51 protein-coding genes and 1 pseudogene (1 of these 52 running past the window's edge) are annotated in these 56,875 nt (G+C 72.3%); 20 read left to right on the top strand and 32 right to left on the bottom strand.

Going from position 1 to position 56,875, the window contains the following annotated elements; all coding sequences use genetic code 11:
- Window positions 1–52 precede the first annotated feature (52 nt).
- The 3 genes and pseudogenes from PSD17_RS06930 to PSD17_RS35310 form a co-directional block, all read left to right on the top strand.
- A complete protein-coding gene (locus PSD17_RS06930; RefSeq protein WP_013675365.1) occupies window positions 53–673 on the top strand; it encodes a PadR family transcriptional regulator in 621 nt (206 codons plus the stop codon).
- On the top strand, window positions 670–1,881 hold the full coding sequence (locus PSD17_RS06925; RefSeq protein WP_339122168.1) for an FAD-dependent oxidoreductase: 1,212 nt from the start codon (window positions 670–672) through the stop codon (window positions 1,879–1,881). The genes PSD17_RS06930 and PSD17_RS06925 overlap by 4 nt, the downstream gene beginning before the upstream one ends.
- Window positions 1,882–2,290: 409 nt before the next feature.
- A pseudogene (locus PSD17_RS35310) lies at window positions 2,291–2,515 on the top strand (hypothetical protein); the annotation flags it as partial.
- Window positions 2,516–2,553: 38 nt separating this feature from the next.
- Here the strand turns inward: PSD17_RS35310 and PSD17_RS06920 are convergent.
- The gene (locus tag PSD17_RS06920) at window positions 2,554–4,023 is read right to left on the bottom strand and encodes an amidase (RefSeq protein WP_339122167.1); all 1,470 of its coding nucleotides are present in this window, start codon (window positions 4,021–4,023) and stop codon (window positions 2,554–2,556) included.
- On the bottom strand, window positions 4,020–4,307 hold the full coding sequence (locus PSD17_RS06915) for a hypothetical protein (protein WP_339122166.1): 288 nt from the start codon (window positions 4,305–4,307) through the stop codon (window positions 4,020–4,022). Before PSD17_RS06915 ends, PSD17_RS06920 begins: the two co-directional genes overlap by 4 nt.
- A gap of 115 nt (window positions 4,308–4,422) precedes the next feature.
- On the opposite strand from PSD17_RS06915, the gene PSD17_RS06910 reads away from it, so the two are divergent.
- Genes PSD17_RS06910 through PSD17_RS06900 form a run of 3 tightly spaced genes read left to right on the top strand, consistent with a single transcriptional unit; the run spans window position 4,423 to window position 7,471 of the window.
- Complete coding sequence (locus tag PSD17_RS06910; RefSeq protein WP_339122165.1) at window positions 4,423–5,502, top strand: class I SAM-dependent methyltransferase; 1,080 nt, start codon at window positions 4,423–4,425, stop codon at window positions 5,500–5,502.
- Window positions 5,503–5,523: 21 nt separating this feature from the next.
- On the top strand, window positions 5,524–6,426 hold the full coding sequence (locus PSD17_RS06905; protein WP_339122164.1) for an AAA family ATPase: 903 nt from the start codon (window positions 5,524–5,526) through the stop codon (window positions 6,424–6,426).
- On the top strand, window positions 6,362–7,471 hold the full coding sequence (locus PSD17_RS06900) for a hypothetical protein (RefSeq protein WP_339122163.1): 1,110 nt from the start codon (window positions 6,362–6,364) through the stop codon (window positions 7,469–7,471). Before PSD17_RS06905 ends, PSD17_RS06900 begins: the two co-directional genes overlap by 65 nt.
- Before the next feature lie 675 nt (window positions 7,472–8,146).
- Here PSD17_RS06900 and PSD17_RS06895 read toward each other — a convergent pair.
- The 6 genes from PSD17_RS06895 to PSD17_RS06870 all read right to left on the bottom strand — a co-directional run bounded on the left by PSD17_RS06895 (window position 8,147) and on the right by PSD17_RS06870 (window position 13,278).
- Entirely contained in the window at window positions 8,147–8,554 is a 408-nt protein-coding gene (locus tag PSD17_RS06895; RefSeq protein ID WP_013675357.1) for a nitrile hydratase accessory protein, read from the bottom strand.
- On the bottom strand, window positions 8,551–9,159 hold the full coding sequence (gene nthA, locus PSD17_RS06890; RefSeq protein WP_013675356.1) for a nitrile hydratase subunit alpha: 609 nt from the start codon (window positions 9,157–9,159) through the stop codon (window positions 8,551–8,553). The genes PSD17_RS06895 and nthA overlap by 4 nt, the downstream gene beginning before the upstream one ends.
- Window positions 9,160–9,170: 11 nt before the next feature.
- A complete protein-coding gene (nthB, locus tag PSD17_RS06885; protein WP_339122162.1) occupies window positions 9,171–9,854 on the bottom strand; it encodes a nitrile hydratase subunit beta in 684 nt (227 codons plus the stop codon).
- Window positions 9,851–11,380, bottom strand: coding sequence for an amidase (locus tag PSD17_RS06880; protein WP_339122161.1), 1,530 nt, complete (start codon window positions 11,378–11,380; stop codon window positions 9,851–9,853). Before PSD17_RS06880 ends, nthB begins: the two co-directional genes overlap by 4 nt.
- Before the next feature lie 83 nt (window positions 11,381–11,463).
- The gene (locus tag PSD17_RS06875) at window positions 11,464–12,888 is read right to left on the bottom strand and encodes a substrate-binding protein (protein WP_339122160.1); all 1,425 of its coding nucleotides are present in this window, start codon (window positions 12,886–12,888) and stop codon (window positions 11,464–11,466) included.
- A gap of 39 nt (window positions 12,889–12,927) precedes the next feature.
- Window positions 12,928–13,278: an ArsR/SmtB family transcription factor gene (locus tag PSD17_RS06870; protein WP_013675352.1), complete on the bottom strand. Its 351-nt coding sequence runs from the start codon at window positions 13,276–13,278 to the stop codon at window positions 12,928–12,930.
- Window positions 13,279–13,695: 417 nt separating this feature from the next.
- Between PSD17_RS06870 and PSD17_RS06865 the strand changes: the two genes are divergently transcribed.
- Window positions 13,696–13,911: a hypothetical protein gene (locus PSD17_RS06865; protein ID WP_339122159.1), complete on the top strand. Its 216-nt coding sequence runs from the start codon at window positions 13,696–13,698 to the stop codon at window positions 13,909–13,911.
- A gap of 37 nt (window positions 13,912–13,948) precedes the next feature.
- Here PSD17_RS06865 and PSD17_RS06860 read toward each other — a convergent pair whose 3' ends face one another.
- The 7 genes from PSD17_RS06860 to PSD17_RS06830 are packed head-to-tail and all read right to left on the bottom strand — an operon-like array spanning window position 13,949 to window position 22,745.
- Window positions 13,949–15,694 (bottom strand): dihydroxy-acid dehydratase, encoded by a 1,746-nt coding sequence (locus PSD17_RS06860; protein ID WP_339122158.1) that lies wholly within the window; start codon window positions 15,692–15,694, stop codon window positions 13,949–13,951.
- Window positions 15,694–16,614 carry a hypothetical protein gene (locus PSD17_RS06855; protein WP_339122157.1) on the bottom strand — a complete coding sequence of 307 codons (921 nt, stop codon included), beginning with the start codon at window positions 16,612–16,614 and terminating at the stop codon, window positions 15,694–15,696. The genes PSD17_RS06860 and PSD17_RS06855 overlap by 1 nt, the downstream gene beginning before the upstream one ends.
- A gap of 1 nt (window position 16,615) precedes the next feature.
- Window positions 16,616–18,376, bottom strand: coding sequence for a hydantoinase B/oxoprolinase family protein (locus PSD17_RS06850; RefSeq protein WP_339122156.1), 1,761 nt, complete (start codon window positions 18,374–18,376; stop codon window positions 16,616–16,618).
- Complete coding sequence (locus PSD17_RS06845) at window positions 18,373–20,466, bottom strand: hydantoinase/oxoprolinase family protein (RefSeq protein ID WP_339122155.1); 2,094 nt, start codon at window positions 20,464–20,466, stop codon at window positions 18,373–18,375. The genes PSD17_RS06850 and PSD17_RS06845 overlap by 4 nt, the downstream gene beginning before the upstream one ends.
- Entirely contained in the window at window positions 20,466–20,810 is a 345-nt protein-coding gene (locus tag PSD17_RS06840) for a hypothetical protein (RefSeq protein WP_013675346.1), read from the bottom strand. Before PSD17_RS06840 ends, PSD17_RS06845 begins: the two co-directional genes overlap by 1 nt.
- Window positions 20,797–21,258, bottom strand: a complete 462-nt coding sequence (locus tag PSD17_RS06835; protein ID WP_103381637.1) for a pyridoxamine 5'-phosphate oxidase family protein — start codon at window positions 21,256–21,258, stop codon at window positions 20,797–20,799. The genes PSD17_RS06840 and PSD17_RS06835 overlap by 14 nt, the downstream gene beginning before the upstream one ends.
- Window positions 21,255–22,745: a flavin-containing monooxygenase gene (locus tag PSD17_RS06830; protein WP_013675344.1), complete on the bottom strand. Its 1,491-nt coding sequence runs from the start codon at window positions 22,743–22,745 to the stop codon at window positions 21,255–21,257. The genes PSD17_RS06835 and PSD17_RS06830 overlap by 4 nt, the downstream gene beginning before the upstream one ends.
- 203 nt (window positions 22,746–22,948) lie before the next feature.
- Here PSD17_RS06830 and PSD17_RS06825 point away from each other — a divergent pair, with 203 nt between their 5' ends.
- From PSD17_RS06825 to PSD17_RS06805, 5 genes are all read left to right on the top strand, one after another.
- Entirely contained in the window at window positions 22,949–23,710 is a 762-nt protein-coding gene (locus tag PSD17_RS06825; RefSeq protein ID WP_103381638.1) for a GntR family transcriptional regulator, read from the top strand.
- A 96-nt stretch (window positions 23,711–23,806) separates the two neighbouring features.
- Window positions 23,807–24,430, top strand: coding sequence for a TetR/AcrR family transcriptional regulator (locus tag PSD17_RS06820; protein WP_013675342.1), 624 nt, complete (start codon window positions 23,807–23,809; stop codon window positions 24,428–24,430).
- Between the two features lie 60 nt (window positions 24,431–24,490).
- Window positions 24,491–25,108: a TetR/AcrR family transcriptional regulator gene (locus PSD17_RS06815; RefSeq protein WP_013675341.1), complete on the top strand. Its 618-nt coding sequence runs from the start codon at window positions 24,491–24,493 to the stop codon at window positions 25,106–25,108.
- A gap of 260 nt (window positions 25,109–25,368) precedes the next feature.
- Window positions 25,369–26,856, top strand: coding sequence for an MFS transporter (locus PSD17_RS06810; protein WP_339122154.1), 1,488 nt, complete (start codon window positions 25,369–25,371; stop codon window positions 26,854–26,856).
- A gap of 214 nt (window positions 26,857–27,070) precedes the next feature.
- On the top strand, window positions 27,071–27,988 hold the full coding sequence (locus PSD17_RS06805; protein WP_013675339.1) for an SDR family NAD(P)-dependent oxidoreductase: 918 nt from the start codon (window positions 27,071–27,073) through the stop codon (window positions 27,986–27,988).
- 368 nt (window positions 27,989–28,356) lie between these two features.
- Here PSD17_RS06805 and PSD17_RS06800 read toward each other — a convergent pair whose 3' ends face one another.
- The 5 genes from PSD17_RS06800 to PSD17_RS06780 all read right to left on the bottom strand — a co-directional run bounded on the left by PSD17_RS06800 (window position 28,357) and on the right by PSD17_RS06780 (window position 36,025).
- On the bottom strand, window positions 28,357–29,382 hold the full coding sequence (locus tag PSD17_RS06800; protein WP_339122153.1) for an alpha/beta hydrolase: 1,026 nt from the start codon (window positions 29,380–29,382) through the stop codon (window positions 28,357–28,359).
- A gap of 91 nt (window positions 29,383–29,473) precedes the next feature.
- Window positions 29,474–30,712, bottom strand: coding sequence for an amidohydrolase family protein (locus PSD17_RS06795; RefSeq protein ID WP_103381641.1), 1,239 nt, complete (start codon window positions 30,710–30,712; stop codon window positions 29,474–29,476).
- Between the two features lie 7 nt (window positions 30,713–30,719).
- Window positions 30,720–32,534: a flavin-containing monooxygenase gene (locus tag PSD17_RS06790; protein WP_339122152.1), complete on the bottom strand. Its 1,815-nt coding sequence runs from the start codon at window positions 32,532–32,534 to the stop codon at window positions 30,720–30,722.
- A gap of 123 nt (window positions 32,535–32,657) precedes the next feature.
- Window positions 32,658–33,794 carry a carboxylesterase family protein gene (locus tag PSD17_RS06785; RefSeq protein ID WP_339122151.1) on the bottom strand — a complete coding sequence of 379 codons (1,137 nt, stop codon included), beginning with the start codon at window positions 33,792–33,794 and terminating at the stop codon, window positions 32,658–32,660.
- A gap of 1,079 nt (window positions 33,795–34,873) precedes the next feature.
- Window positions 34,874–36,025, bottom strand: coding sequence for an LLM class flavin-dependent oxidoreductase (locus tag PSD17_RS06780; protein WP_013675333.1), 1,152 nt, complete (start codon window positions 36,023–36,025; stop codon window positions 34,874–34,876).
- Window positions 36,026–36,280: 255 nt separating this feature from the next.
- Here PSD17_RS06780 and PSD17_RS06775 point away from each other — a divergent pair, with 255 nt between their 5' ends.
- The gene (locus tag PSD17_RS06775) at window positions 36,281–37,159 is read left to right on the top strand and encodes an SMP-30/gluconolactonase/LRE family protein (protein ID WP_013675332.1); all 879 of its coding nucleotides are present in this window, start codon (window positions 36,281–36,283) and stop codon (window positions 37,157–37,159) included.
- 10 nt (window positions 37,160–37,169) lie between these two features.
- Window positions 37,170–38,459: an LLM class flavin-dependent oxidoreductase gene (locus PSD17_RS06770; protein WP_339122150.1), complete on the top strand. Its 1,290-nt coding sequence runs from the start codon at window positions 37,170–37,172 to the stop codon at window positions 38,457–38,459.
- Window positions 38,460–38,467: 8 nt separating this feature from the next.
- Here PSD17_RS06770 and PSD17_RS06765 read toward each other — a convergent pair whose 3' ends face one another.
- A complete protein-coding gene (locus PSD17_RS06765) occupies window positions 38,468–39,025 on the bottom strand; it encodes a TetR/AcrR family transcriptional regulator (protein WP_339122149.1) in 558 nt (185 codons plus the stop codon).
- Between the two features lie 102 nt (window positions 39,026–39,127).
- Between PSD17_RS06765 and PSD17_RS06760 the strand changes: the two genes are divergently transcribed.
- Complete coding sequence (locus tag PSD17_RS06760) at window positions 39,128–40,009, top strand: NmrA family NAD(P)-binding protein (RefSeq protein ID WP_013675329.1); 882 nt, start codon at window positions 39,128–39,130, stop codon at window positions 40,007–40,009.
- Between the two features lie 532 nt (window positions 40,010–40,541).
- Here PSD17_RS06760 and PSD17_RS06755 read toward each other — a convergent pair.
- The 4 genes from PSD17_RS06755 to PSD17_RS06740 are packed head-to-tail and all read right to left on the bottom strand — an operon-like array spanning window position 40,542 to window position 44,036.
- On the bottom strand, window positions 40,542–41,321 hold the full coding sequence (locus tag PSD17_RS06755) for a crotonase/enoyl-CoA hydratase family protein (protein ID WP_013675328.1): 780 nt from the start codon (window positions 41,319–41,321) through the stop codon (window positions 40,542–40,544).
- Complete coding sequence (locus PSD17_RS06750) at window positions 41,318–42,478, bottom strand: CaiB/BaiF CoA transferase family protein (RefSeq protein WP_013675327.1); 1,161 nt, start codon at window positions 42,476–42,478, stop codon at window positions 41,318–41,320. Before PSD17_RS06750 ends, PSD17_RS06755 begins: the two co-directional genes overlap by 4 nt.
- The gene (locus tag PSD17_RS06745; RefSeq protein WP_339122148.1) at window positions 42,475–42,873 is read right to left on the bottom strand and encodes a Zn-ribbon domain-containing OB-fold protein; all 399 of its coding nucleotides are present in this window, start codon (window positions 42,871–42,873) and stop codon (window positions 42,475–42,477) included. The genes PSD17_RS06750 and PSD17_RS06745 overlap by 4 nt, the downstream gene beginning before the upstream one ends.
- Window positions 42,870–44,036, bottom strand: a complete 1,167-nt coding sequence (locus PSD17_RS06740) for a thiolase C-terminal domain-containing protein (protein WP_103381648.1) — start codon at window positions 44,034–44,036, stop codon at window positions 42,870–42,872. Before PSD17_RS06740 ends, PSD17_RS06745 begins: the two co-directional genes overlap by 4 nt.
- 54 nt (window positions 44,037–44,090) lie before the next feature.
- Here PSD17_RS06740 and PSD17_RS06735 point away from each other — a divergent pair, with 54 nt between their 5' ends.
- The gene (locus PSD17_RS06735) at window positions 44,091–44,867 is read left to right on the top strand and encodes an IclR family transcriptional regulator (RefSeq protein ID WP_013675324.1); all 777 of its coding nucleotides are present in this window, start codon (window positions 44,091–44,093) and stop codon (window positions 44,865–44,867) included.
- Between the two features lie 75 nt (window positions 44,868–44,942).
- Window positions 44,943–46,166, top strand: a complete 1,224-nt coding sequence (locus tag PSD17_RS06730; RefSeq protein ID WP_339122147.1) for a CaiB/BaiF CoA transferase family protein — start codon at window positions 44,943–44,945, stop codon at window positions 46,164–46,166.
- Between the two features lie 11 nt (window positions 46,167–46,177).
- Here the strand turns inward: PSD17_RS06730 and PSD17_RS06725 are convergent, their stop codons facing one another.
- The 7 genes from PSD17_RS06725 to fdxA form a co-directional block, all read right to left on the bottom strand.
- The gene (locus PSD17_RS06725) at window positions 46,178–47,365 is read right to left on the bottom strand and encodes a CaiB/BaiF CoA transferase family protein (RefSeq protein WP_158703422.1); all 1,188 of its coding nucleotides are present in this window, start codon (window positions 47,363–47,365) and stop codon (window positions 46,178–46,180) included.
- A gap of 5 nt (window positions 47,366–47,370) precedes the next feature.
- Window positions 47,371–48,513: an ABC transporter ATP-binding protein gene (locus tag PSD17_RS06720; RefSeq protein ID WP_013675321.1), complete on the bottom strand. Its 1,143-nt coding sequence runs from the start codon at window positions 48,511–48,513 to the stop codon at window positions 47,371–47,373.
- A gap of 74 nt (window positions 48,514–48,587) precedes the next feature.
- Window positions 48,588–50,303, bottom strand: a complete 1,716-nt coding sequence (locus tag PSD17_RS06715; protein ID WP_339122146.1) for an ABC transporter permease — start codon at window positions 50,301–50,303, stop codon at window positions 48,588–48,590.
- A gap of 84 nt (window positions 50,304–50,387) precedes the next feature.
- Complete coding sequence (locus tag PSD17_RS06710; RefSeq protein ID WP_339122145.1) at window positions 50,388–51,500, bottom strand: extracellular solute-binding protein; 1,113 nt, start codon at window positions 51,498–51,500, stop codon at window positions 50,388–50,390.
- Window positions 51,501–51,856: 356 nt separating this feature from the next.
- Complete coding sequence (locus PSD17_RS06705; RefSeq protein WP_013675318.1) at window positions 51,857–52,750, bottom strand: helix-turn-helix domain-containing protein; 894 nt, start codon at window positions 52,748–52,750, stop codon at window positions 51,857–51,859.
- Window positions 52,751–52,974: 224 nt separating this feature from the next.
- Entirely contained in the window at window positions 52,975–53,640 is a 666-nt protein-coding gene (locus PSD17_RS06700) for a helix-turn-helix transcriptional regulator (RefSeq protein WP_013675317.1), read from the bottom strand.
- The gene (gene fdxA, locus PSD17_RS06695; protein ID WP_013675316.1) at window positions 53,633–53,995 is read right to left on the bottom strand and encodes a ferredoxin; all 363 of its coding nucleotides are present in this window, start codon (window positions 53,993–53,995) and stop codon (window positions 53,633–53,635) included. Before fdxA ends, PSD17_RS06700 begins: the two co-directional genes overlap by 8 nt.
- Window positions 53,996–54,145: 150 nt before the next feature.
- Here fdxA and PSD17_RS06690 point away from each other — a divergent pair, with 150 nt between their 5' ends.
- The 3 genes from PSD17_RS06690 to PSD17_RS06680 form a co-directional block, all read left to right on the top strand.
- Window positions 54,146–54,889 carry a DUF2249 domain-containing protein gene (locus PSD17_RS06690; protein ID WP_339122144.1) on the top strand — a complete coding sequence of 248 codons (744 nt, stop codon included), beginning with the start codon at window positions 54,146–54,148 and terminating at the stop codon, window positions 54,887–54,889.
- 909 nt (window positions 54,890–55,798) lie between these two features.
- A complete protein-coding gene (locus PSD17_RS06685; protein ID WP_013675313.1) occupies window positions 55,799–56,188 on the top strand; it encodes a hypothetical protein in 390 nt (129 codons plus the stop codon).
- A gap of 457 nt (window positions 56,189–56,645) precedes the next feature.
- Window positions 56,646–56,875, top strand: partial view of an FAD-dependent oxidoreductase gene (locus PSD17_RS06680; protein WP_339122143.1) — the beginning only. 289 nt of this gene lie beyond the right edge of the window; the window shows 230 of its 519 coding nt (coding positions 1–230); it begins with the start codon at window positions 56,646–56,648; its stop codon lies beyond the right edge, outside the window.

Below are 56,875 nucleotides of genomic sequence, written 5' to 3'. Positions count from 1 at the left end.
ACATTGACTAGTCGTGCCTGGATAGTTGAGTTCGGCTAGTCGAGGAGGGGTTGTGGCGCGGAAGCGGAAGGTCCGGAACTTACTGGGGCTCGCCGTGCTGGCGTACCTGCTGCAACGGCCGATGCACCCCTACGAGATCAGTCGCACGCTGCGCGACAACGGCGATGACCGCAGCATCAAGTTCAACCACGGCTCGCTCTACATGGTCGTCGGGCAGCTGGCGAAGGCGGGCTTCGTCGAGCCGCGGGAGACCAGTCGCGAGGGGCAGCTGCCCGAGCGCACCGTCTACGCGCTCACCGACTCCGGCCGCGCCGAGCTGCACGACTGGCTGGCCGATCTCGTCGCGGAGCCAGGGCACGAGTACCCGCAGTTCGTCGCGGCGCTCTCGCTGGTCGCGGCGCTGCCGCCGGGCGAGGTCGTCGCACTGCTGGGGCGGCGTCGCGCGCGGCTCGCCGCCCTCCGCGCCGAGATCGTCGCGACGGTCGACGAGGCATCGGCTCGCGGCGTCCCGGAGCTCTTCCTGGTCGAGGAGCAGTACCGGCTGGCCTTGCTGGACGCCGAGGCGGCCTTCGTCGACGGGTTCGTCGCGCGCACCACCGATCCCGACTCCGGCTGGGGGCCGGAGTGGGCCCGGTTCCACCGCACCACCTTCGGACAGGGGGATCCCTCATGAACGACACCCGCACGGCTCTCGTCGTGGGCGGTGGCATCGCCGGGCCGGTAGCCGCGATGGCGCTGGCCAAGGCCGGCATCGAGGCCACGATCGTCGAGGCCTATCCCGGTGGCGCCGACGGCGTCGGCGGGGCCCTGGGCCTGGCGCCCAACGGAATCAACGCGCTGGCGGTCGTCGGCGTCGACGAGGCGGTCCGGGCGGCCGGGCAGCCGATGGTCGCCATGGTCCTGCAGAGCGGCACCGGCAAGCGGCTCGCCGAGCTGCGCACCGCGCCCGACCTGCCGACGCCGCAGTTCGTCAACCGCCACGATCTCTACCGCGCCCTGCACGACGAGGCCGAACGCCGAGGCGTCCGGGTGAGCTTCGGCAAGCGGCTCACCGGCCTGCACGACGACGGCGCCGCCGTCACCGCGCGGTTCGCCGACGGCACGACCGCCACCGCCGACGTGCTGGTCGGCGCCGACGGCCTCCGCTCGGCGGTGCGCCCCCTGATCGACCCCGCCGCTCCGGGCCCCCGCAACTGCGGGCTGCTCAACGTCGGTGCCGCGGTGCCCGACACCGGGCTCACCCCAACGGCCGGGGCGATGCACATGATCTTCGGGAGGCGGGCGTTCTTCGGCTACCAGGTATTCGACGACGGCAGCGGCGGCTGGTTCGCCAACCTCCCCGACCAGCGCCGAATGACCGCCGCGCAGGCCCGCGAGCTGGGTGTCCCGCACTGGCGGAACGTGTTGCACACGGCATTCGCCGACGACCGCGGTCCGGCGCTCGACCTGGTCGACCGCACGGCCGACGACGACCTGCTACTGCTCGGCGCCACCGAGGACCTGCCCTCGGTCCCGACGTGGAGCCACGGTCGGGTCGTGCTCGTCGGCGACGCCGCACACGCGACGTCGCCCAGCTCGGGTCAGGGCGCGTCGCTGGCCGCGGAGAGTGCCGTCGAGCTGGCCCGTTGCCTGCGCGACCTACCGCACACCGAGGCCTTCGCCGCCTACGAGACGATCCGCCGGCCCCGGGTGGAGAAGATCATCGCGATGGCAGCACGGACCAACAGCGCGAAGGCAGCGGGACCGGTGGGCCGCGTGCTGCGCGACGCGCTGTTGCCCACGGTGATGCGCCGGTTCGTCACGCCGGAGAAGACGGCGTGGCGCGACGCATACCGAATCGACTGGGACACACCGGTCTCGACCGTCGCGGTCGCGGCCTGACCGCAGCATGCGTACTCCGAGCGGCGGAGACGACTCCGGCGCCGAGCATCGCCGCGAACACCAGGATGTTGCGGAGGCGGATGACCCGGCCGGCCGAGATCATCCCGGCCCGGTGTCCGACGAGGAGCACGACGACGGCGCCACAATTGCGACCACCATCTCGTCGAGCGCGCGGGCAGCAGCGTGCCGGCATCGCACTATCCGTCGAGGCTTCTGACCCCGCGGTCGACGCCGGCGATGGCGACATGGCCTCGAGCACGTCCATGCGTGATTTGACTGAACTCGCCCCTCGGCCCGGGTCGAGGTCAACGCCCCTTCCTGCGCACCGCGCGTAGTCGGAGCAGGATGGCCTGGTTCGCCGCACACGGAGCCATCGTCGAGCGAGTCCTCACCGACAACGCCAGGCCCAATGGGTCGGACGACGCTGGACCGAGACCTGCACCCCGCCCGGGATCAGGCGCCGGTTCACCCGCCGGCACTGCGCGCGGACGAACGGGAAAAGCTGCGGTTCATCCGGACCCTGCTCGACGAGTTCGCCAACGCCCGACCCTCGCTGTCCAACACCGGCCGGCTTGCCGCACTCGACAGCTGGGCTCAGGACTACCACAGTCGGCGAGCCCACTCCGCCATCGGCGGCCTCCCACCGATCCCCGACTCGCCAGCCGCACTCGATCAACGACCTTGCGGGTCACCACACTTGACGAGCGTTGCGTGGAGCGGGGCGCGGCGGTTCGCCCACGGCCGGGCCTCCTCCAGCTGGGCGGCCAGGCGCAGGAGCGTCGCCTCGTCCCCGAACCGGCCCAGGAAGTGAACTCCGATCGGTAGGCCTGCAGCGTTCCAGCTGAGCGGCACCGACATCGCCGGGTTCCCGGTGATGTTCGCGACGACCAGCGGGTACGCCACCGTGCTGGCGCCGCGCTCGGCTGCACGCAACGGTTCCTCGCGCGTCGAGGTGATCTCGCCGAGCAGCGCGGGCGGCTCGGACATCGTGGGGGTGAGCCAGGCGTCGAAGCCGGTGAGGAACCGCGCGACGGCGCGGGCGAAGGCCTGGAGGTCCGTCACCGCGAGGAGGTGGTCGGCCGCGCTGACCTGCCGGCCTCTCTCCCAGTAGGCGCGGGTCAGCGGGTCCAGCTCGTCGGGGCCGGGTCGGCGGCCGAGGCGGCGGGCCCAGTAGCCGATGATCCATGCCGTCGCGCTGTCGAAGACGGTCCCGATCGCGGCCCCCACGGTGTCGTCGAGCCCGGGCAGGTCGGCCTCGACCACCTCGTGACCCAGCGAGGCGCACAGCCCGACCGCATCATCGAGCGCCGCGACGCAGTCGCGATGGCCAAGCGCTCCGCCCGGCGTCCGTGGGCTGTACGCGATGCGGAGCCTGCCGGGATCGGCGCCGACCTCCGCGAGCAACGGCCTGGCCAACGGCGGCGCCGGGTACGGATCGCCGAGCATGGGGCCCGCTGTGGCGTCGAGCAGCGTCGCGCTGTCGCGCACCGAGACCGTGAGCGCGTGCTCGACGGCCCATCCGCACACCGCGTCGCCGTACTCAGGGCCGAGAGGGACGCGGGCCCGGGTCGGTTTGAGCCCGAACAGCCCACATGCCGCAGCCGGGAATCGCAGCGAGCCGCCCAGGTCGTTGCCGTGCGCCATCGGTACCATCCCCGACGCGACAGCGGCGGCCGAACCGCCGCTCGACCCGCTCGTCGAGTATGCGGGGTCCCACGGGTTGCGGGTGGGGCCGTACAGGGCCGATTCGCACGTCGGGGCCATCCCGAACTCGGGCGTGCTGGTCCTGCCGAGCACCACGAGCCCGGCCCGCTGCAGCCGCGTGACCAGCTCGGAGGTGTAGCTGGAAACGTGGTCGCGCAGGAACAGCGAGCCCTCGTGGAACGGCGTGCCCTCGATCTCCACGACCAGGTCCTTGAGCAGGTACGGCACCCCCGCGAACGGCCCGCTGGGGACACCGGTCCGCAGGGCGTCCCGCGCGTACTCGAACATAGGGACGGCCACGGCGTTGAGCTGCGGGTTCAGCCGCTCGATGCGCTCGATCGCTGCGTCGACGAGCTCCGCCGCCGACACCTCGCCGCTGTGCACCAGCTCGGCTTGTGCGGTGGCGTCGAGGCCGGCCAGGTCGGTGGCGAGAGTCATCGCAACACCGCCTTCCCGGCGACGGCGTAGTGGACCTCGCCCAGCGGCTGGATCCGCGGCTGCGGGAGTCCCGCTGCCGCGACGCCCGAGCGGAACTCGGGGCTGACGGCGAATCGTTCGAAGTCCGCCCTGCTCGGGCAGCCGTCGTAGACGGTGATGCCGGACCCCGTGACGACGCAGGCGTGCAGGTCGAACATGTCGGGAGGGAAGCCCTCCTGCATCCGGTCGTAGGCCGGCACGAGCGTCGTCGGGTCGCCGTCGAAGTGGTAGGCGCTGAGGAACATGGTCTTCTCTCCTCCTTCGGTGGGTCCACCTGACGGGCGCGAGTTCCGGCCTAGCGGCCCGCGAGGTCCGATCTCGCGCCGCAGAGAGGACGGAACAGCGAACCGGAGGTGCACGATGAACACCGCAACCGAGGAACGGACACCCGACACCGTGGTCGGCCAGCTCGTGGACGAGCTGGCGGGCTCGCTGGGCGTGCTGCTCGTCGCGCTGGGCACGCGCGCGGGGCTGTGGAAGGAGCTGGCCGGCGCCGGGCCCATGACCGCGGCCGAGCTGGCCGACCGCACCGGAGTCGCAGAGCCGCTGGTGCGTGAATGGTGCCGGGCGCAGGCCGCCGGGGGCTACTTGACCTACCAGCCGGAGGACGGGACGTTCATGCTGCCCGACGGGGTGGCGGGCGCGCTGCTGCGCGGACCCGGCCTCGCGATGGTGGATGCCTGCACCGACATGTTCCGCTCGATGGGCGCAGGCTTCGACGAGTTCGCCGCCGCGTTCGCGGCCGGCCGCGGCTTCGGCTGGCACCGCCACGACGCGCTGTTCTGGCACGGCAGCGACGCGCTGACCCGGGTCGCGCTGCCGCCGGAGCTGATCGGTGCCGCGCTCGATCAGCTGGGGTCCGTGACGGCCACGCTGGCCACCGGTGGCTCCGTCCTCGACGTCGGCGCGGGGTACGGCACGCCGACGCTCGCCGTCGCGGAGCACTTCCCTGCTGCGCGGGTGCTCGGCATCGACTACCACGAGGCATCTGTGGCGCACGCACGCGCGACCGCAGCGGACGCCGGCATGGCCGACCGGGTGCGGTTCGAGGTAGGGACGGCCACCGACCTGCCCGGCGCCGACTACACGCTGGTCACGTTCTTCGACTCGCTGCACGATCTCGGCGACCCGGTCGGCGCGCTAGTCCAGGCCCGCGCCGCGCTGGCCCCCGACGGCGCGGTGATGCTCGTCGAGCCGCTCGCCGCCGACCGCGTAGAAGACAACCTGACGCCGTCCGGCCGGATGTTCTACGCGGTGTCCACGTTGATCTGCACACCCAACGCCGTCTCCCAGACAGCCGGCACCGGCGGTCCGGCGCCGCTGGGCACGCAGGCCGGCGAGGCACTGCTGCGCGAGACCGCGGCGGCCGCCGGGTTCACCCGCGTACGCAGGCTTCCCGTCGAGGCCCCGCTGAACCTGGTGCTGGAGCTGCGCCCCTGACCGGTCGATGATGGGCGTCCCATGGGGATCCTGCGGCCCACCCGGCTGGTCGGCCGGGACGCGGCACTGGCCACGACCGGTGCCGCGCTGGCGGACGCTCTCGAGGGGGCTGGCGGGCTGCTGCTGGTGGCGGGCGAACCGGGCATCGGCAAGTCGGCCCTGCTCGCCGAGCAGGCGAGACGAGCCGTCACCACAGGGGTGCGGGTGCTGCGGGGTGTCGGCTGGGAGGGGGCCGGCGCGCCGCCGTACTGGCTGTGGACACAGGTGCTGCGCGATCTGGATCCCGCCGCGACCAGCGTCTTCGAGCACGCCACCGCCCGCGGCGACGCGGCGGAGGGCCGGTTCCGGCTCTTCGAGACGGTGCGCACCGCGCTCGCGGCAGCTGCGCCGCTGCTCGTGGTGCTCGATGACCTGCAGTGGGTCGACGACGACGAGCTGCGCCTCCTGGAGCTGCTGAGCAGGGGGCTGTCCACCGACCGGGTGCTGCAGCTCGGCGCCTACCGCGATCGCGAGGCCGGTCCGTCGCTACGGGCGCTCGCCGCGTCCGCGCCTGCGTTGCCGCTCACCGGCCTCGACGCGGACGGCGTCGCGGCAGTGATGGCGGTGGTCGCCGGGCCCGTCCCGGACGCCGAGTTGGCCTCGGCGGTGCACGCGCTGTGCGGCGGCAACCCGTTCTTCGTCCGCGAGGTGACTCGGCTGCTGGTCGCGAGCGGGAGCTGGTCGGCGGTGGCCGTCGCCGAGGGGCACGCCGTTCCGGCCGCGGTCCGCGACGCGTTGCGGATGCGCCTGGCGCTGCTCTCCCCGGAATGCGTCGGCCGCGCTGAGCAGGCGAGCGACGCTCGCCGAGCTCTCAGGACGGGTGGAGGAGGCGACCGCGGCCTCGGCGGAGGCGCTGGAGCTGGGCAGGGCGATCGGGCTGCCTGACGCCGACGGCGTGTTCAGCACACTGCGCGGGTCGCTCTGGGCTCTCGGCGGCCCCCTCTCCCCGATCGCGGACTTCCTGCCGGCTGCCGACCCGCTGTGGCCGATGTACCCCCTAATGGAGGCGTGGCACCACGTCTCCTCGGGCGACCGCGCCGCGGCGGCTGCTGCCATCCGCGGGTTCTCCATGCGGGTGCTCCCCGATGCGTACGACCTGGAGATCGCAGCGGCCGCTGCCGTCGTGTTCTCCGCCGTCGGAAGCACAGAGCAGCGCGAATCGGTCCATCGCATGCTCGCTCCGCACTCCGGCCTGCACGTCGTCGTCGGGGGCTGCGCGGCCTACCACGGCGCCGTCGACCACCACCTGGGCACGCTCGAGGTTGCGCTCGGCCGGACCGCGGCGGCGACCGAGCACTTCACCAACGCGATCGCCCAGCACGACCGGCTCGGCACCGCGGCATGGGCGGAACTAAGCGCGACGGCGCTAGAGCAGCTGCGCCCCGCCGAGCCACCGCGCGACGCGTTCCGGCTGGTGGACAGCGTGTGGCGGTTCACGTTCGACGGCCGTGAGGCGCACCTGCCCGACTCGAAGGGGCTCGGCGACATCGCGACCTTGCTCGCCGTCCCTGGCCGCCCGGTCCACGTGTTCACCCTGCTCGGCCGGGAAGCCCCCGCGACGGGCGCCGACCCCGTGCTCGACCGCCGAGCAGTCGCCGACTACCGGCGCCGGCTGGCCGAGCTCGACGCCGAGATCGCGGAGTCGGACGGCGACAATGCCGAACGGGCCTCCGCGGAACGCGAAGCGTTGATCGCCGAGCTGCGCGCCGCGACCGGGCTCGGCGGGCGAGCGCGCCGGCTCGGCGACGAGACCGAACGCGCACGCAAGACCGTGACCGCCCGCATCAGGGATGCGTTGCGCCGGATCGAGCGCGTCCACCCCGAGCTCGCCTCCCACCTGCGCGAGGGCGTGCACACCGGCACCACCTGCAGCTATGCGCCCGACACCCCGCGCCGGTGGACAGGCAGTACTTCCGGGGTCGCCGACTGACCTCGCCGCACCCCTGCCCGACCGGTCTCCTCACCCGAGTCGAAACCTTGAGGTAGTTCCAGTGGGCCTCCGGCAAGAGGTTCCGTGCACTGAACGGTCAGGTCATCTGCTGGACACGTAACAGGCCTGAGCGTCCACGGCTAGTGGCGGCAACGTCCATGCCTGCAGACGCCACGTGTTTCAGTACTGCGCTCCGGAACGGGCCGCCGTAGCGCGTGATAGGCAGCACAATCATGTAGATGATCAAGCGCGGCGTCGGTGTTTGCTACCTGACGAACGGCCGCGGCTGGGGCACGGCGTCCGGATCGTGAACCGGAGCGCACCCTGCGTGACCTTTCGCGGCGGCTAAGCGTCGAGGGCGCGCCTCGCGACAACGGCGCCGTCGTCCTCGGCGACCCGGAGAACGATCCGGAAGGGCGCGGCGGACACCGCCGCAACGGCCGCGCTGCGGACCGCGTGACGGTCCGTCCGGAGGCCGCCGACCGTCTCGTCGGCAGCCTCCGGACGGGGTCGCCGCGGACGGAACCGGCCCGGAGGCGCGCTAGCCAGGCACCGCTCCGAGCGCGACGAACCGATCCCGATCAGGCCCGGACGGCCGAAAGGCCCGGCCCTGCTGGTCCTCCCCCACCTCCGGCGGCCGCACGGCACTCGGGTGCGTGTCGCGCGGCGGGTCGGTCACCTGCGAGCAGGCGAGACGGCCACGGGCTCGCGGTGCGCCTCGTGGTGGTTGGCGTTCTTCGGAATCGCGAGGACCTCGCGGGTGCGGGCGTCGACGGCCGCGTCGGAGAGCACGCCGTTGGCCGCGAGCACCGTCTCCAACGCGGTCACCCAGTGCTCGTAGTAGCTCCACGGCTCGCCGGCTCCGCCCGCCTCCCACTGCTTGATCGCCTGGATCAGGGAGAGCTGGAACTCGCTCCACTCGTACTTGCCGTTGTGGTACGCCGCCACGGCCATCGCGAACGCGCGCAGCTCCCACGGCTCGGCGAACATGCGCTCGTCCGGCCCGCCGCCCGGCAGGTCGCAGACCAGTGCCTCCACCCGGCGCCGGGCGTCCCCGAGCTCGGTCGCGTCGGGTCGGGTCACGGCGTGCCCACCGGACCCACACCGATCATCGAGTCCCGGGTGACGAGGGCGGCGAGCTCGAACGCTCCGAGGCCCTCGGTCCCGGCCGGACGCTGCGGCAGCACCCAGTAGCGAAGTTCGGAGCTCGAGTCCCAGATCCGCACCTCGACGTCGTCCGGGATCGGGAAGCCGAAGTCCTCGGCGAGCACCTTCCGCGGCTCACGCACGATCCGCGAGCGGTACGCGGGGGCCTTGTACCAGTTCGGGGGAAGCCCGAGCACCGGCCACGGGTAACAGGAGCACAGCGTGCAGACGATGACGTTGTGGACGGTGTCGGTGTTCTCGACCACCACCATCTCCTCGCCCTGCAACCCGCCGATGCCCATCTCGGCACAGGCCGCGGACGCGTCGGCGAGGAGCCGCTGCTTGAACTCGGGGTCGGTCCAGGCACGGGCGACGACCTGCGCGCCGAGCTGCGGGCCGACCTCGTTCTCGTAGATCTCGGCGAGGCGGTCGACCGCCTCGGTGGTCATGATCCCCTTCTCGATCAGCATGGCCTCCAGGGCCTTGACCCGAGCGGTGATCTCCTCCTGCGTGCGCAGGGGGGTGTCGGTGGGCTGAGCCATCGGAGGTCCTTTCAGGACGCAGTGGTGAGGTAGGGCTCCCACACGTCGAAGTAGACGGTGTTGTTCGGTTCGGCGGTGTCGGGGCCCCACAGCTCCTCGGCGGTGAAGCGCACGGTGTAGAGGTGCTCCGGGGCCTCGGGCCCGTCGTTGCCCGCACTGTCCGGGTAGATCGCCGCGCCGTGTGCCGCGGTGATCTCCCCGGTGCGCCCGCGGATGTAGCGGGCCCGGCGGGTGTGGCCGTAGGGGCTGTCGGCGATCACGGTCACCTTGTCACCGACCGCGAACCGCGCCTCCTTGTCGGTCGGACGGTTCGCGGGTGCCCCGCTCTTGACCACGGCGTCGACGAACGCGAGCAGGTCCGGGTCCTCGCGCTCGGGCAAGGGGGCGTCCGGGTTGTCCAGGAAGTACTGGGTGCGCGCGTCCAGCTCGGCGGGGTCGATGACGCCCTTCTGCGCCCCGCGGTCCTCGATGACGTGCACCCAGTGCTCGTAGTAGTTGGACAGCAGGTACTCGGCCGGGTCCATCTTCTCGATGCTGTGCCGGAAGGAGTCGACGCCGAAGAAACCCGCCCGGAAGCAGTTGGAGAACATGGCAAACGCTGCCTTCTCCCACTCCGCGCGGAAGACCGGCTCGTTCTCGATGGTCTGGACCTTGCCCAGCCCGTCCGTGCCGCCGAGGTCGAAGACACCGTTCATGCGGACGCTCCCGTCGTGATCGGCGGCGCGGGGAAACCGCCCCGCGCCTGTTCGTAGGTGTGCGCGACCCGCAGCACGGTCGCGTCGTCGAAGTGTTTCCCGACGATCATCAGCCCGGCCGGGAGCCCGCCGACGAGCTCGGTGGGGACGCTGCAGGCCGGGTGGCCCGTGACGTCGAACGGGGCGGTGTTGGCGATCATCGACAGTGCGGTGTCGAGGTAGGTGCCCAGATCGGCGTCCGTCGCCGGGATCTCGCGCGCGGTGTAGGGCAGGGTCGGCATCACCAGCACGTCGTGCTCGGCCAGCGCCGCGTCGTAGGCTGCGCGCACCTCGGGAACGAGGTTCTGGGCCATCGCGTAGTAGGCACCGCCCGCCACGGCGAACGTGTGCCGGCCGGACATCGCGACGAGCTTGACCGTCTTGGACAGCTCGGCGCCACGTTCGGCGCGCCCGCGCCGGTAGTGCGCGATCAGGTCCGGATCGTAGAGCCCGGACCAGTTCATCCCGTAGGCGTTGCCGTCCACCATCTGGCGGGCGGCGCCCTCGGTCGCGATCACGTTCCAGACGTGCATCGCCTCGAGGTGCCACGGGATCGAAACCTCCTCCGCGGCGAGGCCCACCGAGCAGAGGACCTCGACGGCGGCCCGCACCGCAGCGTCCACCTCCGGATCAGAGTTCGGGTGTCCGAACCCCTCCGTGACGACGCCGATCCGCAGGCCCGCGGCGGACTCGGCCAGGGCGGCCGAGTAGTCGACCCGCTCGACCGACGTCGGCTGCCGCGGGTCCTGCCCGTCGGGACCGGCCAGGACGTCGAGCATGAGGGCGGCGTCAGCCACCGTGCGGGTGATCGGACCCAGATGGTCGATCGTGGACTCGATCGGGAAGGCGCCGGTGTAGGGCACCAGTCCGAACGTCGGCTTGTGCCCGACGGTTCCGCAGAACGAACTGGGGATCCGCACCGAGCCGCCCTGGTCGCCGCCGAGCGCGAGATCGACCTCGCCGGTCGCGACCAGCGCCGCGCTGCCCGACGACGAACCACCGGCGTTGCGCGCAGGGTCCCACGGGTTGCGGACGGGATGCGGCTTCGAGGTGAAGCTGGCCCCGGAGAAGCAGAGGTCCTCGCAGACCGCCTTGCCGGTGATCACCGCGCCCGCGTCGAGCAGGCGCCGGACCGCGGTCGCGTCCCGGGTCGGCACGAAGCCCTCGACGGTGGCGGACCCGTTGGCCATCGGCACGCCGGCGACCGACACGTTGTCCTTGATCGCGACCGTCCGCCCGGCGAGCGGCCCGTCGGCGGCGCCGCGGATCTCGGTGGTGACGGCCCAGGCGTTCAACGGGTGCTCGCCGGCCTGCCAGTCCCGCGTCGGGGCGGTCGGGGCGGAACGGCGGTAGAGCGCCTCCACGGCGTCGGACGAGGCGAACGTCGCTGTGACGGCGGGCGCGAACTCGGCAAGTTCGGCATCCGAAAGGCCCAGGTCGGCGCCCAGTTCGGCGAGTCGCGCGAGATCAGGTGGGGGAACAGCCATGAGGCCTCCAACGGCGGAGAAGGGTGTCGGCAATCTATGGAGGCTCGGCCTGGTATGTCAACGATTCGCGACATGTTGACGCGTTACGGGGAGATGACCACCCGAAGATCGGTTCCGACTGCCTCGGCGACGTGGATTCGCTGACCGACGATCCCGTTGCTGTCGAGGGTGACCGTGCCGCGGGGCAGCTCGAAACGGACGTCGTGCATCGCGCGGGCGACGGCGTGCGGCTCGTCGGTGCCTGCCTGGGCCGCCGCGGCGAACCACATGTGGACGCCCTCGAACACGGACTCGCTCAAGGTCGACAGGGGCGGCGCCCATTGACCGAAACGCTCCCGGTAACGGGTGAGCAGTGCTGAGTTGCGCTCGGTGTCGAGCGACTCGACGTAGCCGGACACGGTGTGCAGGCCCGCCGTCGCCTCGGTGCCGATCCGGGCGAGTGTGGACTCGTCCATGGCCGGGGCGAGCGTGAGGCACCGCCGGTGCAGGCCGCGCTCGTAACACTCGCGTTGGAACGCCGCGGCGTCCGCGCCGACGAACGTGGACAGCAGGAGATCCGCGCCGGAGCGCTCGACGGCCTCGATGATCGCCGCGAAGTCACTGGTACCCAGAGGGGCCAGCCGCTCACCGACCAGACTGCCGCCGAGCTGGGGAAGTACCTCGCGGGCGACCGTGTGCGTGCTGCGCGGCCAGCAGTAGTCGTTGCCCGCGAGGAACCAGCGGCGCCCGCCCGCGGCCCGCATCATCGGGCCGGCAGCTGCGGCGAGCTGGTCGACCGGACGCTCGCCGAGCTGGACGCGCAGGGCGCCGGCGATGCCGCCTTCGTTCATCAGTGTCTGGATGAGCAGGACGTCGGCGTCCGCCATGGCCCGCGACACGGCGACGAAGGTGGCCGATGTCGTCGCGACCAAGATGGTGCGGCAGCCGGCGGCGACGAGCCTACGAGCCTCGCGGGCGCCCGTGGCGGGATCGGTGGCGTCGTCGCCGATCACGAGGTCGACGGGGCGGCCGTGCAGCCCGCCGTCGGCGTTGATCTCCTCCAGCGCGAGCGCAGCCATGTTGTCCGAGGCCGCGGCGAAGAGGTTGCCGGGCCCGGACTTCGAGGTCAGCAGGCCGAGCGCGGGGTTCTCGCACGGGACGCTGCGCACCACGTGCCCGCGGCGCCGCAGCAGCCACTCCAGTCCCTGCTGGTCGAGCTCGGACTGCAGCCGGACCCGGGTCCCGCTGCCGTGCGCGGAGAACCGCAACACCGTGCGGCCGCGCCAGGGTTGGTCGTGGACGATCTCGATCAGGCGGCCCGAGGTGACCGCGCCGATCCGGCCGAGGATCTCGACCGGCGCAGCGTCCCCGTCGAGCGGCGCGCGCAGCGTCACCGCGACGCCGGGAGCGACCCGATCGCACACGGCGTCGAACACCCACCCAGCACCGGCACCCGCACCGAACAGGGCGAACACCACGCTCGGCGGCGCGGACACCTGTTCCTGCGCGGTCAACGTGAGGACGGACATCGGGCCCCCAGGGATGTGCGGGAACGACAGATTCTGCCGTCAGGGAGTGCCCGGATTGTGCACTGCGCGCCGACCATCCAGCTCGTCGTCCGGCACGGCGCCTCCCACCGACTGCAGGCCAGCCCGGAAGACGTTGTGGAGGAGGCTGAGGACGTCCCTGGCCGAGCCTGCGGAGTCGATCGAGTAGAAGCGGAAGCGTCCCTCGCGACGCTCGCTGACCAGGCCGGCGACACGCAGCACCTTGAGATGCATCGAAACGGCGCTGCGCCCCACGCTGGTGATGCGGTCGGCGATCGCCCCCGCACTGCACTCGTCCTCTGCCGCGAGCACTCCGAGAATCTCCCGCCGGATGGGATCTGCGAGGGCGTCGAACGCCAGATTGGCATCCACGACGCCTCCCGATCTGTCACGCACGGTTGACACGATAGACGACGGCATTCCTCCCAACACCTGAACATGTCAGCTAATCTTGACGGAGACGGTCGCGGGTGATGGCGAGGCCGAGCGGACGCGGCGGAGCAGGCCCGACAGCCAACTGCCGCGCCGCTCCTCCGCGCGAGGGCGGGTCACCCACACGGCGACCGCCCTGCCGAGGGTCGCCCGGATCCGACGGTCCCGGGTCGTGCGTCCTCGTGGCTCGACCGGAAGCGGGGCCGAGCCACGTCGAACATGGTGCGAGCCGCCTCGGTGATCGGTGTGAAGAGGTTGATCGGGTTGCCGTCGAGGTCCCGGACCAGCAGGGCCGGCAGGTCAGAGGCAAGCTGACCGCCGGGCCCCGGCCACCAGCGGATCGACGGCGAGCCGATCGTGCTGGGCCGCTACCGGATCGAGACCTGCGGGCGCTCACGGCAGCTCGTCCTCAGCTGCCGGACGGCGCGGCACAACCTCGTTTCCGCCTGCGGCGTCATCGGTGACGAGCCAGTGGTGGGCTTCACGGGGCGGCTCGGCGTCGCGGCCGAATATCAGCCGAACTGGTCGGTTCCGACCTGTGTCATCGTTCCGACGGTCGGAGCGAGCAGCTAAGGGCCCCCCAGGGCGCGTACCCGCGTCGAGGGTGCACTCACCAGCCACCGATCCAGCCGTCGAAGATTCCGTGGGGCTCGGCGGCGGGTTCGGTGGATCGTCCTTGCAGGAAGTCGAAGTCGCAGCCGGTGTCGGCCTGGGTGACCCGTTCGGCGTAGAGCGCGCCGTAGCCGCGCCGGTAGGCCACCCGGGCCGGTTCCCCGGCCCGGCGCCGGCGGCGGGTGTCGAGCTCGGTGTCGTCGACCTCCAGGTGCAGCACACCGGCGCGGGCGTCGAGCCGGATCACGTCACCGTCCTCGACCAGCGCGAGCGGGCCGCCGACCGCCGCCTCCGGGGCCACGTGCAGCACCGTGGTGCCGTAGGCGGTGCCACTCATCCGGGCGTCGGAGACCCGGACCATGTCGCGGACACCCTCGCGCAGCAGCTTCTGCGGGATCGGCAGCGCACCCCACTCGGGCATCCCCGGTCCCCCGACCGGCCCGGCGTTGCGCAGCACGAGGACGGTGTCGGCGGTGACCGGCAGGTCGGGATCATCGATGCGCGTGCGCAGGTCGTCCATGTCGTGGAAGACCAGCGCCGGCCCGGCGTGGACCAGCAGTTCCGGGCTGGCTGCGCTGCACTTCACGACGGCCCCGCCGGGGGCCAGGTTGCCCCGGACCACGGCCAGCCCGCCCGGTGGCTGCACCGGATCGCACAGCGGGCGGACCACCTCGCCGTCGACCGGCGGGGCGTCGGCCAGGTTCTGCCCCAGCGTCTGCCCGTTCACCGTCATCGCGTCCAGGCGCAGCAGCGGCGCGAGCTCGCGGAGCACGACGGGCAGCCCACCGATCTCGAACAGCTGCTCGACCAGGTGCTCCCCCGCCGGGCGCACGTTCGCGATCAACGGCACGGTCGCGGCGATGTCGTGGAAGTCCTGCAGCCCCAGCGAGACCTCGGCCCGCCCGGCCAGCGCGAGCAGGTGCAGGATCACGTTCGTCGACCCGCCCAGTGCGACCAGCACGGCGATCGCGTTGTGGAAGGCGTCCGCGGTGAGGATCTGCGACGGGCGCACACCCTGCTCGGCCAGGCGCACCGCGGTGCGCCCGCAGTCCTCGGCGACGTGGCTGCGCCGGGCGTCGGTGGCCGGGACCGCGCTCGCGCCGGGCAGGGTCATGCCCAGGGCCTCGACGACCGCCGAGACCGTCGAGGCCGTCCCCATCTCCGGGCAGTGCCCCACCGACGGGCCCGCCGAGGCCTCCAGGGCCTCGTACTCGGCCTGCGACATCCGGCCCGCGCGCACGTCGTCGACGTAGCCCCACAGGTCGGTGCCGACCCCGATCCGGCGCCCGCGGAAGGTCGCCGGGTTGGCCGGCCCACCCGGGACCACGATCGTCGGGACCTGCGCGCTGGCCGCGCCCATGAGCTGGGCGGGCATCGTCTTGTCGCACCCGCCGAGCATCACCACCGCGTCGAACGGGTAGGCGCGCAGCGACTCCTCGACGTCCATGGCCATCAGGTTGCGGAACAGCATCGTCGTGGGCTTCATCAGCTGCTCGCCCAGCGAGATCGTCGGGAACTCCACCGGCACCCCGCCGGCCTGCAGGACCCCGCGGCGCACACTGTCCGCGAGCGCCCGCAGGTGCAGGTTGCAGCTGATCAGCTCCGACCAGGAGTTGCAGATCCCGACCACCGGGCGCCCGTCGAAGCTCGCCCGCGCGAACCCCGAGGCCCGCATCGCGGTGCGGTGCACGAACCCGGGCACGTGCTCACCGGAGAACCAGCGGGCACTGCGCAGCTCGCCCATCAGCCCGCGGGCGGCGGCGACACCCGCACGTCGGCGTCCACGGTGGCGGCCAGTTCGCGCAGGATCGCCGCGTGGCGGACCTTGTGCACGATGAGCCGGTCGTGGAACTCGGCGTCGGTGTAGCCGTTGTACATGACCTCCTCGGACTCACCGGGTTCGATCTTGAAGTAGACCGGAGACGCGACCCGGGCGATGTCGGCCGCCTCCCACAGCCGGGTCATGCCGCCGAAGGAGTCGAAGGTGATCGCCCAGATGTCCAGCGGCACCGTGGCGACCGAGCGGATCGCGCTGAGCACGGGCCGGCTCAGGTCGCCCACCGGGTTCACGCTGTCGGCGCCGAGCTGCTCCAGCACCCGCACCGACGCCGGGTTGGCGTGCCCCGCGTAGACGGACACCTTGAAGAAGGCGTCCTCCGGGATGTCGCCGCGCGCACGCGCCGTGTTGAGCACGTCGAGCACGCCCTCGTCGATCACCAGCAGGCCGCGCAGTCCGGCGTCGAAGATCCGCAGGACGTCGTGCAGCAGGTACCGGATGTTGTCGACGCCACGGATCCGCTTGCCCGTGGTGATGCCCTCGCGGCTGGTCAGCTGCCGGCCGGAGTCCCAGCCCGCGCGCGGCCCGGGGCACGCCACGACCTCGATGCCGTTCTCCGCCGCGAGCTGCCCGAACGCACGCAACTCACCCTTGTCGAGCAGCGTGGCGCCGCCGCCGAAGGAGATGATCCGGTGGACGAAGACCTCGTTGCGCTTGGCCTCGGTCAGCAGCACCTCCAGGTTGGACAGCCGCTCGACGCCGGACACCTCGAGCCGGAACTGCCCGCCGTCGGCGAAGGTCCGCGCCGAGGTCGGCAACGCGTGGTTGTCGCTGGTGGGCAGCCCTTGTGCCGCCAGGATGGACTCGGGGGTCACACTCGTGCTCATCTCACTCCTCGCTCACACCCTCACGGAGCCTGCTGGTCTCCGCCTCGTCCACCTGCCCGTCGCGCACGGCGACCCCGTAGACCTCCCGGGCCCGGGCCGGCGTGATCCAGCCCTCGCGCACGTCGTGGGCCACGCTGGCCGCGTCCCGCGTGCGAGGCGGGCCGTAGCCGCCGCCCCCGCAGCTCTCCGACACCACCGTCTCCCCCGGCGCCAGCTCGACCAGCCCGCTGACCGGTAGCTCCTGCAGCGTTCCGTCGGCCCGGCGCAGGAGCTGCCGGGCCACCGCGCCCGCGGTGCCACCCGCGGCCCCCGCGGCCGGATGCACCGCGCCGTCGCTGCCGTAGCTCACGGTCAACGGGGCCGTCGTCGGCCCGTACTCGACCAGCGCGCCCGGCGCGCCCCGGAACGCGCCCGCCCCTTCGGTGTCGGGGAGGATGCGCTGCTGCGCGACACGGATCGGATGGTGGATCTCGTCGATCTCCACACTGTCACGCAGCATCATCCCGGCGTTGCCCGCGTGCCCGAAGGTCAGCCAACCGTCCGCCCACGGAGACCCCGGCCCACCGGTCACCCCGGGGAACAGGATCTGGTTCACGAACGGGGTCCCACCGGCGCGCGGGTCGACACCGGAGATCACCGCCCACGCCGGCGGCTGCACCAGCCCGGCCTCGGCCATCCCCACCCCCGGCCCGAGCTCGGCGATCGCCCGCTGCACCAGGTTCGTCACCCGGTCCGCGACATTCGTCGTCGCCACCGAGCAGCTGGCCGGGTGCCGAGGGATACCCACGACGCAGTTCTCCCGCAACAGCCCCTCGACCCGCCGCAGGCTGCCCGCGTTCGCCGGCACCGACACCGGCAGCGAGTTGAACACCCCGACCAGCGCCGAGCTGGCCGACGTGCTCTCGGTCAGGTTCAGCCCACACGGCTGACAGTCCGGGTTGTCCCGCAGGTCCACGCTCACCCGGCCCGCGGCCGGGTCGACGTCCACGGTCACCGAGACCGGGACCCCGTCGGGCACCCCGGGGAACGGATCGTGCGCACCGCCCAGGGTGAGCCGCCCGCCCGGCAGCCCCGCGATGGCCTCGGCGACCCGCTGCTCGGAGAAGTCGAACCACTCCCGCGCGTAGCGGTCCAGCTCGTCCCAGCCGACGTCGGCGGCGAGCTTCTCGACCTCCCGCTCCCCGATCCGCGCCGCCCCGACCATGGCCAGGTAGTCGCCCCACCACTGGTCCGGCACCCGGATCCGCATCCGGCACATCCGGATCACGTCGTCGACGTCGGTGAACTCACGCTGCACCCGCACCGCGGGAAAGATCAGCGCACCCTCCTCGTAGACGTCGACGGCCGAGGTCGAGTACGTCGTCGGCGTCCCGTTACCGCAGTCGGCCTGATGCGCCTTCACCAGCACCGTGAACCGGTGCCGGCCCCCGGGGTCGACCACCGGCACGAGGATGCAGTGGTCGGCGGCGTGGGAGTTGCCGTGATAGGGCGAGTTGTGCAGGTAGGCATCCCCGCGGCGCAGGTCCGGATGCTGCTGCGCGGTGTAGGCGGCCATGAGATCCGGCCCACGCATGACGTGCACCGGCAGCGACTCCGCCGTCGCGAGCAGCTGCGCGTCCCCGGTCAGCACGCAGCAGGAGAAATCGCGGGCGGTGTTGATCACCCCGGACCGGGCGGTCCGCGCGAGGGTGTTCGCCATCGCCCGCACCACCTGCTCCATCCGGCTGGTCAGCACGGCCAGCTGCAGTCCGTCGAGGGTCATCGGTCGGCTCCGTTCCGCCGCAGGATCAGCGCCCCGGTCGAGGCCCGGGTCGCGGTCGCGCCCGGGTCGACGACGACCACCGTCACCGGCGTCTCCACGATCGCGGGACCGGCGACCACCTCCCCCGCCGCGATGTCGTCGTGCGCGCGCACCGTGGCCTGCACCCGGCCGTGCCCCGGGAAGTGGACCGGCCGGCTGCGGGGTGCCCGCGACCGCGCGGGACCGCTCTCGACCTGACCCAGCGGGCTGCTGCGGGTCCGGCACGACGCCCGGACCCGCCAGCCGACGACCTCCACGACCGAGGTGGGGTCGCTGATCGCGAACAGCTTCTCGTGCATCTTGTGGAACGCCTCCGCGAGCGCCTCGACATCCGCCGCGGTGGCGATCCGCAACGTCGGCAACGGCACCTCCACCTCCCACACCTGGTGCGGATAGCGGGCGTCGGCGAACAACCGCACGTCGGCGAGCTCACCGGCCACCCCGGTCGAGGCGACGAACTCCCGGGCGCGCTGCACCAGCCCGTCGATCACCGCCCCGACCCGGGCATGATCGAACTCCTGCGTGCTCGCCGGACACGCCGCCGCGAAATCCGACGAGAGATCCGAGATCGCCGCCCCCGCCGCGCTGAGCACGCTGCCGGTGTCCGGGATGACCGCCGCAGCGCAGCGCAGCCGCGACGCGATGGCGACCGCGTTGAACCCGCCCGCCCCACCCCCGGCGACCAGCACCGCCGCGGCCGGATCGATACCCTGGGCCACCGTGGTGTCCTCGATCGCGCGCACCATGTGCTCGGTCGCCAACTCCATGACCGCCGCGGCGGCCTGCACCGTCGTGAACCCCAACGGCGCCGCGATCCGCTCCGCGATCGCCCGCTGCGCCGCCGCGATGTCGAGCGTCACCCGCCCGCCCAGGAAGTACTCCGGGTCCACATAGCCGAGCACCACGGCGGCGTCGGTGACCGTCGGTTCGGTGCCGCCCTGGCCGTAACAGACCGGGCCCGGCCGCGCCCCCGCGCTACGCGGGCCGACGGTGAGCAGCCCGGACACGACCGCGGCGATGCTGCCGCCGCCCGCCCCGACGCTCTTGATGTCGATCGAGGGCAACCCGGTCATGTGACTCAGATACGGCGCACCCAGCCACGACTCACGGGTGAACGACACGTCCCCGTCACGGACCACGCCGATGTCGTAGCTGGTGCCACCGGTGTCGGTGACCAACACCGTCTGATGCCCCGTCGTGCGGTCCACCACGTCGCGCCCGGCGATCGGCGCCATCGCCGGACCGGACCCGATCACGTGCACCGGCGCCGCCGCCACCGCGGCGGAGTCCATCACCCCACCGCCGGAGGTCACGATGAGCAGCCGGCCGACCAGCCCCTCCGCGCTCAGCCTGCGCTTCATGTCCTCCAGGTAGGCGGTCATCAGCGGCTTGAGCGACGCGTCGAGCACGGTGGAGCAGGCCCGCCGGTACTCCCGCACGATCGGGTTGAGCCGATGCGACAGCGTGTACGGCACACCCGGCGCGTGCTGCTCGACCAGCTCACCGACCCGCACCTCGTGCACCGGGTTCGCCACCGACCACAGCAGACACACCGCGATCGCCTCCACCCCGGCCGCCACGACCTCCCGCAACTGCCCGACCAGCGCCGCCTCGTCCAACGCCGTCACCACCGCGCCGTCCGCCCCGACCCGCTCGGTGACCTCCCAGGTCAACGCCCGCGGCACCAGCGGAGCAGGGTACGGGCGGGTGAAATCGAACGGATCCACCCGCCCACCCTCCCGGAACAACAAGACATCCGGGTGCCCACGCGTGGTCAGGAACGCCGTCCGGGCCGTCGTCCCGGTCAGGATCGCGTTCAGCGCCCGGGTCGTCCCATGCACGAACGTGTCGGTGCCGGCCAGCAGCTCGCGCCGGTCGATGCCGATCTCCGCCGCCGCGAGGTCGACGGCGGCGAGGATGCCCTGGATCGGGTCGTCGACCACCGTGGGGCTCTTCACGATGTGGACCTGCTCGGTCCACCGGTCCTCCAGAACCAGATCGGTGAACGTCCCACCCATGTCGGTGGCGATGGTGTACCGGTCCCCGGCCATCAGTTGTCGTCCTCCCGAACGGGGGCAGGGATCTTGCCGAAGTCGAAGCTGATCGTGCGGTCCACGACGACGTGGTCGCCCGCGAGGCGCCCGAGCACGAGCGCGGCCCGCACGCCCGAGTAGGAGGGCTCCCGTTCGTAGGCCACGCAGACCTGCGTGCCGTCGGGCGGGAGGGGGCGCGCGGTGGCCGCGGTGAGTGCGACGCCTGTCCCCAGCCCGCGGCTGCCGACCAGGATCGCGGTGGGGTCGCCGTGCTCGTCGAGGTGCGCCAGCACACCGGCCTCCTCGTCCTGGACGAACGCGTCGACCTCGGCCGGGGTCATCCGGACGTCATGCCTGGGCATCGGTGGCCTCCAGCAGGGTCACGTCGGTCAGGGGCACCCGGAACCAGCGCCGCCGTCCGTTCAGCGACCAGATGGGGTCGCCGGGGACGGGTGCCGTCACCCCCGGGAGCAGGTAGGCGGGTTCGACGGTGGCGGGAGGCGGGTCGGCGTCCTCCGGGAGCAGTTCGGCCCGGCCGCGCACGAGCACACCGGGCGGGCGCGGCGCGCCTGCCCCGCACTCGACCACCACGACGGCGACCGCCGGGTGGCGGATCATGTTCCGCGCCTTCGCGGACTTGAGGTAGGTGTTCATCCAGAGCCCGTCCGCGCGGTGGAACACCGAGATCGGGTGCACGACGGCACCGCCGGCCGCCGTCCGGGTCGCGAGGAAGCCGCGCGTGCCCGCCTGCAGGATCGCGTGCGCGCGATCCTGCGCCTCACGAGCCGTCCTGCTCGCCGCGCCGGTCATGACGGGTCCGCGAGGGTGACCGTGAAGGCGGCGAGATCGTCCTCGCGAGTCATCCGGTCGTACTCGACGACCGTGTACGGGCACTGGGTGACGACCCGGCCCGACGGTGCGCGGTAGTAGCGGCTGCCCTCGACCTGCCAGGCCCGCACCGCCCCGATGTCGGCCTGGACCTGCGCGTTGTACGCGGCGACGACCTCGGGCCGGACCTCCATCGCGCGCACATCGTTCTTGAGCACGTAGACCGTCTTGCCGACGATGTAGCGGGCCTGCGTCTCGAGCTTGTCGATGATCGAGCCGCCGTTGGTGTTGGGCCCGTAGAGCATGAACAGGTTGGGGAAGTTCTCGACGGTCATGCCCAGGTAGGCGTAGGCCCCCTCGGCCCACTGGTCGCGCAGCGCGGTCCCACCGCGGCCGACGACGTCGACGACCGAGAGGAACCTGTGGGCGTGGTAACCGGTGGCGAGCACGATGTGGTCTGCCGGGTGCTCCCGGCCGTCCGCGGTCCGGATCCCGTTCGCGGTGACCTCCGTGATCGGGCTGGTCACGAGCGTGACGTCCGGCCGGTTGAAGGCCTCGTAGAACTCCGAGGAGAGCAGCGGCCGCTGCGCGCCGAGCTGGGCGGTGGGGCGCAGGGCCTCCCGGACCGCGGGGTCTCGGACGGTGTCGAGGTTGGCGAGCGCCTTGGCCGCCTGCTCGGCCGTCTTGGCCTCGTTGTTCAGGTCGGCGAACAGCTCGTCCAGCTCGCGGGCGGCCTGCGCACGCCCCGCCTCGACGACCGACCGGTCCACACGGCGGCTGCGCTTGTCCTCCTCCGTGTAGCGGCCGTGGTCCTTCGGGAAGACCCAGTTCGACGTGCGCTGGAAGACGGTCAGGTGCCCGGTGTGCGGGGCGATGGTCGGTACGACCTGGGTGGCACTGGCCGCGGTCCCGACGACCGACACGCGGCGGCCGGCGAGGAACCCGAGATCGGCGTCCGGCCACTCCGCGGTGTGGGTGACCGGCCCCGTGAAGGTGTCCAGGCCGGGGATGGCGGGCACGACGTGCTCGTTGAACATGCCCACCGCACCCACCAGGACCCGCGCGATCCAGCGCCCGCCCCGCGAGTCGACGATGGTCCAGCGGGCGCTCTCGTCGTCCCATCGTGCCGAGACCACATGGGTGTCGAGCCGGATCGCGTCCCGGACGCCGAACCGGTCGACGGCCGCCTCCAGGTACTCCACGATCTCCGCACGGGTGGCGAACGGTCGTTCCCACTCGTGGTCGAGGAAGAAGCTGTAGGAATACAGGTCGGTCGGGACGTCGCAGGACAGGCCTGGATAGCGGTTGTTGAACCAGGTCCCGCCGACGCCGGCGGACTTCTCCAGGACCACCACGTCCTCGATCCCGGCCTGGCGCAGCTGGATCGCGGTGCAGATCCCACCCGGCCCGGCACCGATCACGACCACGTCCGTACCGACCTCAACGGCCTCGCCGCTGTTCGCTCCCACGAGGGCGCCTCCTGCTCGTCCGGATTGAGAACGGACGATAGCTAGTCGGATTCAGTCACGTCAAGATTGGATCCAGATATGACGCCTTCGGATCGGCACGGCCCGCCCGGGTGCCCTTCGACGGCCCGACAGAACGGGCTCCGACGGGCATACGTCCTGAGTTGCCTTGATGTATCCACGACGCAACGTTTAGGATCCAGTCCGTGGGAGTCGTCGATCGAAAGGATGTCACGGCCGGCCGCGGCACGACAGCGCGGCGGGCGGACGATCACGACCTCGTCGACTCCCTGGTCGCGGTGCTCCAGGAGCGGATCAACGCCGGGCAGATCCCCGTGGGCAGCTGGCTGCGACAGGAGGCCCTGGCGAAGGACTTCGGCGTCAGCCGCATGCCGGTCCGCGAGGCCTTGCGGCAGCTGCAGGCACGGGGCGCCGTCGAGCTGATCGCGAACCGTGGCGCGCGGGTGCGGCTGCCCTCGACCCTCGACATCATCGAGGTCTACGAGCTGCACGCGATCCTGCAGGGGCACGCGGGCGCGGCGGCCGCGGAGCTGATCACCTCCGAGCAGCTCGACCGGCTCGCGGCGGCCGACGCGATGTTCCGCCGGGCGGTCGAGGAGCTGCGCACCGCGGACGGCGACACCTCGCCGGCCCAACAGCTGTGGCAGGAGGCGAACACCGACTTCCACCACGTGGTCATCGAGGCGGGCGGCAACAGGCACCTCTCCGTGGTGCTCGAGACCCTGCACCACAAGGTGCCCCACAATCTCACCTGGCTCGCCCTGGGCAACGACGTCCGCCGGCTCGAGAAGGACGCGGCGGAGCACGCCGGGATCCTCGAGGCCATCGGCCGCGGGGACGCCGCGACGACCCGTGCCCGGCTGACCGAACACGTCCGACGCGCGAGCGACCTGCTCGTCCGCAGGGTGGACGAGATCGGGCGGGCCGGTTCCGCGCGCCTCCGGTGAGGCCGGTCGTCGCCGCACTCCCCCTCTGAACAGTGCTGTCCACGGGTCGCCCGGTCCTAGACTCGGCATTCCGCGACACCGGCCGAGGGACGAGGGATGACGAAGATCCGCAGCAGGCAGCAGCTCGTCGAGGCGGCGGCCGAGGTGTTCGCCGACAAGGGCTACGCGGCGACCCGGATCGAGGACATCGCCGCCGCGCTCGGCGTCATGCAGGGCAGTCTCTACTACCACGTGGGCAGCAAGGCGGCACTGCACCGGCTGGTGGTGCTGCACCACCTCCGCCTGCTGACCGCGGGGCTCGACGCGATCGTCGCGTCCTCGGCCGAGCCCGCGCAGAAGCTCCGGTCGGCCATCCTGGGCCACCTCGCACACGCCGAGCAGCACCTGATCGAAGCGCCGGACTGGTTCAGCGACCCCACGCGCTCGGCGGACATCACCGAGGACGAGATCGCTGAGCACCGCGAGGCGGTGCTGCGCTACCGCGCCGGCTGGGCGGCGATCGTCGAGGAGGGCATGGCCCGTGGCGAGATCGCGGCGGGCACGGATGCGACGGCCGTCGCCATCTCACTCGTGAGCATGTGCGACTACGTGTCGTACTGGTTCCGACGCGACGGCGCCCGACGGATCGAGGAGGTCGCGGCGCTGCAGCACGAGATCGTCTGGTCGGGGATCTCCGCACCTCGCGTCGACGCGGACCGGCCCTCCACTTCTCGAGGCTGATTCGAATCGCGGCTATGCTGCAGCCGTCGCCAGCGAGGCGGGGGTGGGGGCGCAGACCGGATGACCAAGATCCGCAACCGGCAGCAGGTCGTCGACGCCGCCGCGAAGGTGTTCGCCGACAAGGGCTACGACAACGCCCGAATCGAGGACATCGCCAAGGAGCTCGGTGTCCTGCAGGGCAGTCTGTACTACCACGTCAGCAGCAAGGCGGCACTGCTCCGCCTCGTGACCCGCCAGCAGTTCACCGAGGTCGTGGTCACGCTGGAGAAGGTCGCGGCGGGCCGGGAAGCCGCGCGGGACAAGCTCAAGAAGGCCATCCGGGCACAGCAGCGCTACGTCGACCGGCACCGCACTGCCTCGCCCCGCTGGTTCACCGACGCGCACGACCCGCGCCGCACCGAGATCGAGGCGGAGGAGGACGCGCGCCTGCTCTCCCGCTACCGCGAGGCCTGGAAGTCGATCCTCAAGGACGGCATCGCCGCAGGTGACATCTCCCCGTCGATCGATCCCACGGTCACCGTGCTGACGTTGCTCGGCATGTGCATCGCCCCCGCGGCCTGGCCGCCGCCGGGGCCGGGCCGCGCCCCCGGCACGCTGGCCGCCCTCCAGCTCGACATGATCTGGTCGGGCCTGTCGGCCGGGCCCGCCGCGGACCCGGACGGCGTCGCTCCGGCCTGAGCGAGGAGGCGTCGGCCGTGGCCTCCGCGCTCCGCCGGACCGTGTCGGACTCCTGACCTCGACGTCGCTTGACCCGGTTCGTGTCGCATGCCATATTTCGAAGGCGATTCGAATTGATGGCGGGTAGGCCAACCCTGGCGTTCGGTACCCGTACGGCTCTGCCCGGAGTGGACGCGCCGCCGCTGACGGCCGGCGGTCCACGCCGTTCCCCGTCCCGCCCGCACTCCTCGGGCCCGGCGTCTTCCGTCGAGAGGATCAGCATGCCCACGCACGGTGTCCCCACGTCGAACGATCCACCGGCCGCACCGGACGGCGCCCTCACCGCGGGCGCGGTCGCCGCGGAGCCGCGCGGCTCGCTGACGACGCTCGTCCTGCTGGTGCTCGGCGTCTTCTCCTATCTCACGATGGAGATGATGGTCGCTCCGATCGTCCCGTTCGTGCAGCAGGAGCTCGGGATCACCCCGTCCCAGAGCGCCTGGATGCTGACGGGCCTGCTCGTCGTCGGCGCCGTCTGTCTCCCGCTGGCGACCCGGTACGCCGACATCGCCGACAAGAAGAAGGTCTTCCTGGTCGTCCTCGGGCTCTCCGGGATCGGTGCGGCCATCGCCGCTCTCGCGACGACCGCTCCCCTCCTGATCGCCGGTCAGATGCTCCAGGGCGTCGGCGTCGCGGTCGTTCCGATCGCCATCGGCATCATGCGCGACAGCCAGCCCCTGAGCAGGGCCCGCACCGCCAACACGATCTTCGTCGTCAGCGGTGGCCTCGGTGCCGCGGTCGCATATGTGGCCGTCGGCCCGATCGTCACCCACCTGCACTACTCCTACATCTACTGGTTCCCGACGATCGTCATCGCCGCCGTGGTACTGGTCGGTCTGCGCGCTCTTCCCAGCTGCCCGCCGGTCGCCGGTGGCACGGTCGACTGGACCGGCGCGGTGCTCCTCGGCGCCGCCCTGGTCGCGCTGCTGCTCGGTCTGACGTTCCCCACCAGCCTGGGCTGGGGTTCTCCGCTCGTCCTGGGCCTGCTGGTGCTGACGATCGCGCTGCTCGCGGTGTTCGCGGTCGTCGAGCGCCGGCACCCGTCCCCGTTGGTCGACCTGCGCGGACTCGCCGAACGTGAGGTCCTCGGCGTCATGTCGATCAACACGGCGCACTCGATCGCCACCTTCGTGATGTACGTGATCCTGCCGACCGTCGCCCTGCTGCCGGTCGCGATCGGGTACGGCATGGGCGGCGACGCCTCGACCGCGGGCCTCGTCCTGCTCCCGTACGCCCTGCTGGTCGTCGTGGCCGGACCGACCGCACAGCGGCTCGAGCCGCTGCTGGGGCGCCGCGGCACCATGATTCTCGGTGCCGTACTGATCGTCGCCGCCGGTCTGGTGCTGCTCGGGATCGGCAGCGCGCCGTGGACGCCGTACCTCTGCTCCGCGTTGATGGGCCTCGGTCTGGGCATCGGGTTCACCCAGTCGCTCAACACGATCGTCCGGGTCGTGCCCGCGGAACGCGTCGCCAGTGCCAGCGGCGCGGTCTACGTCGTCCGGTCGGTCGGCGGCGTGCTGGGCGGCCAGATCGCCGGGGCCATCCTCTCCGCAGGCCTGACCGCCGCCGGCGCGCCCTCGTGGGGCGCGATCCTCGCCAACGTCCTGCTCATCGTCGCGCTCGGCGTGGTCAGCATCGGCCTGAGCTACCTGCTGGCGAGCCGGCGTTCCACGGCGACGGCCACGGCCGTCCTGACGCCTGCGCAGGCCTGACCCCTGCCGGGTCGGGGCCCGCTGTGCAGAGCGGCGTCGGGAAGGGTCCGTGCTTCCCGACGCCGTCGTGGACCCGCCGCCCCGCAGGAGACCTACCCGTGACGGGCGCCGGCCGGCCCGTCGCGGCTGCTCCACCGCACCCCGGCGCGCCGTGAGCCGCCGGATCCGCATCCCCGCCGGCGTCCGACCGGCGACACGAGAGGACGACACCACGATGGCCGACGACTTCCTGAGGGATGTGCTGGAGAAGCACATCGCGGAGGGCTCCGACAACACGATCTGGTGGGACGAGGAACGGATCCCGCTCCACACCATCGACCAACGCGTCACGGACGTGATGAGCCTGAAGGGACGCAAGGCGGTCGTGACCGGTGGTGCCGGGATCAACCTGGGACAGGCCATCGTGAACCGGCTCGCCGGGCTCGGCGCCGACGTCGCGATCGTCGACCAGGAACCGGAGAAGGCGGCGGCGCTGCAGGTGTCCTGGGGTCGTCGCCCCGGCCCCTCCGCCGAGGAGCTGGCCAAGACCGTCGCCGACCGTTGGGGCGTGGAGGCGGTCGGGATCTACGGGGACGCCCTCGACCCCACCGGGATCCGGGCGATCCTGGCGGAGGCGAACGAGCGGCTGGGCCGGATCGACATCCTGGTCAACAGCGCGGTGGCGACGTACGTGGGCGAACTGGCCACGGTCACCCCCGAGCAGATCGACAGCGCGATCGCAGGGACGCTGGCCGCGCCGATCCACTCGTGCCGCGCGGTCCTCGACTACATGATCCCCCAGCGCTACGGCCGCATCGTCAACATCGGTTCCGAGGCGAGCCGCACCGCCCTGCCCGACCTGGGCCTCTACGGCACGCTCAAGGCCGGCGTCGCCGAGTTCAACCGCCACCTCGGCAAGGAGGTCGCGAAGTACGGCGTGTTCGTGAACGGGGTCAACGCGGGCAGCATGTGGGGCCCGAACCGTGAGCTGCTGCCGGACACGTGGCAGACCCTCTACGACCACGGCCGGACCGCGATCCAGCGCTACCAGCTGCCGGAGGAGGTCGCCAACATGGTGGCGTTCCTGGCCTCGGACGCGGCCAGCTCGATCGTCGGCACCACCGTCGACGTCGGCGGTGGGATGTCGCTGTGACGACCTCCGGCGAGCTCCTCGACGAACCGCGGGGTCTCCACGCCTCCACCGGAGGCTCCGGACCGCGGACACGGTGAGCTCGCCGGACGGAGGTGCCGTGTCCGTCCGTCTGCCCTGCACGCCGCGACGCCGGCGGCGCAGGGCAGGCGGGCGGCGAGGCATCCCGCTCCCGACGTGTACCCCGACGTCGACACACAGTTCACCGGTGGGACGTCGGGGATCGCGGCCGCCGTGCGGGGCTCCCCGTCGCCGCGGAGGCGGTCGCGCCGGTGCGCGGGCGTACCCGCACGGCGATCCCGCGGACGGCGTCGCCGGTGCGGATGGCGACCCCGTCCGCGGGATCTCGGATCGGTCCTCGCCGGGGACGGTCAGCCGGCCCGCAGGACGCGGGCCAGCCACGCGGTGCGGCGCTCGACCGCCGCGACCGAGATCGCGGCGCCGGGCGCATAGATCTCGAAGCAGTGATAGGCGCCCGGCCACACGTGCAGCTCGGCGTCGCCACCGGCGGCCCAGATGCGGCCGGCGTAGCCCACGGCCTCGTCGCGGAAGGTGTCCACCGAGCCGACGTCGACGAACGCGGGGGGCAGGCCGGCGAGGTCGGTCGCCCGGGCCGGGGCGGAGTACGCCCCGACCGCCGGGCCGCCGCAGCGCTCGCCGAGCCGGGCGCGCCAGGCGGTGCGGTTGGCCGTGCGGTCCCAGACACCGACGCCGTCAAGCTGGCGGCTGGCCGGGGTGAGCTCCCGGTCGTCGAGCATCGGGCACAACAACAGCTGCCCGACGGCCCGGGGGCCACCGCGGTCGCGGGCCAGCAACGCGGTCCCGGCGGCGAGCCCGGCGCCGGCGCTGTGCCCGGCGAGCACGATCCGGGACGGGTCGATCGCCAGCTCCGCAGCGTGCTCGACGGTCCACACCAGACCGGCGTAGCAGTCCTCCACCGCCGCGGGATCCGGGTCGGCCGGAGCCAGCCGGTAGTCCACGGAGACGACGGGCACGCCGAACTCCCGCGCCCAGGCCAGCGGCAGGTCGAGGCCGAACCGGTGGTCGCCCAGGACGACCCCGCCGCCGTGGATCCAGTAGAGCGCCGCAGCACCGCGTGGGGTGCCCGGCGGGCGCGCCACGAGCAGCTCCAGGTCGGGGATGCCGCTGCGGGGCACCGTCACGGTCCGGATAGCGACGCCGTGCCGCTCGGCGATGACAGTGAGCGGCTCCGCGCCGGCGGCGACGGCCTCGCGCAGCGGGCCCAGCATCTCCGGGGTGACGGTCGTCGGGACGTCCGGGGTCGCCGCCAGGACCGCGGCGAGCTCGGCGTCGAGGGGTGGGTGCAGCGCCGAGGGAGCCCCGGTGGCGCCGTTCCCGCGCGGGCCGCCCGCGGTCGTACTGTCCACTGTCCTCATTCCGTCCGGTCCGCGTGTCGCGTCGTCCGCAGGAGTCCTGTCGGCCGACCACGACGGGGCCCGCGCACCTCGCACACCGTTCGACGACCGGTCACCCGAGCTCGAGCGGGCGACCGTCGGCGTCCAGGTCCTGGTCGAAGGGCAGCTGGAAGAGGCGGATGGCGTTGCCGCGCACGATTCGGTAGGTGACGGCCGGGTCCACGCCGGCGAACTGGTCGGCGAGGTGGCTGCGGGTGTGCGGGTACGGGCCGTCGCTGTGCGGGAAGTCGACCTCGAACATCAGGTTGTCGACGCCGATGTGCTCGGCGCTCGCGATCGCGTGCTTGTCGGCGAAGATGCAGCCCCACATGTTGCGCCGCACGTAGGTCGAGGGCTTCTCCTTGAGCTTCTCCTCCCCCAATGCCCAGGTGTGGTGGGCGTAGGCGTGGTCCATCCGCTCCATGGCGTAGGGGATCCAGCCGGCCTGCCCCTCGGAGTAGGCGAGCTTGAGGCGAGGGAACCGGTCGAGCACGCCGGAGAAGACGAAGTCCGCCATCGAGGCGTAGGAGTTCGCGAACTGCATGACCGGCAGCAGCAGCAGGGGGGCCCGCGGCGGGAGCGGCATCAGCAGTGACGACGAGCCGATGTGCATGCAGACCACCGTCTCGGTCTCCTCGCACGCGGCGAAGAACGGGTCCCAGTTGCCGCCGTGGATGTCCGGGTAGCCCAGGTGCCCCACGACCTCGCTGAAGGCGACCGCGTGCACGCCGCGGGCCGCGTTGCGCCGGACCTCCTCCGCAGCCAGCCGGGCGTCCCAGAGCGGCACGACCGGGACCGGGACCAGCCGCCCGCCCGAGTCGCCGGCCCACTCCTCGACCTGCCAGTCGTTGTAGGCACGGATCAACGCCACACCCAGCTCGCGGTCGTTCTCGGTCTCCTCGCTGAACGCCTGCCCGCAGAACCGTGGGAACGAGGGGAAGCCGAGCGACGCCTCGACGCCCTGCTCGTCCATGGCCTGCATCCGGGCCTTCGGGTCGTAGCAGGCGGGGTCCATCTCGTCGAAGGTGACGGGCTCCTTGTCGCGCAGCTCGGCCGACGTCTCGACGTCCTTGAGCACGACGACCGCGCGCCGCGGCACGTACACGGACTTGCCGAACACCCAGACGTCGCTGGGCATGCCGTCGGGGTCCTCCTCGTAGCCGAAGAGGTCGGTGTCCATGCTGATCATCCGCCGCTCGACGCGCGGGGCCCCGTACCGGAACTTCGCCGGTAGCCACTGCTCGAACAGGTGCGCGGGCTCGACCAGGTGGTCGTCGACAGAGATGATCTTGGGAAGCTCGGACGAGCTCATCGGTTCCTCACCCTCGGGTAGTGCTGCCGGACGGGACGGTGCCGTCGGGAAGCGGTGATCCGTCGAAGACGAGGCCCCGGTAGCGGCCCTCGGCACGCCACTGCTCCACGATCCGCTCGAAGCGCCACACACCGGGCGCGTAGGGACCGTTGCGACGGAAGGCCTCGACGTTCGGGTTGCCTTCGTTGTTGTAGTAGCCCGGCGTGCAGGTGGCGAGGAACTCGCCGTTGCGACGGGCGGACTCGATCACGTGCTGTACCCAGTCCTCCTCGGCCTCCTGCTCGACGTCGACGGCCCCGGCGCCCGCGGCCCGCGTGGTCGCGACGACGTCCGCGATGTGTCGTGCCTGCACGTCCAGGAGGTGGGTCTGGTTCGAGGAGATTCCTGCCTGGTTGATGGCGACGATGAAGAAGTTCGGGAACCCGTGCGTCTGCATCCCGTAGAGCGTCGAGATGCCCGCGGAGAACTTCGCGCTCAGCGTGGCGCCGTGCCGCCCGACGACGTCGTAGCCGAGCCGCCGCGAGAACGGCACGCCGACGTGGAAGCCGCTGGCGAAGACGATGCAGTCGACCTCGTACTCGATACCGTTGGCGACGACGGCGGTCCCGGTGATCTTCTCGACGCCCTGGCCGTCGGTGTCCACCAACGTCACGTTGGGCCGGTTGAAGGTCGGCAGGTACTCGTCGTGGAAGGTCGGACGCTTGCACAGCGCCCGGTAGTACGGCTTGAGCGCCTCGGCGACCTCGGGGTCCTCGACGACCTCGTCGACCCGTGCCCGCACGGCCTCCATGACCTCGAAGTCCACGTCCTCGTCGAGCACCCCGCCGTGCAGCGCGCGGTTGCGGAAGATCCTGGTCCAGCCGTCGTTCACGAGATCCTCCCCGACCTCCTCCCCCGCGATGAACCCGGAGAAGTTGCGGACGCGCTCGCGCTGCCAGCCCGGCTCCAACGTCGCGACCCACCGCGGGTCCGTCGGCCGGTTGTCCCGGACGTTGACCGCGGAGGGCGTGCGTTGGAAGACGTAGAGGTGTTCCGCGCTCGCGCCGAGGTGCGGGACGGCCTGGATCGCCGTGGCGCCGGTGCCGATGATCGCGACCCTCTTGTCGGCCAACCCGGTGAGGTTCCCGTAGGCGTCCCCGCCGGTGTACGCGTAGTCCCACCGCGTCGTGTGGAAGGAGTGCCCCTCGAAGTTCTCGATCCCGGGGATACCCGGGAGCTTGGGCAGGTCCATCGATCCCGCGGTCATCACGACGAACCGGGCGCGGAACCGGTCACCCCGGTTGGTGGTCACGGTGTAGCGCTGCTCCGCCTCGTCCCAGCGCACGTCGACGACCCGGGTGTGCAGCAGGGCGTCCCGGTAGAGGTCGAAGTGCCGCGCGATCCGCCTGCAGTGCTCGTGGATCTCCGGGCCCTTGGCGTAGCGCTCGGTGGGGATGTACCCCGTCTCCTCCAGCAGCGGCAGGTAGATGTACGACTCGGTGTCGCACGCCGCGCCGGGGTACCGGTTCCAGTACCAGGTCCCGCCGACGTCACCGCCCTGCTCGATCAGCCGCACGGTCGCGACGCCGGCCGCCCGAAGCCGGGAGCTCACCAGCAGGCCGCCGAACCCGCCACCGATGACCGCGACCTCGACCGCGTCCGTGACGGGTTCGCGCTCGACCACTTCGGTGTACGGGTCGACCAGGTAGTGCTCGAGCTCGTCGGTGATCCGGCGGTACTGGGCGGATCCGTCGGGTCGCAGCCGCTTCTCGCGTTCCTGCCGGTACTTCTCACGCAGGGCGTCCGCATCGAAATCGGGATCGGTCCGGTACTGCTCAGTCACGAGGGGCGTCCTTTCGCCGCGCGGGCGGCGTCGGTGTCGCGCGGGGTGCCTGGCGCGCAGGATGTCGACGTACTTCGACGATGTCGGGGAGGCCGCCACGGCCCGGGTGGCGGGCGATCGGCGTCACCGGGCAGCGCCGAGGTCGAGCGGCTGCCAGCCGATGAGGGACCGGAGGAGCGCAGTCGCTTCCGGGTCGTCCGCCGGCGCGGGGTCACCGGTGCGCACGAAGGCCCCGAAGGCACCGCCATACCCCTCCCCCGACCTGTGCGGCGTACGGACCACCGCCGTCGAGAAGCGCTCGGCAGGTCGATCCTGGCCGCACCGCCAGACCGTCCACATCGTCAGCCCGGCGCCGCGCTCGGCGCAGGTGCTGCCGACCAGCACGTCGACGGAGGTCGGGGCGGTGTGCAGCAGCTCGGTCAGGTCGCCGAAGGGGAGGTCGTCGTGGGCCACCAGGCCGAACGGCAGGTGACCCTCCGGTCGGCCGAGCGCCGCCTCGGCCCGGGCGATCGCCTCGGCGTCGATCTCGCGCAAATCCCCCCGCGCGGCAGGATCCGCCTCGAGGACGTCGAGGAACGCGGCACCGACCCGTGCAGCTTGCGCCGGGGTCTGGACCCGGATCGGCGGGGCGCCGACCGGCAGCACCAGCCGCCGCACGAGCGGGCTGGTGCGAGGCAGGCCGGCGAGCAGCGCGGCGGCGTGCGCGCCCTCCCCCCGCCCGGAGACCGTGATGGTCGTGGGGTCCCCACCGAACGCCCGGGCATGGGTCGCAACCCAGGTCAGGGCCTCCATCTGGTCCAGGAGTCCGAAGTTGCCGTTGCCGAACCCGTCCCGCAGCGCGGTGAGATCGAGATAGCCCAGCGCGCCGGTGCGGTGGCGCGGCGCGACCACGACGACCCCGTGCTCGGCTGCGAGGCCCGCGCAGAACCTGCGCGACCAGCCGTCATGAGCCCTCCGCTCGTCGTCGAGCCACACGAGCACCGGTCGATCTGCCGCGTCCACCGGGGTCCAGACGTCGAGCGTGAGCCGGGTGGCCTCGACGAACGCGGCACCGAGGCCACCTCGGAGGGAGCCACCGAGCGGCGACCACGAGTCGGAGCGCGGGCAGGGCGCCGGCGGGGCAAAGCGCAGGAAGCTCACCGGCGGAGCGGCGTACGGGAGCCCGCAGAACGCGCGGACCTGCGGGAACCTCCGGTGTCGCCTTCCCTGGACGGGCCCCTCGGACAGGGCCACCGTCGGTGTGGCGGTCAGGTACGGCACGGCGGCCTCCTTTCCGTCACCGAGCAGACGACGGGCGGATCCGCCTCGTCTGTCCCTCGAGCGACGACACCACGATAGCGATCGGATTCATTGATGTCTATATTGGATCCCATACGTGGCAACGCACTACCTCCCGCCCGAACCGCCGCGAGAAAGCGGGGGCTCCCCCCGATTCCTGGGAGCATACGGAGTGCCACCCCACTTGTCGAGACCGCCGTCACAGGCCTTTACGCCCGCACCCTCTGCCAGAGCGGGGCACCCCATTCGCGCCGGGCTGCAGGTGAAGACGGGCGGGTCGAGCAGGATCGCGCCGCGGAACCGGCCGCCGCGCTGCGGCGCTGCGCCGGATCGGCCGACTCCGCGCACGCGCTCGGACGCCGCTCGCCCGGGTCTCGTGCACTGCACGCCCACCCCTCGGGCCTACTCCCCGGCATCCTCTGGCCGGGGCCTGCCCCGGGGCGCTCGAGGTCGCGGGGGTGCCGTCGGAGAGCAGGTCGATCCCGCCGGGTTCCCCCGGCGCCCGACGGGTCGAGGGTCTCGCGGGGCGAGCCCCGGAGACAGGTCGCGGGGCGGCATCCCTTCCCCGCGCGCCCGGCCGGCCGGTCGCGGACGCAACGAGGCCGCGAGCCCGCATGCGAAGCGGCGCAACGCCACGGCCCGGCCCACCCCCACGGCGCCGCGCCCAAGGCCCGACGCACCGCCCGCCCGCGGCGTCGGGCCGGAGTGCAGCCGGGCCGAACTCCTCCCCCGGCGGCGCCTCGATCGCGAGGAGCCACGCAGTCGCCCAGGACGAAGATGCGGCCGATCGGCCGAGCGCCGGCGGTGTCGCGCGGCAGGTGCGGGCGCGACACCCGAGTGCAACCTGACGGTCGTGAACCGGCCGACACGCAGCACTGCGGTTGCGCCCCACACCCGGAGCGCAACCTGAACGTCGCGAACCGGCCGACACGCAGCACCGGGGTTGCGTCCCGCACTACGAGAGCAACCGTCCGGCGGCGTGGCAGCGGGTGCTCGCTGGTTGGTCGGGCGGCGAGGTTCGCCTCGACGGCCAGGCCCTGTACGGCAGCGTCCCGGTGGCGTCACTCCCCGCGCAGGTTCTCCGGCAGCGGGGCGTCGAGGGCGTGCATCCGCGGGAGCACCTCGGCCGCGAAGAGCCGCATCGAGCGCTCGGCGGTCTCCGCGGACATACCGCCGAACCGCGGGTTGACGATGAACTCGACCGCGCCGGTCTTCTGCTGGATGAACCGCAGCTTCTCGACGACCTGGTCCGGTGTGCCCCAGGCCTGTGGGCGCGCGGCGAACTCCAGCATCTGCGCGTCCTTCGCCGGGTCGGTGCCCGGGCCGAGGTAGGGCGGCACCGTCGCGTAGTGCTCGTAGCCCTTGACCCCGATGAACTGTGACGGGTCGTCGAGGCCGTACTGCTTGGCGCTGCTGTTGTAGCTCTCCAGCATGTGCTTCGACATGACCGCCCAGGCCTCCTCCTCGGTCTCGAAGCAGGCGAGCATCACCTGGACCGAGGGCTGGGTGGGTTCGAGACCGTTGGTTCGCCGGATCTTGTTGACCTGCTGGATGTCCTCGGCGTACTCGTCCCAGCTCTTCGTGTTCGTCATGATCACGCCGTTGCCGGAGTTCGCCACGATCGGCAGCGTCTCGGGGCTCTGCCAGGCGATACGCATCCGCTCGAGCAGCCGCTCGGGATTGCGGAACCCGGGCCGGATCGAGGTCTCGGGGATCTGGAAGTACTCACCCTCGAAGGAGAACCACTCGTTGGTCAGCGCCCGGCGCAGGATCTCGAGCGACTCGGCGAACCGGCCGCGAGCGTCCTTCATCGGCACCCGGAACCGGTCGAACTCGTGCTTGGCCGCACCCCGGCCGAGGCCGATCGTGAGCTGCCGACCCTGCAGCATGTTGTCGAGCACGCTGATCTGGTCGACGACCGCCAACGGGTCGTACCAGGGCAGGACGACAACGATCGAGCCGAACTCCAGCCGCGAGGTCTTCCCGGCCATGTAGGTGAGGTGCTGCAGCGCCCCGCCGGTCATCGCGTACGGGCTGAAGTGATGGTCGACGGCCCAGTAGGAGTCGAACCCGAGGGGCTCGACGAGCCCGGCGAGGTGGAGGTCCTCCTCGTAGATCTGCTGGTCGGTCACCGCCGGCGGGCCGGGCCGCCTCGACTTGAAACGGTCCCAGTCCGCGTAGTTCTGGAAGTAGAGATGGACACCGATCTTCATGGTCACTTCCTCGACGAGTCCGACGATGGGCCGCGGGCGGAGTGGTTGCCGAGGGCTCAGGCGCAGCAGCAACTCGAATCCGATTTGAATCTGGCCGAGCCAGCGTCGCAGGCGCCTGCATCCGCGTCAAGACCGTAACGGGGGACTACCCCACTTGACGGCGCCGCCGCTGCGGGTGTTCGATTCCGACTCGTCTTCGAACCTACTCCGGTTCGAAAAACTCGCTTCGACGCTGTCGTCCCAGAGGAGCCCGCGGTGCCCGACCAGACCCTGACGACCACGGCAGACCCGCTGATCGGTGGCCTGCGGTTCGCGGAGGCACCTCGCTGGCACGCGGGGTGGCTCTACTTCTCCGACATCTTCGCCCATCGCGTGCTGCGCGTCGACGAAGCCGGGACCCTGGAGACCGTTCACCAGTTCGACGACGGGGTGCGGCCGTGCGGCCTGGGCTTCCTCCCCGACGGCAGGCTGCTGATCGTGAACATGGCGCGCCCCGAGATCCTCCGGCTGGACGCGCCGGGACAGGTCGCCGTCCACGCCGATCTGTCCCACCTGGCCGTCGGCGGGCTCAACGACATGGTCGTCGACGACCGGGGCCGGGCCTACACGGGCTCGATGGGCACCCACGATCCCGCCGCCCCGCGCCCGGTCGATGCGGACGGCCGGGTCATCCTCGTCGATCCGGACGGGTCCGCGCGCGTCGTCGCGACCGAGGTCGACGACCCGAACGGCCCGGTCCTGCTGCCCGACGGCACCTACGTCGTCGCCTCGTTCCCGTCCGCGCAGCTGATCGGTTTCGACCGCGCCGCCGACGGCACACTGACGAACCGCCGGGTGTGGGCCGAGCTGGCCCCGGGCAGCGCCGACGGCATCGCCGCGGATGGCGCGGGCGCGATCTGGACGGCCTCGCCGTTGCAGGGCGTGGTCCGTCGGGTGCTGGAGGGCGGCGAGATCACCGACGTGGTCACGATCTCCGACGACGTCACCGCGAAGCTGCCGCTGGCGTGCGCCCTCGGCGGCCACGACGGGCGGACCCTGTTCGTGTTGTGCCTGCTCGGCGGGGTGGAGGCGATCGCCGCCGGCACGACCGGGTCCGTCGTCGAGACGGTCCGGGTCACCGTCCCCGTCCGGTAGGGAGACCACTGTGGAGTTCGGGCTCTACTTCGCCCAGCAGCTCCCCCGCCCCTGGGGGCGCGACGCCGAGCTGGACCTGTTCCAGGAGAGCCTCGACCAGGTCGAGCTGGCCGACCGCCTCGGGTACGGCTACGCCTGGGCCCCCGAGCAGCACTTCCTCGAGGAGTATTCGCACTCGTCGGCGCCCGAGCTGTTCCTGGCCGCCGCCGGCCAGCGGACCCGCACGATCCGGTTGGGCCACGCCGTCGTCCTGATGCCCCCGGGGTACAACGAACCGGCGCGGGTCGCCGAGCGGATCTCCACCCTCGACCTGCTCACCCGCGGGCGTGTCGAGTTCGGGATCGGGCACTCCAAGACCCGGGTCGAGCTGGAGGGCTTCGGCGTCGACCCGTTGCTGCGCCACGAGATGTCGCTGGAGGCCCTGGGTCAGGTCACGGAGATGATGGCCCGCGAGCCCTATCCCGGCCACGCCGGCACGCACTTCTCCATGCCGGCCCGCAACGTCGTGCCGAAACCCGTGCAACGGCCGCATCCGCCGCTCTGGATCGCCTGCTCGGACGACGAGACGGTCCGGCTCGCCGCCCGGCTGGGGATCGGTGCGTTGGCCCACTCGTTCTTCGACGCGGCCGAGGCGAAGGCTGTCGTCGAGGACTACATCGAGACGTTCAAGCGCGACTGCGTGCCGATCGGGCACACGGTGAACCCGCGGGTCGCCACGATGGTGCCCTTCCACTGCCATCTCGATCCCGAGGTCGCGCGCACCAGGGGTGAGCGGGCCGGGAGCTTCTTCACCTATGCGGTGCGCCATTACCACGTGTTCGGCCGGCATCGACCCGGCGTGACGAACGTGTGGGAGCGATCGGAGGTCGTCCGCGAGGAGCTGGGCGGGTCGATCCCGCACCGCGGCGGCCACGCCATCGGCTCCCCCGCCGAGCTCACCGAGCGGTTGCGCGAGTACCAGGAGGCCGGGATCGACCAGACGATCCTGCTCCACCAGTTCGGGCGGCTGCCCTACGACCAGGTCCGGGAGTCGCTGGAGTTGTTCGCCGCGGAGGTCATGCCCGCGTTCGCCGCCGAGCACGCGGCGATCCGGGCGCGGCGGGACGCGGAGCTGGCCCCCTACGTCGACGCGGCCCTGGCCCGGCGGGAGCGGACGACGCCGGGAGCGGTCCCGCTCGTCGACGCGTACGGGTTGAGCCGGCCGCCGCTGGAGGATCCCGATGCCCATCCACCCCACGTCCGCGACATCCTGGTCGAGCTCGCGCGGATGGCGGCCGTGGCACGGCGCCTCGACTCCTGAGCGCGCCCTCAGCAGGGGTGGATGCCCGCCAGCGCGAGGCGCACCAGGCGTCGCGCGGTGGCGGAGTCCTTCTCGGTCGCCGTCCCGATCGCGTTCATCAGGGTCATCAGGTCCTGCCCGGTCACCCCGGGCCGCACGACTCCTGCCTCGGCGGCGCGGTCCACCAGGACCTGAAGCTCGTCGATCAGCCGGTCCGTCACACAGACGTCGTCCGCCGAGAGCCCGTCCCCGTCGGGGCCGGCGAGGGCGATCCCGAGGCCGCGGTTGTCCGCGATGTAGGCCGTGGTCTCCTCGATCCAGACGTCGAGCTCGGCGGCCGGGTCCACCCCCGGCTGAGCCGCGGCGTGGCCGCACAGCTGCTCGACGCCCTCCCGGTACACCGCCTCCAGCAGCAGGTGCCGGGAGGGGAAGTGCCGGTGCAGGGTCGCCGAGCCGAGACCCGCGCTGCGGGCGATCTCCTCGAGCGACGCCTGGGCGCCGTCCCGACGGATCAGCTCGGCGGCGGCCGCGATCAGCCGCTCGCGGTTGCGGCGGCCGTCCGCGCGCAGGGTCTTCGTCGCAGGCACGGCGCTCCTCTCCTCGACAAGCGGGGTGGCCCTCGATATCGTAGCCCCAAGCATAAACGGGGTGGTACCCCATTTATGATGATCGAGCACAGGAGCCCACTCATGAGTGAATTCGTACTGGTCACGGGCGCGACGGGGCAGCAGGGCGGCGCCGTGGCACGAGCCCTCGTCGCGGCCGGGACGCCGGTCCACGCCCTCGTCCGCGACCCGGACAGCCCCCGCGCCCGGGCGCTGACCGACCTCGGCGTCGAGCTGGTCCGCGGCGACCTGGACGAGCCGGAGTCGCTGAAGCCCGCCCTCGACGGTGCCCGCGGCCTGTTCTCGATCCAGAACCCGGACTTCACCGATCTGGCCGGGGACACCGAGATCGTCCGCGCCCGGGCCCTCGCCGCGGCCGCCGCGGCGGCGGACGTCCCGCAGATCGTCCACACCTCGGCCTCAGGGGCCACCCGCCTCATCGACGAGGAGCGCTGGGGCCCGTTCGTCCGACACGCGTTCCGGGTCAAGGCCCTCACCGAGGACGCGCTGCGCGAGGCGGGCGCCGCCTCGACCACGATCCTGCGCCCGTCGGCCTTCCTGGAGAACTTCCTGGCGCCGTCGTACTTCTACGCGCCGGGATCGAGCGAGAAGCTCCTCGTCGGCTACGACGTGGACGTCCCGCAGGCCTTCGTCGCGGTCTCCGACATCGGAGCGGCGGCGGCCGCCGCGTTCGCCGACCCGGACCGGTTCGACGCCGTCGAGCTGGAGCTGGCGAGCGAGCGGATCAGCCTGCGCGAGGCCGCCGCGACCCTGTCCCGGGTGTGGAAGCGGCCGCTGACGCTGCCGGAGAGCCGCGACGCGGCGATCGCGGACGGACTCGCCGAGGTCTTCCAGCAGTCGCAGGGCTACCTGAGTGCCCACCCCGCGCCGGCGTTCCCGGAGTACCAGCGTGTGTTCGGCCTGGAGCCGACATCCCTGGAGGAGTGGGCGCACCGCGTCGCCTGAGCCGGTTCCCGCGGACGGACACGTCGGCTCGGGAGCACGGCGGCCGGCTCGCGGACCGCCGCCGAGACGTCACACCCGGTTCGAGACAGCCGAACACGAGGGATCGACGAACACGACCGCGTCGCCGGCACCCGAGCGGTCCGCCGGGTGCGGGACCGTCCCCCGCACCGGGGTGCTCATCGACGCCCGCACCGGCATCCCGACCACCCGGACACCCGGCCCGACGGCGCGGGGCACCGATCGCCGCCCCGGCGTCCACCGGTACCGGTCGGGGTCGGGGCCGACGACGACCGCGACCGTCCGCGGATCGCGGTCGCCGTCTCGTCCGGCCCGGCCGAACCAGGTCCGGTACCCGGGCCGAGGGCACGGAGGTGCACCGACGAACTCGACCGCCCACGAATTTGGTCGGCGGGCCCGAGACGAGACGCCGACCTGTTCCCGGGCGAGGTCCCCGAGGTCGAGGACCGCCCGGCGACGCCGTGTCCCCGGTCCGCCCCGCGGTACGGCGACACGTCGTTCGGGCACGGCGCGCTCAGCGGCCCGTCCATCTCGGAGACCGCTTCTCCAGGAAGGCGCGGGCCCCCTCGGCGGCGTCCGCGGAGGTGCGCACACTCATGGCGAGGTCCGCCTGCCGCGCGAACCCCGCGGCGTCGGCCGACCACCCTGCCGCCAGCACCTGTTTCGTCGCGGCGACCGCGAGCGGCCCGTTCGCGGCGATCCGGGCCGCCAGATCGCGCGCGGTCGCCAGGGCCTCCCCCTCGGCGACGAGGCGGTTCACCATCCCGAAGCCGTGCGCGTCGACGGCGGAGAACCGGTCGCCGAGCAGCGCGATCTCCATCGCCCGATGGTGCGGGACCCGGCCGGACAGCCGCAGCAGTCCGCCGCCCGCCGCGATGAGTCCCCGCTTCACCTCCGGCAGCCCGAAGACCGCGGACCGAGCCGCGACCACGAGGTCGCAGGCCAGCACGATCTCCATGCCGCCACCCAGCGCGGGGCCCTCGACGGCGGCGATCAGCGGCGTCGTCGGCGGTCGTTCCACCAGCCCGGCGAAGCCGCGACCCTCGACGCTGGGCCGCTCGCCGGTGCCGAACGCCTTGAGATCCATCCCGGCGCAGAAGAAGCCGCCCGCGCCCGTGAGGATCCCGGCGCGCAGCTGCGGATCGGCGTCGAGCCGGTCCATCGCTGCGGCCACCCCCTCGGCCACGGCGCGGTTCACGGCGTTGCGGACCCGCGGCCGGTTGATCGTCACCACCAGCACGCCGTCGGCGGCCTCGACCAGCACCGCGTCCTCCGACGTCGACGAGCCGCTCATGCCCGGACCCCTCCCAGTACCGCGTCGGTGTGCTCGCCGAGCCGCGGCGTCGGGGTGGTGCCGGCGGGGACGAAGCCGCGGTACCGGGCGGGGGTCCGGACCGCGAGCTCGGTGCGGGCCCCCTCCCCCACCGTGACCGCCAGGGCCGCCTCGGTGAACGCCGCCGACCGGATCACGGACCTCCACGTACGGACCGGCGAGGCCATCACCCCCGCAGCGGTGAGGACCTGCACCCACTCGGCCACGGTGTGCCCGGCCAGTGCGTCCTCCAGCGCGGCGGCCAGCTCGACCGGGTGGCGCGCCCGTTCGACCTGGTCGACGAACCGGGGGTCGGTGCGCAGGTCGGGGCGACCGAGGGCCTCGGTGAGCAGCGTCCAGTGCCTGGGCACGTAGGCGAAGAGCATCAGCCACCCGTCCGCGGCGCGGAACGGACCGGACGGGGCGACGGCCAGCGACGCCCGCCCGGTCTCCGTCAGGTGGGCGTGTTCCGGCGCGGTGTGCAGCTGGCGCGTGATGTGCGGAGCCTGCAGGCTCACCGCGACGTCGTAGAGGGCGACCTCGACGACGTCGCCTTCTCCATGCCGCTCGCGGGCCAACAGCGCGGCCAGGATCGCCTGCGCCAGTACGTGCCCGGCGGCGGCGTCGACGACGGTGGGCGCCGGCAACAGGGGCCTGCCGTCAGCCCCGGTCAGGCCGGTGAGCAGGCCGGACTCGGCCTGGATGAGGGCGTCGATGCCCGGTCGCCGGTGCTGCTCGCCGTCGCCGGAGAAGGCGCACAACGAGGCGTGGACGAGCCGGGGGTTGCGCCGGCGCAGCACGTCCGCGCCCAGCCCGAGCCGGTCGAGGACGCCGGGACGGAAGCCCTGCACGAACACGTCCGCGGTATCGGCCAGTGCCAGCAGCCGCGTGACGTCGTCGGCGTTGCGCAGGTCGAGGACCACGGACTTCTTGCCGCGGTGATGGGGCAGGAAGTACGGCCGCAGCTCCTCCTGGCCCGGGATCGTGGAACGGATGTTGCGGCCGGCCTCACCGCCGGGCGGTTCGATCTTGACGACCTCGGCGCCGAGGTCGACGAGCACCTGCCCGGCGAGCGGGCCCGCGACGTTGGACGTCAGGTCGAGGACCCGCATCCCGGACATCGGGCGGCGGTCGGTCACGGTCCCTCCAGGGTGCCGACGGGGTACGACGCACCCTCGGCCGGGTGCGCGAAGGTGATCCGGACGGGCGATCCGGCCACGGGGGTCACCGGTTCCGCCCCGGTGAGCCTGACCTGCAGCCACGGGCCCTCGGCCAGCTCGACGAGTGCGGTGCGGAACGGCAGCGAGTCGGCGAAGGCCGGATGTGGCGCGGCGTGCACGACGGCCCAGGACACGAGGACGCCGCGGCCCGCGGCGGGGACCCATTCCAGTGGGCCGCAACAGGTCGCGACCTCCGGTGGGTGCCAGGTGCCGCAGGAGACGCAGCGCGGGAGCAGCAGCCGGTCCCGGGCGGCGGCGGCGAAGAAGGGCGCGGTCGCGGAGTCGGCCTCGATGGCGGGTCCGGGGACGGTCATCGTCGCTCCTCCCGGGGGTGCGGGGACAGGATCACGGTCGAGTGGTGGTCGAGGATGCCGCCGTTGCCGCTGACCATGATCACGTCGCGACGGGAAACCTGGCGTTCGCCCGCGTGGCCGCGGGCCTGGATCACGGCCTCGGTGAGCGGTGTCATGCCCCAGAGGTAGTAGCCGGAGAGCTGGCCGCCGCCGGTGTTCACGGGCAGCGGGCCACCGGGAGCGGTGTGGCCGGCGGCGACGAAGGGCCCGCCCTCGCCCTTGGCGCAGAAACCGTAGTCCTCCAACGTGACGACGACGGTGTAGGTGTAGCAGTCGTAGAGCTCGAGCAGGTCGACGTCGGCCACCCGCAGCCCCGCCCTGCGCAGTGCCTCCGGGCCGGCGGTCGCGGCGCCCGTCGTCAGGCCGAAGCCGGACCCGCGCGTGGCCGGCTGCCCCGGGTGTCCCTGCGCGAGGCCGAGGACGTGCACGGGTGGCTGAGCGAGGTCGGCCGCCCGATCCGCCCGGGTGACGACGACCGCGGCGCCACCGTTGGACACCAGGCAGCAGTCGAGCAGGTGCAGCGGTTCGGCGATCCACCGCGAGGCCTGGTGCTGTTCGAGGGTGAGCGGCTCGCGCTGCTGCGCAAGGGGGTTGAGCGCGGCCCACCTCCGCTGCGCGACGGCGACTGCGCCCAGCTGTTCGCTCGTGGTGCCGTAGGCCTGCATGTGCCGACGGGCGGCCAGCGCGTACTGGACCGTCGGGTTCCCGCCCGCGACCGTGCGCAGCGCGGCGGCGCCGCTCAGCGCGTACCGGCGACGACCGGCGTAGGCGGCCCCGGCCGACTCCCCCGCGCGGAGCGGGGCATCGGCGAAGACACAGGCCACGACGTCGGCGAGGCCGCACGTCACGGCCGCGGCGGCATGGCCGAGCATCGCCCCGGCGGTGGCGCCGAAGGCCTGCATCTCACTGAGCAGACGCAGGTCGCGCAGGCCGAGCCTGCGCTGCAGGGAGACGTCGACGTCTCGGGTCGTGCCCGAGCTGACCAGCAGCCCGTCAACGTCGGCGAGGGTGAGCCCGGCGTCCGCGACCGCGCGCCGCACCGCGTCCGCGGCGAAGTCGGGGGCACTGCGGCCGTAGACCCGGCCGACGTCGGTGATCCCGAGGCCGACGATCGCGGCGTCCATCCGGGAGCCCTTCCGTTCTGTTTCATATTTGGAACACAGTGCTAAATTTGCAACGTGACTGTAGAAACGTCTCCGGACGGGCGTCAAGGCTCGCCCGCCGTCGACTCGGCCGCGCGAATCCTCGAGCTGCTCAGCCGCTACCGCACCCGGACCAGCACACTGTCCGAGATCGCAGCCGCGCTGGAGCTGCCGAAGAGCACGGTGCTGCGGATCCTGCGGACGTTGCAGGCGCACTCGCTCGTCCACCACGACGCGGAGACGCGCCGTTACCAGCTCGGGTTCTTCACCGCCGTCCTCGGGTCACGCGCCGCCGAGGGTCTGGACTCCTTCACCAGAACGCGCCCGTTCCTGACCGAGATCAGCGAGCGGACCGGCCTGACCGCGGCGCTCGTCCAGCGGGTGTCGGCGGACCGGCTGATGTACGTGGCCGAGCAGCACGGCGCCGGGCCGAGCACGGTGCACATCTCCGTCGGCAACCGGTTCCCGATGTTCGAGGTCTCCTTCGGCCGGTGGTGGGTCGCCTTCAGCACACCGGCGGAGCGGGAGGCGCTGGTCCCGGCCGCCCTGCCGGCGGTGACCGACCGCACCCCCACGGACCGGGAGGCCTACCTGCGCGACTGCGCCGCCCTCGGGTCACGCAGCGTGCTGGTGACCCGGGACGAGTACATCCCCGGCGTGTTCACCTCCTCATGCGCCGCCCTGGACCCGCGGGGACAGCTGGAGGGCGTGGTGGTCGCCCTCGGCTTCTCGCAGTCCGTGGACGGCCCCGCCGAGCAGGCCGTGCACACGGTGATGACCGACGTGGCCACTCGGCTCAACGCTCACATCTGACGTTCTGAATCCAATAATTACGATATCGGATCCCATCGTGTAGCCTGGAGTACACCGCGACCTCCGGGAGACCACATGCCTCAAGACCTGCCGTTCGCCGAGCTGGTGGTCGTCGATCTGAGCCAGGGCATCGCCGGCCCCCTCGCCACGATGATGCTCGCCCAGTACGGCGCCACCGTCATCAAGGTGGAACCGCCGGGCGGGGACTGGCTGCGTGCCCCCGCGCAGGTTCCGGGCGGCAACACCGGGGTCACGGTCTCGGGCAACATGGGCAAGCGCAGCATCTGCGTCGACCTCAAGTCGACGCGCGGCGCGGAGGTCCTGCGCCGGCTCGTCACCGGCGCCTCGGTGTTCGTCGAGTCCTTCCGTCCAGGGGTCGTCGGCCGGCTCGGCTTCTCCTACGAGGACGTCACGGCGCTGAACCCGGAGATCGTCTACGCCTCCGTCTCCGGTTTCGGCCAGTCCGGCCCGCACGCCCACCGGCCCGCGATGGATCCCGTCCTGCAGGCCTACTCCGGACTCATGACCGAGCACGGGACCTTCCTCGACGGCCCGCACCGACTGATCACAATCCCGGTGGACCTGACTGCGGCGCTGTTCACCTTCTCGGCCCTCTCGGCGGCGTTGTACGGCAAGCGGGTCCACGGCAAGGGCACCTACCTCGACCTGCACCTGCTGCAGGCCGCGGCCTGGCTGGACCTGCACGCGCTGCACGAACGGCTGCTCCACGACGGGCGGCTCGCTCCCCAGCCGACGATCTACGGCAACTACCGCACGGCCGACGGCGAGATCTTCCTCGCGGCCATGAACGAGACCGAGTGGGCACGCGTGCGCGCCGTCCTCGGGGACGACGAGCGCCTGCTGGCCGACCGCTTCCGCCCCTACGGGGCCCTGCGGGCCCCCGAGCCGCACACCGGCGCGTCGGCGGAGCTGCGTGCCCTGGTGGCCGAGCTGCTGCTCGCGGGGTCCACCGCGGACTGGGTGGAACGGTTCAACGCCCACCGGATCATGTGCGCGCCGGTCAACGACTCGGTGGGCTTCCTGCGGGAGCCGCACGTGGAGCAGCTCGGGCTCTTCGAGCACCTGACCCAGCCGGGCATCGACCGTCCCGTGCCGATCCCGGGCCTCCCCGGCCCGCTCCCGATCCGCGACGGCTCCCGGCGATCGGTGTCGCCGCTGGCCGGTGCCGACACCGCGGACGTGCTCGCCGAGTACGGGTTCTCCCCGGCGGAGGTCGACGAGCTGCTGGCGGCCGGGGTCGTCACCTCCTTCGCGCCCGCGACCGCCACCGCCGAGTAGGCGGCCGGGGCTCACGGGGCGAACACCACACCCGCCCCGTGCAGCCGGTCGATCTCGGCGGACGAACGGCCGCTGAGGCCGAGCAGCTCGCGGGCGCCCTCGCCCAGCGCAGGTGTGCGCGCGACGGCTGCGGCGGTGGGCCGCGCGGCGCCGGGCGGCCCGACGCGCAAGGGTGCCGCAGGGGCGTCCACGACCGAGCCGTCCGGGTGCCGCATCGGCACCACCCCCGCACGCTCCCGCACATGCGGCAGCTGCAGGCCCTGTGCCACGGTGAGTACCGGTGACACGCAGACGTCCTGGTCCGCGAAGAGTGCGAGCCACTCCGCCCGCGGCCGGGTCGCGAGCACACCGGCGACGACGCCGCGCAACCGGTCCTGACGGGAGCGGTCGTACTGCGCGCCCTCGTCGTCGATCCCGGTGAGCGCGCAGAACCGCCGCCAGAAGCGCTCCTCGAGCGCGGCCACCGCGAGCAGCTCACCGTCGGCGCAGGTGTACACGGCGTAGCAGGCGAGCTCGCCGTTGAGCATGCTGGTCCGGGGGCCGACGTCGAGGCCGAGCATGAGGGCCTGCGCCTGGGCGACGACCAGCGCGAACATCGCGCCGTCGAACAGCGAGGACTCGGCGACGAGCCCCGTCCGCGTCCGGCCCGCCTGGTGCACCCCGCTCACCGCGGCGAGCGCGGCCAGGCTCGCCGCCACCCAGTCCGCGACCTGCACCGGCGCCGGGGCCGGTCGATCCTGGCGAGCCATCGACAGCACCCCGGCCATCGCGGCGTAGTTCAGATCGTGGCCGGCGGTGGCGGACAACGGCCCGCCCGAGCCGTAGCCGGGCAGCGTGACGTAGCTCAGTGCGGGATTGCGCTCACGCAGTGCCTCGGCGCCCACGCCGAGCCGATCGGCCACCCCGGGTCGCATGCCCTCGACCACGACGTCCACCACGGAGGCCACGGCGAGGTAGGCCTCCCGGCCCTCCGGCCGACGGACGTCCACCGGGAAGCTCTTCTTGCCACGGTCGAACACGAGGTGGTTGACGCCGACCCCGCGCACCAGCGGCTCCATGGTCCGGGCGTTGTCGCTGCCGTCCACCGGCTCGACCTTCCAGACCTCGGCCCCCAGCTCGGCGAGCAGCCACGTGGTGATGCAGCCGACACCGATCCAGGAGAAGTCGAGCACCCGGACACCGGCGAGCGGACCTGCCACCACGGTCAGGGCACCAGCGACGTGCGGACGCCGTACGACTCCACCAGCCGCCCCGCCTCGTCCTGCTCGTAGAGCAGGGCCGACGAGTGCCGGAACACGACCTCGACCCGGTCCTCGGGACCGAACGGCCAGGCGCGTGCCTTGCCGGAGGCAACGATCCGGCTGTCCCCGACCTGCACGATCCAGTCGCTGCTGTCCCCGCTGTACACGACGTCGGTGACGACGCCCGGGAGCCGTCCGACGTCGGGATCCGCGGGGCCGGCACCGGGTGCGGCGAGGCCCACCTCGGTCGCACGCAGGTAGAGATCGAACCGGGTGCCCGGCAGCTCACCGGCGGCGGGCAGGTCGAGGCGGACGTCGCCGCCGCCGACCACCCAGCGCGCATCCGGGTCCCGGACCAGTTCCAGCCGGTTGCCGATGCCGAGGAACCGGGCGACGTAGGCGCTCGCGGGCCGGGAGAACAGGCTCGCCGGATCGGCCAGCTGCTCCACCTTGCCCTCCTTGAGGACGGCGACGACGGTGCCCAGCTGCATGGCCTCGGTCTGGTCGTGGGTGACGTAGAGCCCGGTGAACCCGAGCGTGCGGTGCAGGTCGCGCAGCTGGTGGCGCAGCTGCGCGCGCAGGCGGTAGTCGAGGTTGGACAGTGGCTCGTCGAACAGCATGAGCCCCGGGCGGGCCACGAGCGCGCGGGCGAGCGCGACGCGCTGCTGCTGCCCGCCGCTGATCGCGGACGGGAGACGTTCGGCCAGCATCTCGCACTCGACCAGCGCGAGCGCCTCACGTGCCTGCCGGCTGCGCTCCTGGCGCGCGATGCCCCGGACCCGCAACGGGTAGGCGACGTTCTGCTCGACGGTCATGTGCGGCCAGAGCGCGTAGTTCTGGAAGACCATGCCGATGTCCCGCTTGTGGGTGGGCACCTGGATGCGCCCGTCGCGCCCGAACATCAGCCGGCCGCCGATCTCGATCGTGCCGCCGTCCGGTGTCTCCAGACCGGCCACGCAGCGCAGGAGGGTGGTCTTGCCGCAGCCGCTCGGCCCGAGCAACACCACCAGCTGACCCTCCGCGACGGTGAGACTCAGGTCGTCCACGGCCCGCACCCCGGCGGAGCCGAACGTCTTCATCAGCCCGTCGATCCGTACTTCGCTCACTCGGTGCTCCAGGAGTGTGAGGGACCCCTGTGAGTGGGGACAGTCGCCTGGCGACCATCGCCACTCACAGGGGTTCAGATCTTGTCGACGGTGTTGCCGCCGGCGATGAGCCATGAGATGCCGATGCCGATCAGCGTCACCGCGAGCATGAGCAGTGACAGGACCGCCACGTTCGGCGCTGTGCCACTGACGGTCTCGTCGTAGAGCAGCGAGCCGATGACCCGCCGCGTCGGGGAGGTCACCATGAGGGACACGGTGAACTCGTGCGCGACGATGATCGTGATCAGCGCGGCGGACACTCCCAGCCCGCTGCGGATCAGCGGGAAGGTGATGCGCCATGCCGTGCTCAGCGAGCCGGCCCCGGAGACCCGCGAGGCCTCGGAGTACTCGGGCCCGATCGCCGTGAGGGCGGAGAGCTGCGGCCGGATCGCGAAGGGGATCGTCAGGGTCACGTAGGCGACGACGACCATCGCGGTGGTGCCGTACAGGGTGAACGGCGGCTCGGAGTAGGTGAAGAGGAACGCGAAGCCGAGCAGGGACACCGGCATGCAGAGCGCGATGCTGGCGAGGACGTCGATGGGCAGCCGGATCACGCCGGGCACCCGGGTGCGCCGCAGCAGCGCGACCGAGACGAGGTAGCTCAGCGGCAGGACCGCCACCAGCGTCAGCAGCAGCGCGGTGAGCGTCGTCGTAATCGCGTCGACCGTGTTCTGGTTGCCCCACACCGCCGCCCAGTTGTCCAGTGTGAACGTCGACGGGGTGATCCGGCCCGACCAGAACGGCGACAGGGAGACGGAGACGAGCGCGACGAGCGGCAGGACGACCGCGACGACGAGATAGGTGACGATCGGGACGAGGGCCCAGCCCGAGGTCTTCAGCCCGACCTGGCGGGTGCGGGCCGAGACGGACACGTAGCGCCGTTCGTCACGCAGCGCGCGGCGTTGGATCAGGATCACGCCCAGCCCGATGACGAGCAGCGGGAACGCGAGCGCTCCGCCGAGGGCGTAGTCGACCGGGTAGTCGGCGGAGACCTTGTAGACGGCCGTGCTGACGACGTCGATGCGGTCCGGGGTGCCCAGCAGAAGCGGGACGGTGAACTGCCCGAGCGCCAGCAACAGCACGATCGCGGTGGAGTACACGAGCGCGGGCCGCATCATCGGGAGGGTGACCGTGCGGAACGTCCGCCACGGGGACGCGCCGCATGCCGCGGCCGCGGCCTCGAGCTCGGCACCGCGCTGCCGCAGGCTCGCGCTGACGAACATGAACACGAACGAGGTCAGGATCGTCCCGGCCATCAGGATGATGCCGGTCATGGAGTACACGTCCAGCGGCCCGCTGTCCCCCGAGCCGACGCCCCACTCCCGCAGGTACTGGTTGATGATCCCGGTTCGCGGCGACAGCAGGTAGGACCAGCCCTGGACGCTCGCGACCGAGGGCATCAGCAGTGGCACGACCGGCAGTACCGACATCACCTTGTACCACCGCGGCGGCACCCGCGTGATGCACCACGCGAGACCGGTCCCGGCCACCACCGCGACGATCGTCGAGCCGACCGCGATGATCACCGTGTTCAGGTAGACGCGCCCGAGATCGCGGTAGCCGAGCAGCCGGTCCACCGCCCCGGACAGGTCCTCGGCGACCCGTGCCTCGAGCTTGATCAGGGGCCAGAGGATCAACGCGGCCATGAGGAGCGCGAGCAGCGCCCATCGTCGGCCTGCGGGTTTCGCCCGGGACCCGGCCGGCGTCTGCGCCGGCCCCGTCGCGGCGTTCCGTTCCTGCGTCAGCGTCACGTCTGGAGTCCTCACTCGCGGTTGCACGGACGCGGACCGGCGGGCCGCGCGCGGACGCGTCCGTCCGCGGCCCGCCGGGTCCGCTCAGCCGAGCCGCATCTTCGCGTTCCAGAGGTCGGTCACCCAGGTCTTCTGCTCGGGGCTCAGCACCCCGTCGACGACCGTCGCGCCGTCCGGGATGGAGCGCATCGTCGCCGGGACGGTGCCCAGGTCGGCGAGGGCGAGGGGGGTGAGCAGCGAGCCGCTGCCGTTGAGCGCGATCTGGCCGGCGGGCGAGAGCAGCCAGTTCTGGAACACCTGGGCGGCGTTCGGGTGCTTGGCCCAGCCGACCACGGCCGCGGTCACCGGCGTCGAGATGACGGGGTCGAGGGTCACGAACTTGACCGGCGCACCCTTGGCCGCGAGCGCCTCGATCGTGCCCTTGATGCTGTAGGCACCGACGGCGACCTCGCCGGAGGCGATGTCGGTGGCGATCGTGGAGGGCGTGGTGTAGAGCCGGGGCTCGAGACCGGCGAGCTGAGCGACCGCGCCGTCCCCGCCCATCTCCTTGGCGGCGAAGTACCACCACTGCTCGGCGGCGGGCGAACCGGTGCCCGGGACGATCCCCAGCGCTCCCTTGAGCTGCGGCTGGAGCAGGTCCTTGTAGGTCGTCACCGAGGGGTTGCCGAGCTTCGCGAGCTGTTCGGTGTTGATCCCGGCACCCAGCGGGGTCGCGGCGACCAGGACGTACGCGCCGTCGGCGTAGACGTGCTCGCTGCCCTTCCAGTACTTCTCCAGGGCCGGACCGGTGGAGGCGACCAGCGCCCCGCGGTTCGCCTCGAGCCAGGGCTTGGTGGAGACGGTGATGACGTCCGCACCGACCACGCCACCCCCCTTCTCGGCGTCGAGCTTGGTCGTGAGCTCGCCGGAGGTGTACTTGGAGACGACGAGCTTGATGTCGGGGTAGGCCTTCGCCCACGCGGCCTCGAACGCAGGGTTGACGCCGTCGGAGTTGCTGTAGAGGACGACCTGGCCCTCCTGACGGGCGGCGTCGACCACGGACTGCCATGCCGGTCCGCCGCCCTCGTTCGGGCCGATCGCGGATCCGGCCGTCTCGGCCTGGCCACCGCCGGACCCGCAGGCGGCGGCCAGCAGCAGTACTCCTGTGGCGAGGGCCGCCAGGACGGCGGACCCGCGCTTTCGGGGAGAGAGCCTCATTGCCGTCTTTCTCCTCATCTTCGGGGCACGGACGGCGGCTGCCGGCGACCGGATTCGCACCGATGATCGGTACGGGAGAACCGGACAGCGTGCAGCAACTCGTCCGTTGAGGTGGGGCGTGCTGACCGGCTGGGACACTGACGCTTCGCTGGTTACACTTGTCCCTGCAACGTAGCCAGAATCGTATCGAGCGGATACTTTTCCGTCAATATTGGATCCGAACTGGACGCGGCCGGTAGCGCCCACAGCGGTTGCTGCAGGTGCCGTTCGCGCTGCGGCCTGCGCGGCCGGCGTTCCACGACGGGCTCGCCGCGACCCGGCCCGGCCGCGTCGCGCAGAGCGGGGCGCCCTGGCTGTCAGCCGCGCAGGGCGGCCGCGAGCCACTCGAACGCCGGTGCGGCAGGCTGCCGGGCGGGCCACCCGTTGAGCACACCGAGCAGCACCCAGTAGCGCTCGACCCGACGGTCGGTGAACGTCTCGAGCCGGCCCGCGAGCGCGAGGCGCCCGGCCCGGTCGAGCCCGCCCGCGCCGACGCGGGCGAGTACCTCCTCGGCCGCCGCACTGCCCGCCACCACGCCCGCGGCGAGCGCCGCGCCGCAGTGCTCCACCACCAGTGCCGCGTCCGGCCCGGGGTCCTCGGGCACGGTCTGCGACGAGCCGACGACGGCCATCTCGCGCACCCGGGCACGGAAGGACTCGTCGCCGACGAGCTCGGCCAGCTGCACCCAGGCCTCGACCTGCTCGGTCGTCGGATCGTCGGGCAGCTCGGCGGGCAGACTGCGCATGGCGGTCGCGATGCCCGATCCGGGCGCGTCGGGATCCGTGCCGGCGAAGGTCGCGTCCACGAACTCGTCGATCAGCTGCTGCCGCTGCGCGGCGGACAGTGTGGCCAGGTCGTTCATCAGTGCCATCTCCCTCTCTGTGTGGTCGCCGCGCGCGAGCAGCGTGCAGATCGCACGCTGGGTCCGTAACGCGCGGATGCGGTCGTCGATCGCGCGGACGTGGGCGGCGGCGACCTCGTCGACGCCGCGGGTGCGGTCGAGCACCGCACGCACGGCATCGAGGCCCAGGCCGAGCTCGCGCAACGTGCGGACCAGGTCCAGCCTGGCCACCGCGGACGCGTCGTAGCGCCGGTAGCCGGCTGCCGAGCGGTCCGTCTCGGGCAGCACGCCCTCGTCGGACCAGAAGCGGATCGTGCGGGCGGACACGCCCGAGCGGCGCGCGAGCTCCCCGATGGTCAGGCCGGTCATGACGGGAAGCCTGAACCTTCCAGTGGGTGGAAGGTCAAGCCCGATCCGCAGCGGCGCCGTCGGTACCCCCGACGCCGGGCGTCCGGGTCGTCCTCGAGGACGTGGTGGTCGTGCGGCGCGAGCGACGGGGCCGCCGGACCGGGACCCACGAGCGAACGGGCCCGGTCGTGTCCCGGTTCGCCGATCCCGACCGCAGAGACACCGGAGATCGGGTGCGGCGGGCGCTACCTCCCGGGCGGAGCGAGATGAGCCAGGCAGGCGCCGGGTTCCTCGAAGGGCACCAGGCTCGTGACCGAGACCGGAGCCTTCAGCTCCGCGAGCGCGCCCTGCATCAGGCCCAGATGTACCCGGCAGACCAGATCACGCTGCGGAACGGCGAGCTCGAGGAACGGACAGTGCCGCAGCCGCACGACGTCCGGCCAGTCGGCCGCGTCCACGCCGTCGGGTCGGGTGTGGACCGGTTCCGGGGCGAAGTCGAGGTCGCCGAGCATCGTGAGGAGCTGCGTCAGGGCTGCGTCCGGGCGAACCGCCCGCGCCGGAGCCGGCCGGGGAGCCAGGTAGGCGCCCCAGGCACGGCCCGCGGTCGTCGCCTCGTCGGCCGCATCCTCACCGCGGAGCTCGAGGTGGCTCAGCAGGATCTCCGCGAGCAACTGGTAGCGGCGGGCGGTGCCGCGGGCCTGTCCGGGCCGGGCCCGGTAGGTGTGGCGCGGGCGGCCGCGCCCGGCGGGAGCACCCGTCGCGCAGTCGAGCACACCGTCGGCGACCAGCGCGTCGAGGTGGAACCGTGCCGTGTTCGGGTGGATGCCGGCCGCGCGCGCGACCTCGCCCACCTCGACCGGTTCGAGGGCCTGCTGCACGATCTCCAGGATCTGCTCGCGGCGCTCACTCATCGGCCGCGGCCTCCGCCGGGTGCTCGGACAGGCCGCTCACCAGTACGGTGTCGGCCGCGAGGGGCCCCAGCTTCGCGGCCCCGCCCGGGCTGCCGAGCGGGGCGGCGCGCCCGGGAAGGGCCGTCGTGAAGAAGGCGGCGTTGTCCTCGAGGTGGGCAGCCCAGCGGTCGGGCAGGTCGTCCTCGTAGAAGATCGCCTCGACAGGGCACACCGGTTCGCAGGCCCCGCAGTCGACGCACTCGTCAGGATGGATGTAGAGGGACCGTCCGCCCTCGTAGATGCAGTCGACCGGGCACTCGTCGACACATGCCCGGTCCTTGACGTCGACACACGGCAGCGCGATCACGTAGGTCACAGGTCTCCTCCTCGCGACGTGCCCCATTAGACACGAAAAACTCTTGTAAAAATAGTTTCCCGTTGGTGGACTGCCCTCGTCGGTGATGCCACCGGCGCACATCGACCGTCCGGGAACCGACAGCCGGAGGCGGGCAGACAGGAGCGCGACGTGTCGTCAGCAACCGATATCCACATCCTGGGCACCGAAGACGACCCGGCACGGCGAGCACAGACGCTGCTCCTCGACCGCGACGCGGAGATGCTCGCCGACCTGGCGGCGAAGGTCGAGCTCGCCACCGGGTTCGGCCTCCCGTTGGCACGCAGGGAGGAGGCCCAGGACTCACTGGTCGAGTTCTGCTCGTCCCGGCTGCGCCGGCACATGGAGGCGACCGATCGCGTCCTCTACGCGGTCGCCGCCGGTGCCGAGGAGACCCGGCTGCTCGTGCGGTCCCTGCGGCTGCAGCACGAGATGATCCGGAGTCGCGTCGCCCGCCTCGGCCGGGCGGACACGGCCGACGAGCTGAACGAGGCCGCCCATGCCGGGCTGACGCTGCTGCGGTGCTGCGCCGAGATCGAACGCCTCCTCCTGTTGCCGGCACTCGCCGAGCTGCCGGGAGTCGATCTCGCGGACCTGGCCGAGGACGTGGTCACTCTCCTGACGTGGGGGCACCTCGAGATTCCCGAGGTGCTCGACGTCCGCGAAGTCCCCCACGGACGACGCCACCCCCGCATCTTCGGCATCTATGCCCGCCTCGCACCCGGAGAGTCGTTCGTCCTGGTCAACAACCACGATCCGAAGCCGCTGCACCGACAGTTCCAGGCCACCTATCCGGACCAGTTCGACTGGACCTACCTGGAATCCGGTCCCGCGCGGTGGCGTGTCCGGATCACCAGAACACTCCCGGAGGCCTGACCCTCGGTGAGGCCCCATCCCCGAACCGGGTGCCCGGGACCGAGCGCGTCCCCAGAAACGACCGGGTGCCGGCCATCCGCACGTCGAGGTCCTCGGACGGCACCGAGGCCCGCGACAGCGCGTGGTAGGCGTCCTGCATCGGAGGTACCTGTCCGCGGTGCCGGCCGCCGGCGTGGTCGTCGCTCACATCGATCGCGAAGAGGACCGCGCCGGTCCCCCGCGCCAGCGACACCCCCGTCCCGACGACTCGTGGATGCGGCAGCCGCGCTGTCCGAGCTCGGCAGTCCCGCCATCGACCATGCCCGCGACGAGCCGCGGCGGGCAGGTCGCGGGTCCGCAACCTCGGCCGGGTCCGCGTTCCACCACTCGGTAGATCTCGCGCATCGTCCGCTCGGTCGGGGGCGCGCCGCGACGCGGGCCCGCCGGTAGGTAGGAGCGAGCCGGTCGGCGAGCCCTCCGCCGACGGCCTGGCCGGCTGCCGTCGGTGCGTCGTGCACGCCACCGTCTTCGGCCGCCGACTCTCGGCAGCGTACAGCGCGAGCCGTCCGGCCGATCCGGACGGCCACACCGCTCCCATAGCCCTGCCACCGCTGCGACGTTGCCGGGCTTCGGCAGGTAAGGCGCGGATTGTCGGTACGTCATCGCCCGTGCGCCGGCGCCGGTTCCGGGGCACCGTGGACGACGTCCAGGTCGGCTACTCCCGCATGCAACCCGACGCCCGACTCCGACGCGAGGCGCCGGGCCGCGACGCACGAAAGGAAACCCTCGTGACGGCCCAACGGCTGCCCCGGCTCGACACCGACACGAACGGTCGCGTCGTGCGCGATCCTGGGACGGCTCGCGACCTGCCCGCAGCGGGGCGGCACAGCAGCCGGCCCACCCGGGTCGCGGCCGGCTGGAGGGCATGAGGTGGCAGTGATCCCGGCGCTGCTGCGGCTGCGCCTCGCCGTTCATGCCGACCTCGCGCACGCCGAGGCCGTCGCACTCGCCGCGATCGCGATCCACGTGCCGGCGAGCCTGGAACTCGACCTCATCCCTGCGCCCGACGCCCGTCCCGGGGTCGGCACGGGGTCGATGCGTGTCTGGACGTACTCGCTGCGGCTGCGCGCAGGATCGTTGCGGTCGGACGTCGGGCCGGAACAGCTCGTCGACGCCGCGGGGCATGCAGCCGACCAGGCTCTGCTCGCCGAGTACGGCGCACCCGCCGCGGCAAGCGCGGTACCGGTCCGCCCCGCCGGGCAACTCGCGATGTGCCGGCGCGCCGCGGTCGGGATCCCGGCCCGTCCCGGCATCGGCTGATCCGCCACCCCTGGTCCGCCCGCCAGCAGCAGGCGCCGCGGAGAGCGTGACGGCCACGGCGACACCGAGGACGGCGGCCAGCAGGAGCCGGACGAGCCACATCGGCATGCCGCTCCCCCTCTCCACGGTCCTCGACGTCCACCGGCCGGGTCGTGGTGCTCAGGTCGGGACGTGGGTGTCGGCGCCGCCATCGGGTCCAGCACCCGATCTCGGGCGCGCCCGTTCCCGTAGCCGGTCGCGCGGTCGCCCCCGAGGGCGCGACCGGCGTCAGGGCTCGACCAGCCCGGCCCTGATGGCGCACCTCGCCAGGTCCAGCCTGTGATGAACAGCGTCTCGGTGATCTCCTTCGACGAGTGGTCGGGATCGCCGTACAGCAGGCCACGGGGTTCGTCCGGAGCGATCCGGCAGCGCCCCCGCCGGTGCCGGGATCTCGCTGTTCAGCAACGGACTTCGCGCGTTGGACCAGGTCGGGCTCGGCGACGCGGTACGTGCGCTCGGCACGCCTCCGGCCGTCCCGTCCGGGCTGCGCACGCCCGACGGCCGCTGGCTGCTCGGCGCCGCCGACGACACCGGACCGGAGTTCGTCGTCGTCCACCGCGCCGAGCTGCACCGCATCCTCACCACCGCCGCCGCGCCGGTTCGTCCGGCCACCGTCACGCGGGTCGACACGCCCGTCCACTCGGCGAC

This window comes from Pseudonocardia sp. D17 (assembly GCF_036984265.1).
GTDB classification, from domain to species: domain Bacteria; phylum Actinomycetota; class Actinomycetes; order Mycobacteriales; family Pseudonocardiaceae; genus Pseudonocardia; species Pseudonocardia benzenivorans.
This window is presented reverse-complemented; position numbering and strand designations above follow the sequence as displayed.

What these genes read in the sequence shown, in the direction of transcription:
- PSD17_RS06925 (WP_339122168.1), top strand. Translation starts at nt 670, where the DNA reads ATGAACGACACCCGCACGGCTCTCGTCGTGGGCGGTGGCATCGCCGGG.
- PSD17_RS06920 (WP_339122167.1), bottom strand. Translation starts at nt 4,023, where the DNA reads ATGACTCTCGCCACCGACCTGGCCGGCCTCGACGCCACCGCACAAGCC.
- PSD17_RS06915 (WP_339122166.1), bottom strand. Translation starts at nt 4,307, where the DNA reads ATGTTCCTCAGCGCCTACCACTTCGACGGCGACCCGACGACGCTCGTG.
- PSD17_RS06910 (WP_339122165.1), top strand. Translation starts at nt 4,423, where the DNA reads ATGAACACCGCAACCGAGGAACGGACACCCGACACCGTGGTCGGCCAG.
- PSD17_RS06905 (WP_339122164.1), top strand. Translation starts at nt 5,524, where the DNA reads ATGGGGATCCTGCGGCCCACCCGGCTGGTCGGCCGGGACGCGGCACTG.
- nthA (WP_013675356.1), bottom strand. Translation starts at nt 9,159, where the DNA reads ATGGCTCAGCCCACCGACACCCCCCTGCGCACGCAGGAGGAGATCACC.
- nthB (WP_339122162.1), bottom strand. Translation starts at nt 9,854, where the DNA reads ATGAACGGTGTCTTCGACCTCGGCGGCACGGACGGGCTGGGCAAGGTC.
- PSD17_RS06880 (WP_339122161.1), bottom strand. Translation starts at nt 11,380, where the DNA reads ATGGCTGTTCCCCCACCTGATCTCGCGCGACTCGCCGAACTGGGCGCC.
- PSD17_RS06875 (WP_339122160.1), bottom strand. Translation starts at nt 12,888, where the DNA reads ATGTCCGTCCTCACGTTGACCGCGCAGGAACAGGTGTCCGCGCCGCCG.
- PSD17_RS06860 (WP_339122158.1), bottom strand. Translation starts at nt 15,694, where the DNA reads ATGGGCGAGCTGCGCAGTGCCCGCTGGTTCTCCGGTGAGCACGTGCCC.
- PSD17_RS06855 (WP_339122157.1), bottom strand. Translation starts at nt 16,614, where the DNA reads ATGAGCACGAGTGTGACCCCCGAGTCCATCCTGGCGGCACAAGGGCTG.
- PSD17_RS06850 (WP_339122156.1), bottom strand. Translation starts at nt 18,376, where the DNA reads ATGACCCTCGACGGACTGCAGCTGGCCGTGCTGACCAGCCGGATGGAG.
- PSD17_RS06845 (WP_339122155.1), bottom strand. Translation starts at nt 20,466, where the DNA reads ATGGCCGGGGACCGGTACACCATCGCCACCGACATGGGTGGGACGTTC.
- PSD17_RS06840 (WP_013675346.1), bottom strand. Translation starts at nt 20,810, where the DNA reads ATGCCCAGGCATGACGTCCGGATGACCCCGGCCGAGGTCGACGCGTTC.
- PSD17_RS06835 (WP_103381637.1), bottom strand. Translation starts at nt 21,258, where the DNA reads ATGACCGGCGCGGCGAGCAGGACGGCTCGTGAGGCGCAGGATCGCGCG.
- PSD17_RS06820 (WP_013675342.1), top strand. Translation starts at nt 23,807, where the DNA reads ATGACGAAGATCCGCAGCAGGCAGCAGCTCGTCGAGGCGGCGGCCGAG.
- PSD17_RS06815 (WP_013675341.1), top strand. Translation starts at nt 24,491, where the DNA reads ATGACCAAGATCCGCAACCGGCAGCAGGTCGTCGACGCCGCCGCGAAG.
- PSD17_RS06810 (WP_339122154.1), top strand. Translation starts at nt 25,369, where the DNA reads ATGCCCACGCACGGTGTCCCCACGTCGAACGATCCACCGGCCGCACCG.
- PSD17_RS06805 (WP_013675339.1), top strand. Translation starts at nt 27,071, where the DNA reads ATGGCCGACGACTTCCTGAGGGATGTGCTGGAGAAGCACATCGCGGAG.
- PSD17_RS06800 (WP_339122153.1), bottom strand. Translation starts at nt 29,382, where the DNA reads ATGAGGACAGTGGACAGTACGACCGCGGGCGGCCCGCGCGGGAACGGC.
- PSD17_RS06795 (WP_103381641.1), bottom strand. Translation starts at nt 30,712, where the DNA reads ATGAGCTCGTCCGAGCTTCCCAAGATCATCTCTGTCGACGACCACCTG.
- PSD17_RS06780 (WP_013675333.1), bottom strand. Translation starts at nt 36,025, where the DNA reads ATGAAGATCGGTGTCCATCTCTACTTCCAGAACTACGCGGACTGGGAC.
- PSD17_RS06760 (WP_013675329.1), top strand. Translation starts at nt 39,128, where the DNA reads ATGAGTGAATTCGTACTGGTCACGGGCGCGACGGGGCAGCAGGGCGGC.
- PSD17_RS06755 (WP_013675328.1), bottom strand. Translation starts at nt 41,321, where the DNA reads ATGAGCGGCTCGTCGACGTCGGAGGACGCGGTGCTGGTCGAGGCCGCC.
- PSD17_RS06745 (WP_339122148.1), bottom strand. Translation starts at nt 42,873, where the DNA reads ATGACCGTCCCCGGACCCGCCATCGAGGCCGACTCCGCGACCGCGCCC.
- PSD17_RS06740 (WP_103381648.1), bottom strand. Translation starts at nt 44,036, where the DNA reads ATGGACGCCGCGATCGTCGGCCTCGGGATCACCGACGTCGGCCGGGTC.
- PSD17_RS06730 (WP_339122147.1), top strand. Translation starts at nt 44,943, where the DNA reads ATGCCTCAAGACCTGCCGTTCGCCGAGCTGGTGGTCGTCGATCTGAGC.
- PSD17_RS06710 (WP_339122145.1), bottom strand. Translation starts at nt 51,500, where the DNA reads ATGAGGCTCTCTCCCCGAAAGCGCGGGTCCGCCGTCCTGGCGGCCCTC.
- PSD17_RS06705 (WP_013675318.1), bottom strand. Translation starts at nt 52,750, where the DNA reads ATGACCGGCCTGACCATCGGGGAGCTCGCGCGCCGCTCGGGCGTGTCC.
- PSD17_RS06700 (WP_013675317.1), bottom strand. Translation starts at nt 53,640, where the DNA reads ATGAGTGAGCGCCGCGAGCAGATCCTGGAGATCGTGCAGCAGGCCCTC.